Origin of the sequence: Leclercia sp. LSNIH3 (genome assembly GCF_002935105.1) — a bacterium.
Lineage (GTDB): Bacteria > Pseudomonadota > Gammaproteobacteria > Enterobacterales > Enterobacteriaceae > Enterobacter > Enterobacter adecarboxylatus.
In genome coordinates this window covers 57,672-115,342 of record NZ_CP026391.1, presented here as the reverse complement: position 1 = coordinate 115,342, position 57,671 = coordinate 57,672, and the positions used below count along the sequence as shown (strand labels likewise).

51 protein-coding genes and 1 pseudogene (2 of these 52 cut by a window edge) are annotated in these 57,671 nt (G+C 42.3%); 10 read left to right on the top strand and 42 right to left on the bottom strand.

Annotated elements, in window-relative coordinates; translation table 11 throughout:
• From C3F35_RS25235 to trhI, 16 genes are all read right to left on the bottom strand, one after another.
• Nucleotides 1–618 carry the 5' portion of a hypothetical protein gene (locus C3F35_RS25235; protein WP_022652178.1) on the bottom strand. 339 nt of this gene lie to the left of the window's left edge, so 618 of the gene's 957 nt are visible here — the first part of the coding sequence; its start codon is at nt 616–618; its stop codon lies off the left edge, out of view.
• Nucleotides 619–794: 176 nt separating this feature from the next.
• Nucleotides 795–1,730, bottom strand: a complete 936-nt coding sequence (locus tag C3F35_RS25230) for a hypothetical protein (RefSeq protein WP_022652177.1) — start codon at nt 1,728–1,730, stop codon at nt 795–797.
• A gap of 73 nt (nt 1,731–1,803) precedes the next feature.
• Nucleotides 1,804–2,724, bottom strand: a complete 921-nt coding sequence (locus C3F35_RS25225) for a hypothetical protein (protein WP_022652176.1) — start codon at nt 2,722–2,724, stop codon at nt 1,804–1,806.
• Nucleotides 2,725–2,801: 77 nt separating this feature from the next.
• The gene (locus tag C3F35_RS25220) at nt 2,802–3,737 is read right to left on the bottom strand and encodes a hypothetical protein (RefSeq protein WP_015063138.1); all 936 of its coding nucleotides are present in this window, start codon (nt 3,735–3,737) and stop codon (nt 2,802–2,804) included.
• A 67-nt stretch (nt 3,738–3,804) separates the two neighbouring features.
• Nucleotides 3,805–4,683, bottom strand: a complete 879-nt coding sequence (locus C3F35_RS25215) for a hypothetical protein (protein ID WP_015063137.1) — start codon at nt 4,681–4,683, stop codon at nt 3,805–3,807.
• A gap of 77 nt (nt 4,684–4,760) precedes the next feature.
• Nucleotides 4,761–5,285, bottom strand: coding sequence for a hypothetical protein (locus C3F35_RS25210; RefSeq protein WP_022652175.1), 525 nt, complete (start codon nt 5,283–5,285; stop codon nt 4,761–4,763).
• A 273-nt stretch (nt 5,286–5,558) separates the two neighbouring features.
• The gene (locus C3F35_RS25205) at nt 5,559–6,791 is read right to left on the bottom strand and encodes a DUF7146 domain-containing protein (protein WP_103793445.1); all 1,233 of its coding nucleotides are present in this window, start codon (nt 6,789–6,791) and stop codon (nt 5,559–5,561) included.
• Nucleotides 6,792–6,905: 114 nt separating this feature from the next.
• Entirely contained in the window at nt 6,906–7,127 is a 222-nt protein-coding gene (locus C3F35_RS25200) for a hypothetical protein (protein WP_015063134.1), read from the bottom strand.
• A gap of 70 nt (nt 7,128–7,197) precedes the next feature.
• The gene (locus tag C3F35_RS25195; protein ID WP_022652174.1) at nt 7,198–9,210 is read right to left on the bottom strand and encodes a vWA domain-containing protein; all 2,013 of its coding nucleotides are present in this window, start codon (nt 9,208–9,210) and stop codon (nt 7,198–7,200) included.
• Between the two features lie 146 nt (nt 9,211–9,356).
• The gene (locus C3F35_RS25190) at nt 9,357–10,415 is read right to left on the bottom strand and encodes a DUF3150 domain-containing protein (RefSeq protein ID WP_233211681.1); all 1,059 of its coding nucleotides are present in this window, start codon (nt 10,413–10,415) and stop codon (nt 9,357–9,359) included.
• 71 nt (nt 10,416–10,486) lie between these two features.
• A complete protein-coding gene (locus tag C3F35_RS25185) occupies nt 10,487–10,756 on the bottom strand; it encodes a hypothetical protein (protein ID WP_032610391.1) in 270 nt (89 codons plus the stop codon).
• A gap of 38 nt (nt 10,757–10,794) precedes the next feature.
• On the bottom strand, nt 10,795–11,847 hold the full coding sequence (locus C3F35_RS25180; RefSeq protein ID WP_022652173.1) for an ATP-binding protein: 1,053 nt from the start codon (nt 11,845–11,847) through the stop codon (nt 10,795–10,797).
• Between the two features lie 59 nt (nt 11,848–11,906).
• Nucleotides 11,907–12,893 carry a hypothetical protein gene (locus C3F35_RS25175; RefSeq protein ID WP_022652172.1) on the bottom strand — a complete coding sequence of 329 codons (987 nt, stop codon included), beginning with the start codon at nt 12,891–12,893 and terminating at the stop codon, nt 11,907–11,909.
• 60 nt (nt 12,894–12,953) lie between these two features.
• Nucleotides 12,954–13,331, bottom strand: a complete 378-nt coding sequence (locus C3F35_RS25170; RefSeq protein ID WP_022652171.1) for a hypothetical protein — start codon at nt 13,329–13,331, stop codon at nt 12,954–12,956.
• Between the two features lie 58 nt (nt 13,332–13,389).
• Complete coding sequence (locus C3F35_RS25165) at nt 13,390–14,265, bottom strand: hypothetical protein (protein WP_015063128.1); 876 nt, start codon at nt 14,263–14,265, stop codon at nt 13,390–13,392.
• A 373-nt stretch (nt 14,266–14,638) separates the two neighbouring features.
• The gene (gene trhI, locus C3F35_RS25160; protein ID WP_015063127.1) at nt 14,639–16,447 is read right to left on the bottom strand and encodes an IncHI-type conjugal transfer helicase TrhI; all 1,809 of its coding nucleotides are present in this window, start codon (nt 16,445–16,447) and stop codon (nt 14,639–14,641) included.
• A 182-nt stretch (nt 16,448–16,629) separates the two neighbouring features.
• On the opposite strand from trhI, the gene C3F35_RS25155 reads away from it, so the two are divergent.
• Entirely contained in the window at nt 16,630–17,502 is an 873-nt protein-coding gene (locus C3F35_RS25155) for a hypothetical protein (RefSeq protein WP_015063126.1), read from the top strand.
• Between the two features lie 28 nt (nt 17,503–17,530).
• Here the strand turns inward: C3F35_RS25155 and trhN are convergent, their stop codons facing one another.
• The 11 genes from trhN to parM form a co-directional block, all read right to left on the bottom strand.
• Nucleotides 17,531–20,707, bottom strand: a complete 3,177-nt coding sequence (trhN, locus tag C3F35_RS25150; RefSeq protein WP_015063125.1) for an IncHI-type conjugal transfer protein TrhN — start codon at nt 20,705–20,707, stop codon at nt 17,531–17,533.
• 18 nt (nt 20,708–20,725) lie between these two features.
• Complete coding sequence (gene trhU, locus C3F35_RS25145) at nt 20,726–21,781, bottom strand: IncHI-type conjugal transfer protein TrhU (protein WP_022652170.1); 1,056 nt, start codon at nt 21,779–21,781, stop codon at nt 20,726–20,728.
• 11 nt (nt 21,782–21,792) lie between these two features.
• Complete coding sequence (locus C3F35_RS27290; RefSeq protein WP_022652169.1) at nt 21,793–21,924, bottom strand: hypothetical protein; 132 nt, start codon at nt 21,922–21,924, stop codon at nt 21,793–21,795.
• Between the two features lies 1 nt (nt 21,925).
• On the bottom strand, nt 21,926–23,434 hold the full coding sequence (gene trhW / locus C3F35_RS25140) for an IncHI-type conjugal transfer protein TrhW (protein WP_015063123.1): 1,509 nt from the start codon (nt 23,432–23,434) through the stop codon (nt 21,926–21,928).
• Entirely contained in the window at nt 23,421–23,933 is a 513-nt protein-coding gene (gene trhF, locus C3F35_RS25135; RefSeq protein ID WP_015063122.1) for an IncHI-type conjugal transfer protein TrhF, read from the bottom strand. The genes trhW and trhF overlap by 14 nt, the downstream gene beginning before the upstream one ends.
• Nucleotides 23,934–24,211: 278 nt before the next feature.
• Nucleotides 24,212–28,510 carry an IncHI-type conjugal transfer protein RSP gene (gene rsp / locus C3F35_RS25130; RefSeq protein WP_040113304.1) on the bottom strand — a complete coding sequence of 1,433 codons (4,299 nt, stop codon included), beginning with the start codon at nt 28,508–28,510 and terminating at the stop codon, nt 24,212–24,214.
• A 120-nt stretch (nt 28,511–28,630) separates the two neighbouring features.
• Nucleotides 28,631–29,188: a hypothetical protein gene (locus tag C3F35_RS25125; protein WP_022652167.1), complete on the bottom strand. Its 558-nt coding sequence runs from the start codon at nt 29,186–29,188 to the stop codon at nt 28,631–28,633.
• Nucleotides 29,189–29,190: 2 nt separating this feature from the next.
• Entirely contained in the window at nt 29,191–29,625 is a 435-nt protein-coding gene (locus tag C3F35_RS25120; RefSeq protein WP_022652166.1) for a hypothetical protein, read from the bottom strand.
• Nucleotides 29,615–30,067, bottom strand: coding sequence for a hypothetical protein (locus tag C3F35_RS25115; RefSeq protein ID WP_015063118.1), 453 nt, complete (start codon nt 30,065–30,067; stop codon nt 29,615–29,617). Before C3F35_RS25115 ends, C3F35_RS25120 begins: the two co-directional genes overlap by 11 nt.
• Before the next feature lie 564 nt (nt 30,068–30,631).
• A complete protein-coding gene (locus tag C3F35_RS25110; protein ID WP_015063117.1) occupies nt 30,632–31,309 on the bottom strand; it encodes a hypothetical protein in 678 nt (225 codons plus the stop codon).
• 26 nt (nt 31,310–31,335) lie between these two features.
• On the bottom strand, nt 31,336–32,370 hold the full coding sequence (parM, locus tag C3F35_RS25105) for a plasmid segregation protein ParM domain-containing protein (RefSeq protein WP_015063116.1): 1,035 nt from the start codon (nt 32,368–32,370) through the stop codon (nt 31,336–31,338).
• A gap of 372 nt (nt 32,371–32,742) precedes the next feature.
• Here parM and C3F35_RS25100 point away from each other — a divergent pair, with 372 nt between their 5' ends.
• The 4 genes from C3F35_RS25100 to C3F35_RS25085 are packed head-to-tail and all read left to right on the top strand — an operon-like array spanning nt 32,743 to nt 35,432.
• The gene (locus C3F35_RS25100; protein ID WP_199186159.1) at nt 32,743–33,690 is read left to right on the top strand and encodes a metallophosphoesterase; all 948 of its coding nucleotides are present in this window, start codon (nt 32,743–32,745) and stop codon (nt 33,688–33,690) included.
• Entirely contained in the window at nt 33,690–34,529 is an 840-nt protein-coding gene (locus C3F35_RS25095; RefSeq protein WP_015063114.1) for a hypothetical protein, read from the top strand. The genes C3F35_RS25100 and C3F35_RS25095 overlap by 1 nt, the downstream gene beginning before the upstream one ends.
• The gene (locus C3F35_RS25090) at nt 34,522–35,043 is read left to right on the top strand and encodes a hypothetical protein (protein WP_015063113.1); all 522 of its coding nucleotides are present in this window, start codon (nt 34,522–34,524) and stop codon (nt 35,041–35,043) included. The genes C3F35_RS25095 and C3F35_RS25090 overlap by 8 nt, the downstream gene beginning before the upstream one ends.
• Nucleotides 35,040–35,432: a hypothetical protein gene (locus tag C3F35_RS25085; RefSeq protein ID WP_022652165.1), complete on the top strand. Its 393-nt coding sequence runs from the start codon at nt 35,040–35,042 to the stop codon at nt 35,430–35,432. The genes C3F35_RS25090 and C3F35_RS25085 overlap by 4 nt, the downstream gene beginning before the upstream one ends.
• A 185-nt stretch (nt 35,433–35,617) precedes the next feature.
• On the opposite strand, the gene C3F35_RS25080 is transcribed toward C3F35_RS25085, so the two are convergent.
• From C3F35_RS25080 to C3F35_RS25010, 14 genes and pseudogenes are all read right to left on the bottom strand, one after another.
• Nucleotides 35,618–36,622, bottom strand: coding sequence for a ParB family protein (locus C3F35_RS25080; RefSeq protein ID WP_022652164.1), 1,005 nt, complete (start codon nt 36,620–36,622; stop codon nt 35,618–35,620).
• The gene (locus tag C3F35_RS25075; protein WP_015063110.1) at nt 36,619–37,872 is read right to left on the bottom strand and encodes a ParA family protein; all 1,254 of its coding nucleotides are present in this window, start codon (nt 37,870–37,872) and stop codon (nt 36,619–36,621) included. Before C3F35_RS25075 ends, C3F35_RS25080 begins: the two co-directional genes overlap by 4 nt.
• Nucleotides 37,873–40,232: 2,360 nt before the next feature.
• Nucleotides 40,233–42,914 (bottom strand): annotated as a pseudogene (gene trhC, locus C3F35_RS25065) (IncHI-type conjugal transfer ATPase TrhC).
• 8 nt (nt 42,915–42,922) lie between these two features.
• Entirely contained in the window at nt 42,923–43,873 is a 951-nt protein-coding gene (locus C3F35_RS25060; RefSeq protein ID WP_015063108.1) for a TraV family lipoprotein, read from the bottom strand.
• 9 nt (nt 43,874–43,882) lie between these two features.
• Entirely contained in the window at nt 43,883–44,635 is a 753-nt protein-coding gene (gene htdT / locus C3F35_RS25055; RefSeq protein ID WP_185757620.1) for a protein-disulfide isomerase HtdT, read from the bottom strand.
• 105 nt (nt 44,636–44,740) lie between these two features.
• Nucleotides 44,741–45,247, bottom strand: a complete 507-nt coding sequence (locus C3F35_RS25050; RefSeq protein ID WP_015063106.1) for a hypothetical protein — start codon at nt 45,245–45,247, stop codon at nt 44,741–44,743.
• Between the two features lie 8 nt (nt 45,248–45,255).
• On the bottom strand, nt 45,256–46,614 hold the full coding sequence (gene trhB / locus C3F35_RS25045) for an IncHI-type conjugal transfer protein TrhB (protein ID WP_022652153.1): 1,359 nt from the start codon (nt 46,612–46,614) through the stop codon (nt 45,256–45,258).
• Entirely contained in the window at nt 46,604–47,044 is a 441-nt protein-coding gene (htdO, locus tag C3F35_RS25040) for a plasmid transfer protein HtdO (RefSeq protein ID WP_015063104.1), read from the bottom strand. Before htdO ends, trhB begins: the two co-directional genes overlap by 11 nt.
• 1 nt (nt 47,045) lies before the next feature.
• Nucleotides 47,046–48,284: a TraK domain-containing protein gene (locus C3F35_RS25035; RefSeq protein ID WP_015063103.1), complete on the bottom strand. Its 1,239-nt coding sequence runs from the start codon at nt 48,282–48,284 to the stop codon at nt 47,046–47,048.
• A 2-nt stretch (nt 48,285–48,286) separates the two neighbouring features.
• Complete coding sequence (locus tag C3F35_RS25030; RefSeq protein ID WP_022652152.1) at nt 48,287–49,072, bottom strand: TraE/TraK family type IV conjugative transfer system protein; 786 nt, start codon at nt 49,070–49,072, stop codon at nt 48,287–48,289.
• 11 nt (nt 49,073–49,083) lie between these two features.
• Complete coding sequence (locus C3F35_RS25025) at nt 49,084–49,401, bottom strand: type IV conjugative transfer system protein TraL (protein ID WP_022652151.1); 318 nt, start codon at nt 49,399–49,401, stop codon at nt 49,084–49,086.
• 51 nt (nt 49,402–49,452) lie between these two features.
• Nucleotides 49,453–49,806, bottom strand: coding sequence for a hypothetical protein (locus C3F35_RS25020; protein WP_015063100.1), 354 nt, complete (start codon nt 49,804–49,806; stop codon nt 49,453–49,455).
• A 289-nt stretch (nt 49,807–50,095) separates the two neighbouring features.
• Complete coding sequence (locus tag C3F35_RS26775; protein ID WP_032610388.1) at nt 50,096–50,281, bottom strand: hypothetical protein; 186 nt, start codon at nt 50,279–50,281, stop codon at nt 50,096–50,098.
• A 1,058-nt stretch (nt 50,282–51,339) separates the two neighbouring features.
• The gene (locus C3F35_RS25010; protein ID WP_015063098.1) at nt 51,340–52,215 is read right to left on the bottom strand and encodes a RepB family plasmid replication initiator protein; all 876 of its coding nucleotides are present in this window, start codon (nt 52,213–52,215) and stop codon (nt 51,340–51,342) included.
• 541 nt (nt 52,216–52,756) lie between these two features.
• Between C3F35_RS25010 and C3F35_RS25005 the strand changes: the two genes are divergently transcribed.
• From C3F35_RS25005 to C3F35_RS24990, 4 genes are all read left to right on the top strand, one after another.
• On the top strand, nt 52,757–53,830 hold the full coding sequence (locus tag C3F35_RS25005; RefSeq protein WP_022652149.1) for a hypothetical protein: 1,074 nt from the start codon (nt 52,757–52,759) through the stop codon (nt 53,828–53,830).
• 17 nt (nt 53,831–53,847) lie between these two features.
• Nucleotides 53,848–54,048 (top strand): hypothetical protein, encoded by a 201-nt coding sequence (locus tag C3F35_RS25000; RefSeq protein ID WP_022652148.1) that lies wholly within the window; start codon nt 53,848–53,850, stop codon nt 54,046–54,048.
• Nucleotides 54,045–54,764: a hypothetical protein gene (locus C3F35_RS24995; RefSeq protein WP_015063095.1), complete on the top strand. Its 720-nt coding sequence runs from the start codon at nt 54,045–54,047 to the stop codon at nt 54,762–54,764. Before C3F35_RS25000 ends, C3F35_RS24995 begins: the two co-directional genes overlap by 4 nt.
• Before the next feature lie 266 nt (nt 54,765–55,030).
• A complete protein-coding gene (locus C3F35_RS24990; protein WP_015063094.1) occupies nt 55,031–55,852 on the top strand; it encodes a hypothetical protein in 822 nt (273 codons plus the stop codon).
• 14 nt (nt 55,853–55,866) lie between these two features.
• Here the strand turns inward: C3F35_RS24990 and C3F35_RS24985 are convergent, their stop codons facing one another.
• Nucleotides 55,867–56,712, bottom strand: coding sequence for a DNA adenine methylase (locus C3F35_RS24985; protein ID WP_015063093.1), 846 nt, complete (start codon nt 56,710–56,712; stop codon nt 55,867–55,869).
• 339 nt (nt 56,713–57,051) lie between these two features.
• On the opposite strand from C3F35_RS24985, the gene C3F35_RS24980 reads away from it, so the two are divergent.
• A protein-coding gene (locus C3F35_RS24980) for a ParB/RepB/Spo0J family partition protein (protein ID WP_022652146.1) crosses the window boundary here: on the top strand, nt 57,052–57,671 show its 5' portion. 535 nt of this gene lie beyond the right edge of the window; the window shows 620 of its 1,155 coding nt (coding positions 1–620); the start codon lies at nt 57,052–57,054; its stop codon lies off the right edge, out of view.

Below are 57,671 nucleotides of genomic sequence, written 5' to 3'. Positions count from 1 at the left end.
AATATGCAGACTCAGTTCGTCGGTAATTCGACGTGAATATGAATACTCACTAAATGTATAAGCGGCCATGCTTATATCACTGAAAGTGCGATAAGCATCATGAAGACCGGATGTTATTTCATCTGATACATAGTTGATAAGCCCAATAAAATGCGTATTCCAGAATTGTTCCAGTGCAAAACGGGCGATTAAAACCTGTCCATCAACTTCCATCAGTTTTTTGTATTCTTCACGATCATAGCCACCAGGTTGTGTGCTATCCGCAGAAAGACTTAGGATATCACAACAGACATCATCGTATTCAAAGCGGCTAGTCGCGTAGTGTTTACCAGAGATATCCAGATACTGACCGGAAACTTGGTCGAAGACCTCAAGGAAGTAAACCAGGCGCTTCTTGAGGGTATTAGCATCCAGTCCATCCAGTTGAGTAGCATTAAGCGTTTCCGCATAATGGTCCACAGACTGTCTTAATTCACTGGCTGATATACTGCAAGAAAAAGAAACCTCGTCGCCCTGGCAGTGAGAGACATTGATATGAATCTCTGTCTCATCAAAATCAATGCCAATGTCTGCCAGTACTGCACGAACGTAGTTTTGATTATCAGTATAATTAGTCATTTTCACTTCCTCAGGAAAATTGAAAGGAAGTGCCCCATAGGGGAGCAACTTCCCCAGTGGGTGGATAAAAATATGTTTTTCTAAATCATTCTATCCTGCCAGTTAAACAGGAAAGTGAACGCAATCATTTAGTCGAACAAAGTTACTTTTTACGATGAGGTGAGAATGAGGACCGGTTAAACACCGTCCCGAAACTCTTCAATCGCTTCATGGATCAACGCTGCTCTGTCACAGATTTGTACTCGGCCACAAGGTCCCACAGAAGAGAAGGTTCCGTGCGAGGATTCACACTTAACACTCCCATCACTGCCAGTGAAACGAACGTTCATCATAACCGGCACATCGTGTCCGGAACTTACGCAGGTATAAAGACGAATGAGTTTTTCATCATCGCAATACGCCCCCGTCGTGCCTTCAGACTCATTGAAACCAATGTAAAGATCAGGCATGCAAGCCGGGTATTCATCAGTGTTCAGCTCAAGATGCAACATCAGTTCATGATTTACACGACGGTGATATTGATATTGACCTAAACTATGAAATGAATTTTTAACAGACTTGATAACCTGAAGAGAATTAAATAGACACTCTGTTATTTTTTTCTCAAACTCATAGATAAAGTCGCCAAAATCAGAATGGAAAAATTGCTTCAGTGCATACCGGGCAATAAGAACTTTCCCGTCAACACTCATTCTATTCTGATAAATTTCCTTTCTGAGACCTTTCTGAAATTCATCATATTCAGGCAACGATTCTGAGGCCGCCAATATTGATGTTGCTATATCGAAAAATTTCATAGTGCTATGCGCATTATGATAACCACGAATTGTTATTTTCTGAAACCCAGACTTTTCATATACTTTAAAAAGGTATTTGATTTTATTCCGGAGAACTTCGGTTTCAGAATACGGCGCTTTATGTTTTATCAACTCTTCGATATATGAATCAAGATAGAATAACAAATCATCAGTCGCCACTTCTGCTTTGAATGAGAGTTGTTCAAAGAAATTAGACTTATCAAACAGTTTAATATCCTGTTGAATTACTGTCAGACCAAGTTGTTTTTTAAGCATGGCGCTAACAAAATTTATATCATCGTTTTCATTAAACATATCTACTTCCTCTTGAAAGAATAAAGGAAGCATCCCCTAAAGGGATTGAGCTTCCCTTAGGGTTATTTATTAATTACATGTAAAGCAGATCATCCGAATGCTCTGGAGCATACGAATTGATTTGCTTAAGCGAGTTATTTATAGCCTTTCTGTACAGCGATGAAGAATGCGATTGAACCATTTTGTACTCAGTGACGAGAAGAGGTGAAGTAAAGCAACCTAGATTCGCGTCGAGAGTTAAAGGGCCATCGTTGCAAGATTCAATAACAGCGTAAATGCGCCGCTTCATCACCCTACCCGACAGGTAACGATTAACATGGTTCAGGAACTTGTCAGCCCCAGAAATACTACTCACATCCCAGTTGGCAGAAATTATCTGGTCTGCAACTGAAACGGGTACCGGTTCAACTACTATCTGAGTATTGATTTGATGGTCAACACTGAAGAACCTGGTTAACACTTGTGGAACTGAACTTTCCGCAACCTTTTCTGTAACTGCGAAAATAAGCGGAAGAACCTGAGATAAGCGTGACCGTAACTGGCCATGAAGATGGCTGATGAAATTGTGACCGTTTTCAACCATACCAAGGATTAAATCCTTGTCTGCATTGCTGGAACGATAATAGACATAGTCCAGTTTTTCACGGTTCACACCTTCATTCAGCCAGTCTGGCTCAACATCAACAAGACGCAGGTGAGCTGCTGACACTGAAACCTCAAACTGCAAGGTTTCAAGAGTGACCGGCCCAGCCTTCAACAACGCAGCTCCTGAGCAATATTGTGCAACAGGATGGTTATCCACGTCAGGGCCCCATAAAGGCTCCCAGTCGCGCAGATAACGCATTAAATGCGGTTTTAAAGTCCGGACTGGAATATCAACCTTCACAACAAGACTCTGAATGACTCCGGTTTCCAGATTGACACTTTGGATCGCAGCACCTTCAAAACCCATCTTCACCAGCATCGCTTCAATTAATTTATAAATAGCTTTCATTTTATTGCCCTCGGTTAAGAGGGAATTCTCCCCAAGGGAAGAGTTCCCTCAGGGATTAGATAAGTTGAAAATAAGTTTTAATACCCGTAACGAATAGCGTGTTGTCTTTCTTGAAGGTAGGCTTCGTATTCATCTTTTCCGGATGCGAAGCACTCTTTAACAAAGACACCGCAAAACATTTTAAGATCATCTCTGGCATGCATTTCTTTATCTGACATGACTTTAGCATAATCAGACGTGTCGATATCCGCTAAGCGCCAACCGTACTTCATGTAAACACGATTACTGTGGGCAAAGCCTTTAAGATAGCGGCGTGCATTTTTGATGATCTGACGACTACCAGACATGTCGGATGACAAAAAGTCAGGTGCGATCATCGTTTCCAGAATATCAACTGGCAACCCCTTACAAAATATTTGAACATTATAACTATTGTAACAGTCATGATATTTAAAGTCCTTTATAAGACGGTCAGGTTGGTCAGTTGTTATCTTATTTAAAACATCAAGTGCTAAACGAATACCTTCCTTCATAGTTTCATGTAATTCTACATTCACAAATGAAAAGAAGGGACTCAGTCCTTCTTTGTACGTGAGATAGTCTTCACCAAAACGTCCATGTCGAGTTAAATGCAGCAATCGTTGCTTGTTATATTCACTATCAGTCACGTCGTAACTACCACCGCGCTGTAGAGTGAATCCTTCCTTGACAGTAACCGGGAATCTAATATGGTCAATAAAGAAAGACCGATTCTGCTTATTTTTCACTACATCTAACTGACGTTTAACACAATCCGTAATGTTCTGGTCTTCGAACCCAGGGAACGGGATATCTAAAAATATTGAACTGTATGCGTTAGCATACGAATGAAGAAAATCAAATGAAACATCGGCGTCACAGCGTATACCAGTAAATTTACCGTCACAACCAGTTAAGCAGATAACATTGCTGACCTTCACAGCGTGATTGCGTGACATCAGAAATGCATTAATGATTTTCTCGATAATTTTCATGTAATCCTCTCGTTATAAAAAGGGATTACGCCCATCAGGGGAGTAATCCCCAGATGGGTAGTGTTAATCAGAAATCAGAAAGACCTAAATCTTTATTTCGCCCTGATATCGTGGAAGATATAAGACGATTTACTCGTTTCTGTATACTGTATTCAGACGTCTCACTTATAAAAAGTGGTAATGACTTACCAAGAGACTGTCCATTTCGATAATAGTGACAGACTATATAACCATGTCTCCACCCTGTACTGATATAAGACTTAACACATTTGATAAAACCCGAAGCTGCCGCTTCTGTTCGTAAAGAGGTAAATGATTTCAGATACCGGTCCATTGAACATAGTGCAATAGCTTTAAGAGTTACCTCCAGCATTTCATTCCCGTACTTCACTCTCTTAATTAACTGATCTTCATTACGGTGCAAGAATGCATTCCGCAGTCCGGCAATCAGTATTAAAACTTCTCTGAGTAAAGTACAGAGTCTATTACGCACATATCTCATGAAGTCATCAAAATATAAAAGCCAGAAACAAGCAGCCTGGCTAATCAAGAGATCATGGGAACAAGCTAGCATCTTAGCCAGCTCGATATCTTCGGAACGAAGAGAAAAGTTACTTTCCTCAAACCGTTGTTGCTTTGAATTACACGTATAGAGTTCTATCCATACAGAGATAAATTCAAGCGATTCCATGTCTTCGCAGAGCAATTCAGCACTGCTGATACACTGCTGAAGTTCAAGGCCGATATCATACGATACCGGACAATCTTTCAGAGTCTCGACATAGTCAGGGACGAACCGCGATAAATGCGTTGTTTTCAGGTACAGGCTGAGATGCACTTGTGTCAAAGGATTTACAAGAGACTGTACAGGCATCTCAGTAATGGAAACCGGTACAACACCATCCTTTATCAGAACTGCATTGACAAGATCTGTAGCTAATTTCATAAGGCCTCCAGGTTAAATGCTGAGGGCCCCCCCGATGGGATTGGCCATCAGGGATGTAGTTAAAATATGTGATATGTTTATGCGCAAAGAGCTATGACATTGTCGATATAACTGACAAGAGATGGTCGCTCATCCTTTACTGCAAAATGACGAAGTCCATCCAGATTATATGCCGGTAGAAAATCGGCATAACCACGGGTACGAAGATCATCAACCACAAGTTTTAAATAATCAAATCTTCCAAGAGAACCTCTCAATGGGGGCCTTCCCGGTTTGGACAAAACTTCTAAAGCTTGTTGCCACGTGATATCTTCCGCTTTTCCTGTAGCAAGATTAAAATGCACATAAATGAATGCTTTATAATCTCCACGACAGGTAAGATAGTAATTCGGAAAAAAATATTTATCACAGCGTAACAAACATGTACCTGAAGGGCGAATTACATACAACAGGTTTTTGTCCTTATCTATTATGCTGTGTTTTAAAATCGTAAGGTCAACTTCACTATCATGAAGATAATAGCATGATGATGGTTGCTCAACGATACGAGATGAAATCACAGCAGCAAACTTATTAAATAAGTCTTGATTTTCAGTTTTCATAACAATGCTCTCTTATATTAAACGATGAGCATCACCCTAACGGTAATACTCCCGTCAGGGGTTTTGAGTTATATGGATATACCACGTCATACAACCGACCGTAGCCAGATGTACCGCACATTTATTTAACTGAGCAAGCATCTCAGCCGTAAAAAAAACCTGAATAACAGGTGATTTTCACGAAGGAAATCTAATTATCTGTTTAGTATTTATGAAATTAAACACTAAAGAGATAACCCCCCCCGACCTAAAAAGGCGGGGGAGTTATCGGGTTTAAAGCTGAGCAAGACATTCAGGAGCCCATTTTACTGGGAAGCCATCAGGTCCTGTTAATTTCAATACTTCGTTCCAGTCGATTCCTTTCGTCCCTTCAGGAATATCGAAATCTGGTTCAAAGACTTTAATTGTCAGCTCTGAAGTGGGATATCGCTTTGCAAAAAACTCTTCCATTCGGGCCTGAAGTCGTATTGCTGACTCCATACCCGGGCAAGCGCCTCTTGAATTCACAACATCCTTATCCGCCCAGACGTAAAACTGTATTTCTTTCACATCCGGAGGAGGCAGTAGACTATCCGGCACTTCAACGTTTTCAAGACACCAGGCAGAGCTCGCAGCCCAACACGGTGTTGAAGTCGCTTCAGTTACTGACAGCGCGTTTTCTATGCCTTCAGCCACACCTAACGTCCAGGTACGGGTACCTGAGTTGTAGTGTGGGTCGTACAGCTGAATTGAGCCGCCGGTCATATCGGCAGGCGGTTTCATCATCAGTTTCGGATTCTCTACCCGAGCCTTATCACCATTTTTCTCTACGAACGTTCTATGGATTGTCAGAGGACGTCCCCGTGTATCACGATAAATTGCGATCATTCCCGGGTAAGTTGACGGTTTCTCTAGTGACTTATCCATATAGTAAAGTCGGTTGTTCAGACCAAGATCCTTAGGCAGATTACTCAGAATTCGTTTAAGACCACGATTTCGGAGATACATGCCCACAGGACTCCCTGGCTTGATTTCACCTGTATAGTGATATAACACTTCAAGTTTACGCAGCCGTTTTTCAACTTCATCGCTATCAAGCGTTTCGGTTGCACGAACTGTTGATTTATAACGCCGTTCACTTTCGAGATCCGCATCAGTTAACGGAGCGTACAGATCCATACCAAAGAAATCAGTCAAGATCTTCTTACAAGTCTGGGTTTTGCTCAACTTGTAATACTCTGCCAGCACATCAATACCGTCACAAAATGCATTCACAGGGAAATCATTGTGAATAGCACAACCGGTATAGAGGTCTTTTTTTCGGAAACGGAACTTTGATTTCCCGTCCCCGGTGAAGGGGCAAGGAACCTGGCTAGGTGCTTTATCACAATCATCTTTAAATGCCGGTATTCTATCGAATACATAGCGCCAGCCAGAGGCTTCCGCAACACGAGCGTGAACCATTTTAATAAAGTGCTCAGATACTTCATGTGGTGTACGCTTAACAGCCGGTGATGCATAAGTCATTTTGTTCTCTCTTATCTGGCATTGTGGGTTTCTCAATGCCCTCTGCGATGCAGAAAACAGGGAGAAACCCACAACGCAGAATCTAAGAATAAGGGCCATAATGGCCCTTAACAATTACGCTTCAGACTTGAAGCCATTATTTTCAAGACGCTGGATAAAACCATCAACCATTGATGTTGCCATTTTTACATTACCCTCCGGTATAGATACATCCCGGAGAATTACTTCTTTTGGCAATTCACTTTTGACAACTTCACCCATGCGACCAAAAATACGGACACGATGCATCATCCCGACTTTTTCATACTCGACACGGTAAGTCTTTATCTGAGTCATATATTGCTCCTTAATCCTTCAGGGAGCAAAACGACCCAACCGGGCGTCATTTTGCCCCGATTGGGTAGAGTTAATTAGATAGAATTTGATGTACTAATTTACTGACCACATTCGGCAGTAAAGAAATATCATCAACATTTACGAAGGTGCCCTCATCAAAACCAATTAACTCATCAGTTTTAATGCCTACACCAGCGATTTCAATACCGTTACTTTCAGCTACCGTAAGAACATCACTAATGGTGTAATCAGACTCTGTCGGATAACCATCAGTAATAAGGAAAACAATTTTCCTGTCAAACTGGCTTTCAAGTAACAATTCTACAGCAGCCATTAAGGCGGAACCCGTTGGGGTATTATTCCCTTTACAGCCGAGTGAAAATTTTGAAAGCGTCTCTTCCGCGTTTTCATCAAACGTTTTGATAACTTCAAAGTCTTTGTCGACAAACGGATAAATCACATTAGCAACGTGCATTTTTGAATTAGCTTCAATCGCCAAAGTTAATGCAAGGTCAGTCTTAATTGCGTGGATATAACGGTGATCCAGAATCATAGAACCTGAAATATCACGAACAATAACCAAGCCGACGTGGCCCCGGTTTTTAGATTCGCTTTGCGACCGGAATACATCCCTCACACCCATCGGAGACTGGATCAATCGATTAATGTCGAATGACAAGCCTCTATCACGGGTTTTAAATTGACCACGCATTTTTACCTGCTGTAAAACAGATAAGTCTGCCCCAAGAGTCTGACTGATATTTAATGCTTCATTGTAGACATTCAGATCAATAAGCAAATCTGGAAGATCCCACTCATTTGCACCAAATTCAGCTTTAACCTCATCCGACACACTGGCAGCAATTACGGAGATTTCATTTGCAAGAGCCTCATGAAAATCTTCACTTTCCTCATCGCTGTTAAGAAAATCATCCAGCAATTTGGCAAGGATACTCCACTGCTCAGGAGAAAAGTTACTTTCCCCATCGGAAGGATTTCCATTGGAACTGTCGATTTGGGAAGGAGTTCCGTCAGCATCATACGAGTCAGGGTTAGCCGATTCATCGGTTTCGGGCTCTCCATCAGGTTCACCGTTACCGCTCTCAGCACTTTCTTCATCCCCTTTAGATTGCTCTGACGGCTCATTATCTTCCATAGGTGCTTTACCATTACCAGCATCATCGTCTTGCTCTTCGGAATCTCCATCCCCTTCACCCTGGTTGTCACCATTGGTTTCGGAATCAGGTTCATTCTCAGAGCCAGATGAATTGTCTGTGTCGTTTTGCGGGTCTTTATTCTGATCCTCTTCTTGCTGTTTCTCTTTGGCTTCATCCCGTAAACGCTCTAAAAGAGCCAAGGTTTTACGCGCCAGAGAATCGCAATTTTGCGTACTTTTGCAACTTAGAGCCTGATGAATAATCTCATCAACTTCTAAAATTACAGGCTCAAGGATTTTCTTTGCATAATCGAAAAATGGATCAAGCGTTTCTTTATGCCCTTCTTGCTGGAGAACGTTAACCCGCAATGTATTAAGCAGGAACATTTCAATAAACTGAACAGGGTTTTGAGGGCTTGAAGAAACATCAACCGTCATTCGCCCAGCTTCAACCATCAAGGCATAACTTACCGCGAGGCGCTTTTTTGCCTCCTGATAGTTAATACCCGTTTTCTCTTCCATCTGGACATCATCAAAGAGATTAATAAGTCCATGTAGACGGTAAGCCCTGGCATATGCGATTTTCTTTTGTTTAAGGGTTTGAAATTCAGCGTTCAGCTTATCATCTATACTGATGAAGCCATCTGCATTAATCAGTTCCCCAACAAAAGCTTCACGGTATACTTCATGTTCTGTATAGCGACCGTGTCCAGCTTCATGACATATAAACCCTTCAATTAGCTTGACGAATTTCTCATCGCTATAATCACCATTAGGTAATACACAAACGTTCTTTTCGCTGTTGAAATAAGGTGTATGTACCTTATTGTCTATTACAACATTAAGACCACTTATACCGCTTATCACGCTGGCTATATTCGTCAGGCGTTGAATATGGCGGGGTGAAGATTTCAAATCAAATTTCATTTGAGTACCTTTAATTAATAAAGGGTACTCACCCAGATGGTGAAGTACCCATCTGGGGTTATTTTTACAAGACTAAATCACCAGCCGTTCAGTTCGAGTTCGCTGTTAAAAGCACTATTACTACCACTGGCCTGAAGGGAAACATCTTATTCAGGGACAACAGCAGACAAAGGTGCAGTTACTGCGTTTTTCTCAACTTCTTCAAGCGGATCTTCTCTGAACACATTTGCTGAAGAAAAAACATCATCCTCAAAAGCATTCTGAGAGTTAGCCGTATTATCCTGTGAATCAATATTGAATGACCGGGTAATGGAATCCAGCCAATCTGTTACTTTCTGCTCACCAGAAATAATACGTTTCAGCATTGACGCATCACTCATGAAATAGAACCATTGCTTTAACACCGCAACATCACGGGGAGAAGAAATGGCGCCTTTGGGTAAATTATTCATGACGTGCTTGATAGCTTCTGCAAGAACAACCGCCTCTTTATGAATGAACATAAAGCTAATGATTTTATCTTGCATCTGTTTTAATCGGTCAATCGTGCTGGAACGCAAATTATCATTTTTACTGATTTTTGCATAAACCTTCATAGCTTCATCGGCCAAATCGATTATCAGTTGTTCCTGATAAAAGTCCTGTGTTTCATCCCCCTCCACACTAATCGGTGAAAACGGAATGAAATGCGCCAGATTAAACCGGAATGATTTAATAAAATCATCTTTCGTTAATTTCAACTGGTCGATTAAATCTGACATCAACGGACTGCGATCTTTCTCAGCCTGAATATGAGTGTCATAGTTATCAACCACATTCTGGATACCGGCTTGAAATTCACGTTCAATTTCTTGTGCCTCTTCCAGAAACTCCTCCATTCTTTCGACAGGCAAAATCCACATATTGCTATAGCGGATACACAACCGTGAACAGAGTGTTGAAATTCGACTAGTGATAGTGCTTTTGAAACTCAGTGCCTTTATGTCTATCCAGCGAACTTCACTTTTAGACACGCTCTTCTGGTCCGTTATATCATCGCCGCCATAGGACAGTTCGATTTTATCGGTACGCCGAGAGCCCTGACAACCACTGATTTCGATTTTTGTTATAACAGCACCTTCCAACAAATCAGGATGTGCTTTTACAAAGTTATCACAGATTTGCTTAGCGGAAACTTTATTAAGTTTAGAAGTATTGAAAGTCATAGGTTTTCTCCAGATTAAAAAAATGGGAAAACCTCCCTGTCGGGAAAGATTTCCCGATAGGGTTAAGATTATTACTTCTCAAGTGTTGTTAAAAGAATTCCAGGAAATTCACTCTCGACAGACGTCGATTGAATACTTCCTTGATACATGAATCCTTTTGATTCAAGGCCCTTAATCATGGCTTCCATATCTTTGTCACAATCTTGATAACAAATAAATGAATAGTCATTATTGTGCTGCTTAAGACCTATATATTGATTTCCTTCCTGTGCAATCGCGAAAGTTTCATCCCCGTCTGCACTCAAAAAACCGTAAAACGAAAGATGAGCAAAGTCTGTCACAAGGCATTCAGCCTTCTGATAACTCGTCCCATCTATAACTACTTTTTTGCAGTGTAATACTCCATTGTACGGTTCTTATCGTCACCGAGTTTTAAATCGATGGCTTCCAGCACCATACCACTGGCATGTGCAGGCAGAGCCGACGCAAAAGCAATTTTAAACGTATCCAGTAAGGACATGGTCTTTAACGTCATCGACGTTCCAACCCATGCCACAAGCTGACGAATATCCATTACACTGTCTTCAGTTCCTATGTTGTTTACTGCAACGGCTACCGAAACGAATTTTTCAATTACCAGCATAGGCAGGCTATTGTAGCGTTTAAGCAAAACGTTGGTTAATGCAACCTCTGAAGGCCTTTCCATCTCCACAATCAGGAAGCGTTTAATAAACGCTGCATCCTGCCGCTGTGATGAAACGAACTTACGAGATCCCCCACTCATGTTTGTGTTTGCTGTACCCATAAACCGCGTAAACTTATTGGCATTAACCACTTCGCCACCGTTGGCGGCTAGTGACCAGGGCTTACGCTCTATAGGCATATGCAGCTTCGCGGCGGTATCAGGGTCAATCTTGTCCACTTCATCCAGAAGAATGAGGTGGCCTTCCTGAAACGCCGTTACAAGCTCGCTGGGCACAAAACTGGTGTTTCCGTTAATGAGACTACGCTCACCTTCAAGTTCATCAGCACGAATATTACTGTTGATTTGCTTTATGGTTAGCGGCCAATTCAGCATATGGCTAATGTACATTGCCATTTCAGTCTTACCAGAACCAGACTCCCCTTTCAGGCATACACTTAAATCTATATCGTTACTTACGAGCAATTGTACTACTTGCTCAAGTATACGAGCATTCGGTATATAATCCTTATTCAGGTTTGCACGATGTGGAGATAAACGTTTAAATACTGGAACTATCATATCCTCGGACATTTCAGGAATACCAAACAAATCTTTGGCCTTAACCAGGTAATATTGTTCCTTATTCGCATATGCTTTTGTAGATATAACATTTGCGGGTAACAGATTACCAATATTTTCTTCCAGTAATGAATTTTCGGTTTCTAATATAGTTGCGGCGTTAGTCATTTTTAAAACTCCGGTAAAATGCAAACACCGCCCGCTGGCAGATGTTTGCCAGTGGCATATTAGTTGAAGGTCATCTTACACGCTGTAACCATCTGTTTTCTGATAGCATCAACGTTGTAACCAAGATGAGTCCCTACAATTTCGAATACTTCAGATTCAATCCATTCGAACTGGCGCTCAAATGTAGGGTTTACGATAACCCAACCTGATGTATCCCTTAATGTTAACTTGTTATTTACGACAAGTTTTTCAAACAAATTAATTGTTGATTTAAATGCTTTAGAATAGACATCCATTATATCCCGATCAGTCCATTTTACTGCCAGTTTATTTTCTGCCAATAAATAGTCACGGTCGAAAAAGATATCCCATCCCATATCTTCCTTACAATCATGCAAAATAATCTCTTTATCCTGATGATATTGAGATAATTTAACATTTTCACTTTCAAAACTGTGCGTGTATTCATACAAGCTTTTTTTAAGCTCTGACCTAAACTCAATAGCATCTATACCATGAGTGGCACATGTAAGCTCAAATGACTGCGACATATACCAACGTGTTTCTGCTTCAAGAAGCGGATTCACTTTGATATTTCCGAATTCATCAGTTGTATAGAGTGATTTTGTAAAGACAAGATATTTAACGTTTTCCAACGACTCTTCCATTGCGACGACGTATAACTGATATACATCTTCAGGAGCCCAGTCGATAACCAGACCACCTAATTCTGCATTGTATTCTTCTAAAGTGAAGAGATAATCAGTTTCAGAAGCAAAACTAATTCCATGCAGAATTTGATTGTTGAGTAATTTGGAACAATGACCTAGCAATGCAACATCATCCGACACATGAGGCACCAGTTCCGGGCCAGAATGTTTTTCTTCTGATTGCATGCTTTGCTTTTGGGCTATTGCATTATTTATATATTCAAGCGGAGACTCAACTATGGGTATTATTTCATTTTCCTCTTCTTCAAAATCGAATATAGAGAAAAAATCCATTTGTTTACCAATAAATGATGTCGAGCTAATTTTTTGTTTCATGGGGCCTCCAAAGGGAGATCTCCCATGAAGGGATTTCTCCCCTTTAGGGTGGTTTAAATGTCAGATCTGTCTAAAGCTACTTTGCCCAAAACCCTTGGGGGGTTTAGGTATGTGAGCTAACTTACTTGTTGCAACGACTCTCATGTAGTCAAGAGGGTGCTCTCTCCCTTCCAACGTGACAATATCCACAACAAGATAACCGGAGACCATTAACTCATCACCTTGATTTATACCAGTGAAACAGCCTGAATACATTTCTGGTGACACTTTGATTTGAATAGAAAATTCTCTCTCAGCGATTTCACCATTAATTTCAGTCTTCATTCTGTTTTTGAGCTTTATTAATAACCCAACGTTACCGTCAGTCATTTCTTTCTCCATTGCACTGATAACTATCCCGGACACTTTAACTTCATTAACATATTCAAGATGTGACATTTCTTCTCTCCTCATTTTAATCAAAGAGAAGCCCTGTCAGGGTTCCCCCTTAACAGGATTAAATAAATTTATTTACAATGAACATCAATGACATCATGCCAAGAACAGCAAAACAAAACGTCTGACCAAAAGGTCTTGGTTCTTTAGCTGTTTTAGCGCTATTGACTTGAGTCAAAAGTTCATCAATTGTTAACTGCCGTTTTTCTGCCTTCATTTTGTCATCTAAATATTGCGCTTCTCGTTTTGTGAGAAATTCAATTTTAGATTTGATAGCATGGTCCCAGCCTTTGGAATCGAAAACGCTCAATTCACTAAAGGTATGTAGCATGAGTTCATCAGGAAAACCTAATTCTTTCATTAAGGGACGGACGGCTGCATACAATGCATCTACAGTTTCATAATGTGCCTTTGTCACTTCATTAAAGCGATTACGCAATGCTAATTTATCGCGCTTCACAATAATTTCAGAAACCCAGGCAATCAACTGATCATTTTTTAACTCTCTGGATTTATCGAGTGAATAATCTAGGTCATCCACATCAAGGAATGTGTTCAACCCATACTTTTCAAACTCTTCATTTAAAAACTTATCCAGTTCAGCTAAAGTTTTAAACATGGGAATTGCAGGTGCTTCTTTGAGTAGCTTATAAGCCTTCTCAAAGTCAATTGGATTGACATGAATTTGCTGCATTTCTACATGATAATAAGTTGAAAAAGCTGAAAGCTTTTGGGCCAGCATAGAAACCGATTTTAAAGAGTTCAGTTCAATTATAGTTGGTCCGTCTTCATTCAAAATAACAATAAGGTCATTATCATGCCCTGAGTAAATAATCAGAGATTCCAATAACTTCTTGTTAACTGCCTTGTCCATATCCGGAATCAGATCGGCGAAGGCCAGAAGAAGGGCTTTACTGCGTGCTTTGCTTTTAGACATTTGGGGTCACCTATATATAGTAAGAAGGAAGGAATAATGGAATATTCCAACACAAAGGCAAAGCCTGTCATTCATCTCCCGTAAGCTATGAACCGCCTGATTTATACTTTCTGGCATTAGAAGTACGCAACGAAAATAGCTCAATCAAGAGCTAAATTAGTTACGATTTGGTAAATTCGGTTTGCCTTTTTACGGGCATAGGAAAGGCACCAGCGACAAAGGTGACATTTTGCCGGTGGTGCCTTGCAGCTTAAGTAAGCTGGCCGCTTTTCACGGCTGAATCCGCGCTTAATGCGCAAAGTAACTTTTGTCAGTTACTTGAAATGTGGGAGCGATAATACAAAGCTCAATATTCTTATACAACATAGAGTCATTATTGTAAATACTGATTGGAAAATTCTTCTGTTAAATTTGATTCTATTCTCATATTCGCTGCCTCTTTCAATTTTTCTTCGGCGCATTCGCTTAAAAAGAAGGACGGATCACCGTACCACATTACATGCAGCTGTTGTTCTGCTCGTGTAAATCCTACAAATAGAAGTCTTCTCTCTTCTTCAATCGCTTCCTGCCCCACTGATCTCTTGCTTGGGATCTGGTCAGCATTGCAACTCATAATAATGACTTTTTTCCATTCTAGCCCCTTCGAACCATGCAATGTCGATAAAACTACTTTATCCGGCGTATATTCCTCATCCTTCTTTTTAGGCCCCAAACACATCGCCGCAGCTCGATTTATCATGTTTTGCCAGCCATTTTTCTCAGCCCATTGCTTACAGGTATCTAACGCAATTCGTGTCAGTGAAGGTGAACCTTTCTGAGTCCTCATTTTTATTGATGACAATTCCATCCATTTAATCAGATTTGCGAAGCGCTTTTCGATTTCAACTTTATCCCGAGTCTCCTGTGTAAACCGGGTGAAGTTTGAGTGAAGTGTTCTTGTTTCCAGGGAACTTGCATCTGGGATGCTCAGTTCACCAAAAGTTACTTTTCTCCCTTTCATGCTAAATGCTGTTTGATCCAAAACTTCTTCATTTTCACCGAAAAGCGCCAGCACCCTCTTCATTAATCGAACATCGTTGGACTGCCGAAAGAAAGCCATCAGATGCAGTACGTCGCTCGTCTCTTTCTCATCCCAAAAGGACTTGCCTCCATAACGAAGAACCGGCTGCTCTATGAGGCTTTCAAGCTGATCAAGATGTGCATTACCTCTGCTAAGGATTGCCCAGCCATTTGGGTCTTGGTTAATTAGATTGAGGATGCCTTGAATCTGTTCATCCATATCAACATATGAGCGGAAATTAACTTTTCCACCACCACTTTTAGCTGAACGCAGATCCTTAACGTATCTGTAAACATTTTTTTCAATCAATGCCCCTGCAACCTTAAGAATTTCTGGTTCACACCTGAAACAGGTATTTAGATAAAATATGTTTGGCCTGAATTGTTTTTCAAATTGCTGGAATATTTTTACCCCGCCGGAGGCCCTGAAAGAATAGATTGCCTGATCATCATCCCCTACGATGCTCGTGTTAACACCACCCCTTGTATGTAGTGCGATCCAGGCATACTGAATCGAGTCGGTGTCTTGCACCTCATCTACAACTAAATGCGTCAAATTTAGTGGCTGCATTTTTCCTGAGTGCATCTGGCCCACGACAAAACGTGAGAGTGCATTTAAGTCAGCTACGTGGTCTTTCTGACATATTGCCTGGTATGTGTTGAACAAGTGGATTTGTTGACGCGTATGGCGAACTGAAATGATGTCTGTATCCATTTCCCTTCCAATCGCATCAATAGCAAATTCAGCTTCCGGGTAACGGAAAGGCGCGCCTGACTCCTTTAACGCACGATGAATTACAGAACGCTGTGCCGAGCTAATCAGCATCTTGCCCTTCCAGTTGACCATGTCCAGTTGCATCCGGATAAAGCCGTGGAAAGTATTTACCAGCACCCTATCCTGGTCTTTTTTACTTAACCGACTTTTCAGCTTTTCAGCCAATGAATTTGTTGCAGCGCGAGTAAATGTGACCATTCCAACCTTGGCATATGGGAACTGCCTGAGGATTGAGATCACAGCCTCGATCATCGTAAATGACTTCCCAGACCCTGGTGCTGCAATAACCATATTATTTGCGTTTGCATTTTCAATGATGACCCTTTGCTCATCTGTTGGTTTACCCATAAAAGCCTCTGAATATTTAGTCCCACTGATTATACGATTTAATTTAGAGGGATTTTTCTTTACAAGGCTGGTTTTTGTTCGCTTCACATTTTTTCATTTTTTCTGCATTTTGGTTGTTTGAGAAACTGACGAGTATGAAATAATGCTTCTAGACAAAAAAATCATTCAAAGAAGGGTCTCAAATGAAAACTAAACGTTTTGTATCTCTGGTTTCTGCTTTTGTTGCCAGTGCATCGCTGGTTGGTTGTGCCCGGGATGCTGGTAAAACCCCGAATTCTGCACAGCACAGCGACACTCATGGGCTCTACTGGCATGCTAATTCTAAAGACTCGGTAGCCAAAAATGCTTACTCTTTGGCCGGTTTTGACGTTACTTTTAATGAAGAAACAGTCCAGCCGGGTGGCGATGCAGATAACTTGCTTTCCAAACTGCTAATTAGTGGCTCTATGGGCTATGTTACAGGAGGGCTCAGTGGATTAAGTATTATGAGTTTGGGATCAATGTACAGCTCCTCTGACGCTGAATATATCCAGGTTAACCAATACGTCGTCTTTGTCCCGAACCCTAAAAAACTTCCTTATAACGATGAAAGCTTAGTACGTGCCGGTGCTGCATATGTTTATAATCACACCAAAGAGTCACAGGTGGCACTCGGGTTCAATCCTTCGAAGCAAAGTGCGGCTCTGGCTTCATGCAAGATTGATATGGCAGTGATGAATAAATGGAGTACCTGCGACCTCCCTTCAAAGCCAGCTGCCGACGTAATGCCGACTAAGTCCATGTACAGCTTCCAGGTTATTCGCCCAGCGTCTGGATCTGAAATCCCTCAACTTAATCTACCTGCCGGTGATTATTCAGTAGTTCGTTACGTATTCATTCCATTTAAAGGCAATGAATCTAGTACTAACTTCTCAGGTATTATTTTCCGTTCTGACAGTCCAAAATTCACTACCCCAGGTGGCGTTGCTGCATCTATTAACGGTAAAGATTATTATCTTTTCGCAGGAGAATATGGTCAGAAGGGTTTCCCTGAAAAAACTCTTAAAGCAAAATAAAAATAAAGGGGCTTTACAGCCCCTACATTTAGTATTTTGGTAATTCCTTCCCAGTAATTGGGTCTACATAAGTTGACCCAACTTCACAAATCGCGGGCCGTGGTAGATAGCTACAGTCCACATTCTCCTCTTTAATTGCCTGATTATTTTCCTGTCTAGCTTTTATCATATTATCCTCACCACCCATTGATTCTTTCGTTCTTTGGGATGGAAGTTGGTAATTTTCATTTTTAAATGGCAAATTTTCTGTTATCGATGACTCGGAGAATGTAGCGTACTGATCAGGAACTTCTCCGACCTGGACGGCATCGTTAATCCATTCAGTTAAATCGATCTTATCAAAATCTAATCTCTGTATTTGACTAATTGATAATCCAACGCAACTCGAAGCAACCGGATCTATTCCAAGTTGAGGATACGCCTGCTGCATAATCACGCGAGATAACATTGAATTGTAGCAGCACATGTCTGTTGCTTTTTTAACACACTTCTTTGTAAATCCCATATTGAGATATTTAACACAGCGTTCAGTATCCAGTGTGAAACAGGATTTCTGATTTTTATGAATAGACGCTTCCATTTCTTTTTGATCACAGGCCACAAGCATTTCAAGCAACATTTTTGTTATTTGATATGCGGTATAAATCCAGCCAATGACATTTAATGCAAGCATAAAGTTTTGAATTGCTGCTGAAAAGACTACTTCGCCACCCGTTGTCGCTACATTTTTAAAAACGAAGTCCCTTACTGTATCGGGAAGCAAGTCATATGCTTTTTCCATGGCCATCTTCTTAAGGGTACCAAGCCCGAAAGAGCTCATTGTCTCCTTAGCAAGTTGACCACTTCCACCAGCAGTGGATGAACCTACTGTTCGCCCAAGGTTACCGGCCACATTTTCGTAGACGCTGGTTAGCGAACTGGTGACATTGTTCCACATCTGACCAACAGTTTTACCTGCCGATGCTGTCCATTCACCAACCGAGTTAGCCATTGAAGCCCAGGTTCCACTCTCCCCACCGGTCCAGCTTACCAGCTGAGCATTCACTCGTGTCCAGTTCGTGTTTCGGATCATCGACCCAGCCAGCATAATCGCCTCTAGTGAGCCAGCGGTACCCTGTGGCTGTTCGCAGCAATCTGTTTTGGCCAGCCCGTTCACAAAACCAACGGACCTGCCGCACCATTCTGCTTTCCCCTCAAAGACGGAGCAGGAATTAGGGTCGTTGGGATCTTCGCATTTTGCCTCACCCTGCATGTACTGAACCATGTTTGAGTACGCGGCCACTTTCCCAAAATCATTGTTTTCCTCTTTTGGGCCGGTTTCGCATGTTCCACCAGAACATGGGATCATACCTACACAGGCGTTAGTCTGTGACTCTACCTCTCTGACGACGTCCTTACCTCTGTCACACGTATATTTCTGCTCATACATGTAGCATGTATTTGTGCCTTCATCGAACCAACCTTCTGCACAAGTCTGTGTATCGAGCACACACGCAGCATCATTTTTATATGTGCCGCAAGCGTCAGGCATATTTTTAATGTCGTCGTAGTTGTAGCAGAGGTCTTTTCCTGCGGCGTCTTTCATGATGTTTCCCTTCGCATCATATGAGCACAGCTTTTCCTTCGCCAGGGGATCACAGAAGTAACCTTCAAGGTTTGTTTTCCAGGTTAAGAACCCGGTATCGCCTTTATAAAGCGGTGTGGCCATTTTAAGCACAGTTTCCGGGAGCCGCTTTGTACCGACATCCATGTTCACAAACCGGTCAAACCGACAGAATGAATTCGGCGTTTGTACTGCATCAAAACAACCTGCGGGTTCCTGTATATGTTTATCCTCCAGCTTCATATTTTCAAAAGTCAGCTCAACTTCAAAATAGCCTTCCCCACCGCCACCTACCCAAACGCGTGACGCCATTGTCACTTCACGGTCCACCTCCTGATATACAGAGTTTCTTACCTGGTCGGTAATATCGTAGACTTTGTCAAGCTTCCATGATTTTTTCAGCTCCCATGGCCCTTGTGGTGATGGATAATTGCTACTTCTATATTCTCCATCTATGTGAGCAAAAATCTGCGTTCCATCAAGCGTGACCCTCATATGATCATCCCACTCTGCATTAATTATTTTCGCAGTTGCAAGCTTTGCATCAGGATGAAATTTTAAGGTTAATGAGTTGTCATATACTCCATCGTTCCAATAGTTGTCGTCTCTTCTGCCGAACCAGACCCTCACACAATTATCCCCGCACATAGACATATCACCATTACCACCTGAGATATAAACAGGTACGGAAAAATCACGAGTTATTGTGCAACTATTAAAGTTATCTTTCTTGGGTGAGTTGCAGTAAAACTCTTTATAATCTGGATAGTGTGTAGTAATAGTTTGTTTTTTTGTTTCCGTATTGCAACTCTGTAGCCAGTTGCCTGTACCGGCTACAGCATTACCAATTTCATTTCGGCCAGCATTGAACATAGGGTCGTTAGGTTTAATATTAGATGCTGGGTTGTCTTTATTTGCATTCACCAGTGTACGGTAGGCAACCCCATCGTAACTCTGCGCTTCAAACAGCTGACTTTTTCGATTTTTGATGTCATTGATGAATCCATCCTCATCTCCATACCGGCCACCGGAATTAAACTGAATATCACTGTGCTTCTGCTCTGAGCTGAATAGCTCTCCTGTACTGGTTTTGGTTCCTGCCGTTGTATTCGTGTTGTTACTTATACCAATGTTACCGCTACTGTCTCTGGAAAGTAACTTTGCCCCCTCTTTCGTATAATTAGAGTTGATCGTACCGCCCGTCATGCTCGGTAACTGTACGGTCTTACCGATCGACTTGCCGTCAGATGCAGCATTACTCATAACACTTTCGTTTGAGTTCAGCGCCCCGTACTTCCCAACGTCTAAGTTTATTGAATCTGCTTTACCTACATATTTATCTGATATTTTTCCGCTCAGGTTTTCCCCGGAATCAGCATTCTTGTACTTCTCTACAATATCCTGAGCACTTGTTGTTGCATTTCGATTTGCGTTGGGGTTCGCAAGGTCAAAATTGTTTTCCAACTGATCAAATATCGCATCAGCTGCGTATATTTTTGGTGTCATAACCATGTTAATGAGCGAAACGTAAAATGCCCAACTCATAGTATTTGCGAGCATAGACGCAATAATTGTTGAAGCAATTAATTTCCTAGTTTTCATATTAAAAGCCTCCTGCAATTAAGCGCCGGGATTAAAACGCACGCAACAGTCATTATATCTCCATAGCATATAGACATAATTATCTATGCCTATTTTCTTTCGTCCACCTTTCAGCGTTGACCAATCATGTACGGAGTCACCAAGCCTATGGCAGCAATCAGGCCCTTTAGCTTCTGGCGTTGGGTAAAGCATTGAAAGTCTATATTGTGAACGAGGAGTGAAGTATTCCCATGTTTTCTCACACATTGCATCTGCTCCCATTGTTCTCATTAGCATTCCTTGCCGATGTAACTTAGTTAGTAGTCGTTGTGTAATAAGGGAACTGGTTCTGACGGCATCATCATTCGCATAGACGTGCCCTGTAAGCGGGTACAAGTTACCATCACAACCGGCACAAAAATAGGCAGCCAAATTATCCTTTCCGGCAGTCACTGCCACGCAGTCAGCAGCACATACCATTGAGGCAATAGGGTTTGCAAATACCACAGCTTCGGGGTTCAGCACGAGCGTCAACAGATCACTTTCCCACATTGGATCAACTTCGCTGATATACGTCAGACTGGCATCAATATAAGGTTCTGCTGTACATTCACCGATTATCAGCAATTTCAACATTGTCATGATCGGGAATTCCCAGAGATGTACGTCGTAGAATCCGGCTTCTGTAGCAGTCATAGGCTGGTTAGTATTGCTCTTGCCAATATCGAACTGTGATTTTTGCAACATGGTTCCCTCCAAAAATGGGCTGCACCATGGGCTTTTCACTACTTCTACGATTTTAACTGGCTGGAAAAAACTTAACTGCCATCCGATTTCTGGTATCCCATTTTGGTCTGTGCAATAGCAGCCGGGGCGTGAGGGTGCGGCACCTTCAGGTGCCGCACCAATTCCCATGATCCGCATCGGGAAGATGCAACTCCAGCAGATATTTTTGATTAGTCCCTGCCACACACCAGCTGACTGGCACATTGCTCCCGGGACGCCGGTATCTGCGGCCATGGTCATTGCAGGCAGGGAAAATGACAGCATGACAGCAACCAAAATTTCCAAAAGTAACTTTTTTAGCTTCTTCACCGGCACGCTCACTATTTAGTAATGAATGTTGTCACGCTTTCCATATACGTAACCACTTTGTTGAAATACTCTCTCATCAGGTCCGGGTAATTCAGAGTCAGCCATGTGGCCAGCAGCGCCCCTAAAATAAATCCGATCTTCATATCAGTTCTCCTCTGCCGAGATTTTTTCTCCAACACCACGTATTTCAGCTTCACTGAATTGCGTTATCCGGAATTTATCTTTTTCAGTTGAAATCAACACTGGAGTGTTTTTAATCTGGAAGCGGGAAATAATTTGCTCATTGACTTTGAATACTTTCCCGTTAAATTTCTCGCGCAGATCATTCAGATGGTCCCAACCATTTTCCTGTTTAATTCGCGTAAACATCGGCATAACCTGTCCGCTGCCAAGAAGTTGGCGATATTGCTTCTCAGCCCAATCAAGCTGCCCCGGATTCAATGGGTCAAAAATTATCATGGTGAGGTTCTGCGGGAACCTGCTCAGCGGGTTAATCAGCTCGCCCGCAGAAGCAATGACGCGGCCCTGCTTATCTTTCACGTCCTGAGTGACCCTGATAGTCGGGTCAATTAACCATTCCTTGTGCTCCTGAGCCGGAGGCAGATTAACCATGAATTGGTTCTTCCATGTGTCTGCAACAGCTCGCTTCTTGGCGCCCTCCCAGTCATACTTTTGTGCTCGCTCTTCGAGCTCTTTAATAATGCTTTTCTCTTCGACCGGATAGGTCGTACCAGCATTAGGTAAAATATCCTGATCGGGATTTCTGGCCAGTTCTCGCTGGAAGAAATCAACGTTAAACGAACCGACCATTTTAGCGAATCGGGATTCCTCACGGGAGATAATTGTCGGGACCTGCGTGACCTGGTACTGGTCAAACGCATCAGGGTCAATCGTAATCAGTGGAGAGTCAAACTTCCCCTTCACCACCAACTGATTGATTGCAGCCTGAGTCTCCGGAAGACGCGTCGTGCCTTTCTTCAGACCATTAAAAACCACTCTCGCCTTATTTTGTGACGCGGTACGGAGTAGATCTTCTAGGACGTAATCAGGCAGGCTAAATGACGCAAAGATAGTGATACCGTTTTCTGTCGAAAGCACCTCTTCCCGTCTGCTATCTATTTTTCGTTCGAAGTCAGCGGCGGTGATCCCTGAGGTACCAAACATTTTTTCGATATTCGTCGACTGGCTGCGCATTACTTCTGGTTTATTTTCGACAGACTTCAGTGCTGAGTCGTTCAGCTGAATATTTCCCTGAATTTCATCACGTCTGCGAATAATGTCATTAACTGCTTCAGAATTATTATTCTGAGCGCGTATAGCCTGAGTATGATCGATAACCGCCTGCACACTGTCAGCATTCATACCCGGTACATAGCCCCGATTCGTTGGCTGACTGATGTCCCTGTTTTGCTTCAAAGCTTCAGCCTGGCGGACGTACTTCTGGACATCCGGAGAATCCAGAGAGCCTGACGAGAGCGGGCCTTCTGCTGTTTCCGGCGGCGTTGACTGAGCGCCCAATACTTGAGCTTGCCTAGCAATGTCGTCAGCAACCTGTTGATACTGGGGGCTAGCCGTAGCGGTGGACATCAAGGCGTAAAACGCCAGGCAGGTGGCCAGAGGCTTAATCGTTGTTTTTAATTCAATAGATCGCATATGTTTTCCCAATAACTGAAGTCAACTTAACCGGCCCCCAAAATCGTGAGTCCCATGAGTGATCCGTTTGGCCAATTAAAAAAACTTCTCCTTTCGGAATAGTTAATTCTCTTTCAATAGACTCAGCAGGTATGTTGTATTTCATTGAAATACGTCTGGCATTAGCTTTATAAAACTTGCTCCCGTTATAAACGCCATCCATTGTGACTCTTAGGCGATCTCCGCCTACCCCCGCCACAATTTTAATAACCTTCTCATTTTCACGTATAAATCGGACTGATTTTGGCATATGAAATGCAATGATGTTTCCTGCCTTGACAGATTTATCCTTCAAGTCAATCATGTAAAAATCAGCAGGTAAACAACCATTTAATAGCCCATGTCCAAATGTAAATCGAGTAAAGAAGATGGCCAGTACCAGTATCAGAATTGCCAAATTGATCGGCACGTACCAATCAAAACTCAGTAACCCACGCTTCTTAGGTATGTATTCGCTCATAACCTGCTTCTCTCAGATACCGGAACCAAAGGACTAATTTTTACATTACCTTAATACCTATTATCCATGTTTTGGACCGTCATTATTTCTACAAAGCCAGTTATTTCTGATAATTTACGCCCCTCTTTTTCTTTCATTATTGCCATTGATTGGTGATTCATGAGACTTGTATCACCGTTCATGCAAAGTAACTTTTCCGACGAAATCAATTCAAAAGACCAAAGACAAAAAGCCGGGACATTACTGTCCCGGCTTCTATTTCAGTACATAAATTTGTCTTACTGCGATGTACCAGTTGTTTCTACAGCCTTTGATTTTTCCTCATCTGGGCCATATACGACCGTGCGCTGTGTTGCTGAATCTCCACTATCATCATATGCGACTACACGGATATCTTGCTTCCCACGATTAAGATTTTTCGATAGTGTCGCAGTGCTGCCAAAAACATTCCTTAGTTCATCATTGATATACCATTCATAACGAACCAGTTTGCCATCAGTATCGACACATTTATTTGTGAAACTCCAGCTCATATTGGATTCTGTATGGCTTAGCACACATTGCGGAGCGGCGTTTTTTACAACATCAAAATCTACTGATGCTGTACCACGCTGTCCCATTTTACTGACAACATCCAGCGTGATTTCATATTTTTTCTCAGTAAGACCGGGAATTCCCTGAGCCCAATAGTTTTTACTACCCTGGACAACCTCTCCATTTACTTTATACGTCACCGTATCAATACTGTCAGCAGAGTGCGCCAGTTTAATATTAGATCTTAGTGTGACATCAAGAGGAGCCCTCATGAACTTATTAGAGAATTTTGGGGTCATTTCAACAGTCATCGGAGTTTGCTCATCGACGACGAAGGTATTTTCAATACGCTGTTCGTTATTACGGTTATCGCGGAAAACGATCATCAACGTATATTTACCCGGCTTCGCAATTGCAAACTCTTTCGTATCTCCTTCATCTTTTGAAATGGAGATATTTTCCTTATCGTAGATCCACTCCCGTGAATAAGTTACTCCCGGATAGTCACCGTCTTTTATTCCGGTCAGGGCGACGTGTAAGGTCGACGGGGCCATAGTGTATTTTAGCTTCGTACTGACTTTCATTTCAGGGAACTTATACACCCAGGACTTAATCGATACTTTCCGCGTGGAAATGGTACTTTCCTTGCTGTCAGCGAGCCATGCACTGTATGTAAATGCCGCATAGCCTTGCTTATCCAGCATCTCCTCTGTCAGCGTCATCGACAACTTAGGCCCTCTGATTTTCTGTCCGTCAGGGGCAGTCCATTCTTCAATGACGTCATTTCCGTTCTGGTACCGACTGTTCGGGTTGGAGTATTTACCATCTAAAGTAACTTTACTTCCCACCTCTACCTTTGAAATGCTGCTCACTGAAACGGAAAGGCGCTTGGGTTTAGCGACCGTTAACCGCGCAGACGTCTCTTTCCAGGAGGACTCTTCAGCCAGGTCGTCTGAATCCAGATAGCGCATCCGGGCGTAGATAGTTGGCGGAAGCTTCTCAGCGGCAGTCACGGTATAGGTAGTGTCACCCGCGACCCAATTAATTTTATCTTCCGACCACATTACTTCAGCCGTACCCTGCGGAATCGGCTCATCATTATCCAGCAACGAGACTGGTAAATCATCGCCTTCAAGAATTTCCGCAACATCAATACTTAGCTTAGGCTGTTTGTACGTTACAACTGTCAGCACGTCGCTATAAGACACTTTTGACGTAAACTTGTTGGTCATCTTGGCCCTGTAGAGCCACTTACCGACGTCAGTTTTTCTGATTGAAATACTTCTCTTCCCAGTCATGTCCGAAAGCATCGTCCATGTCTGCCCATTGTCTGACGACTCCTGCCACTCGGTAGGAGCAAGCGCATCAGAGTTAGCTGTGCTGGCCGATTTGAAGTTCACAAGCGTACTGAGCGGGATACGGCCGATAATCAGGCTCTTTGAGAGATTACCCTCCAGCTCTTCACCCTTATACACACGTATGCCGACCGCACTTGTTTCCCGGGTCAATTCAAAATCAGCGAAAGGCGAACGGACTTTAGCTATCCCGACAAGACGCATGTTCCCAAGGTCCATATTCTCGATTTTGATTTTTGTTTCGACTACCCCGGCATCATTCACCGGCAATGCCTCGGTTAATGGGGTACGTTCATACGTCGTTTTAAAACGGCCTGTTTCTGGATCTTTACCATAGATACTTTTCTGAGCGTAAATGGTTACATCCCAGTCACCCATTGTCGTCCGGCTAAATGAGCTTTTGCGAGTTGAATTGTTATAGCGCCCAACTGACACCTTCAACGGTAATTCCATTGTAGTAGCCGTCTTTTTGTCTTCGACTTCCATCGTAGCCCGAATGCTGAAGTCGGGGACCGTATACACGTTAAGTGTATCGGCGGTCCGCATTGTCGGGTCCTTCGAGTACTCTACAGCAATGTCGAATACATTTTTCGTCCACAGTGGGGCTGCGGCTACTTTCAGACGCTGAACGAATGTAGTTGCATCGTTGTTTGATGAACGGTTTTTAAACGTCGTTTTTGTGTTCTCACCCCCGTTTTGCGAAACATAGACTGTCACATCAGCAGGTACCACTTTTGCCAAGAGGCGAGCAGCTTCCCCACCTGTCGTGTACGCTAGTGCAGTGTTAGGGTTGATCCCAGTTACCAACTTATTTTTCTTGTAAGTAAGGATTGGGTTATATGGCAGTTGAGTTGTCAATACGCGGCGGTATTTGGCCGACACAGCTTTAGAGCCTCTACCGTTTATCATATAGACTTGGTAATCGAGCAGGTTTTCGCCAGTTTTATTGAAGAACCCCGTAAGTCCTGGCGTCCTGCCTTTAAAGTAAAATTCAAGCCCGTCCGGTACATTGTTCCACTGAGGGTAACAGGCAGTGATATCAGATTTGCCGCCATACCACTCAAGATAAGCCTGCGCGTTCTCTTCCGTAGTAAAGAGAGTGCATTTATCACCGGCTGTCTGACTCATCAGATCGGTATATTGCCGAACGCGAGAATACAAGGTGACGTCTTTTTCTAAGTTTTTAAGCGCAAACCCTGTCGGTTGATACGTGAAAGTGGTATTGAATGTCACAATCTTGCCATACAGGTTTTCCGCCACGACTGTGATTTCGTGGTCAGCATTCACATCTAGATCATCCCCCACCGGCAGATAATAAATGCCTTTGTAGTTCGTTGGGGTGAGTTCAACAACTTTGTTATCGATAGTAACGGCTTTAATATCCGCAACCCCGGCCTGCCCCTGGAATGCGGCAACAATAATTTCATTTAAGAAATAAACAGGTGCTCGTTTTGCCAGCGCTGCCCCATCCTTAAGTACCATGAGTGTGGGGTTATCAGAAAGCATCAGTTTGCTTTCGGGCTCATTGTACGTAGACGTATTCTTGCTAGTATTCTCTATAGTGAACGTGGCGGCATAAGAGCCATTCGTCAGGTCTGTTAAGTCAAAGATATACAGATACTCATCGCCGACCTTCTGGGGTCCGCTCACGGGCTGGAGGGTACGCCGTATCGGTGTTACCCAGGATTGCTTAAAGTCGATAACCGTACCGTCATCCAAAGTTACTTTTGTTGTCGGCTTGAAAACCCCGTCCGGCACCATCGTCAGCGTCATAGCTGTTGGTAGCCACCACTCGCCTTCAGTCTCTTCCTGGGGCACTTTGACGGCTACAGCTACCGTTTTAGCGCCGGTATAGATTTGCTGACCGCCAATACTGATAGTTTTAGCTTCATCAGTGAAATTCCAGAGAGTATGGTCAACAACAGGAGGACGGTAGTCCCAGGTCAGCGTAAGCTTTTGCGCTTCAGGAGGGGCAAAGTAATTATTTTTCGAATTAGCGGTGACAGTTATTTCCCGTGAACCTATCAATAAATCCGAATCACTTACTTTAATACTTCCTACATCGATCGTGCAACTGGTCCCACCAATAGGGACTTCACAGGCAGAACCCGATCCGATAGAAATATATTGCACAAAATTGCGGGGTTCTACTGAGACGGCAAAACTCCTGATCACTTCATCCTTAATATAAGATTTAAGTGTGTAACCCTCTTGAACCAGCCCATTCATAGACGACTTTAGGCCGGTGATCGTCGGTTTAACCGGTACGAGAGCATTAACTGTATACTCCCCTTTCACTACTTCTACTTTTTGCCTTTCTGTACCGGAAAAATAGGAAATTTTGTAAGGGAGTTTTAGGTCTCCTGAGCTGTTTGGAATCCCGGTTAACGTGAACCCGTTAGCAGTAAATCCAGAGCTATTTGGAAGCCACTCAAAGAAGCAGACAAGATTATCCACCGTTGATGTCGCACGATCATCAACCGTCACATTACATGCGGTTCCAGAGCCTGAGGCAGTAATTATATTATTGTTTACGAATGCAACAAAATCGCCCGGGCCGGGATTAAACGTGACGGCAGGCATATCAGCCTGGAGTTTTCCGGAAATCATAATTGCCTCGGCATGTACCGACTTAATCGAGGCAATTAAAGAAAACAACAGGGTTAAACATAAACCTGATTTTCTCATGACGAACACCTGTTTTTTTTACGCAGAATTAAAATTACTCTACGATAAAAAAATCTGAAATCTTGTTCGTTAAGAGGAAAAAAAATATTAATTTTTTGCTAAAAATTGAAGATTTTTAACTCACTGACAGCTTTTCGACTCCGAAAGGCGCAGAGCAGTTATTATCGATTCTGAGGATACCCATGGCATCTTAAGCGTCAAGAATCCAAGCAAAAAAAGTCCTGTTGAAACACAATCCATTTGCGTTACGGGAAGATTATAATTTATGGGTTTAAATGAACCCCTTTCGACCGGAACAATGCCTGACGTGACTAACAAGCCCCCACGGTCATTTGGGCCGATAGTGATATTTTTGTAAGCCTGGTGTGTGCGATGCGTGGTTTTTCTCTTTTCAATTTTAAGTGTAGGTTTAATTCTCAGGAAGACAGAAGCCAGCGCCATGGCTTCGTTTTGGGATAGTTTCATGAGAATACTTCCCTCTGAATTCCACCCATATTCTCTATTGTCAGCCGGAGGGGCGAATTGGAGAGTAAGGTAATATTTTTCAGCCTCGCTTATGAAGGCTGAATTATCAGCAGACCGACTTATGTCGACGTTCACTTCAAATGCCATCGCCACTGACTGGCTGAAGACCCTAGCCCGTAGAGCCTTCGTTCCAATAGCTTCCAGTTCTTTCATTGCTATGCTCTCTTCTTAAAGAACCATATACCGGAGATGACTTCATTATCCTGGATGCGTATCAAATCCGAAATAACAAAACCACCTTTTCCTTCCGAAATTATCATGGTGTAAGAGCTCGTATGCACAAGCCGAGCATTTTTGATTGGTAACCCAGCACACTTAACAGAAATTTCATCAGGCGAAACTTTTTCAACAAAAGTAACTTTTGATGCAACACCATTGATATGTATGTTTCCGTTATCTGCAATTTTAACGTTTAACGAAGGTGTGGATTCTTTATCACAGGGTTGGAAAACAGACGTGGCTTTAAGAACTTTGCCAGTAAAATCGTACAAGTCGGGCTCCGCCGGTCTTGCGTTGAAAAGCGAGTAAGCCCCCGCAATTGTTAAACCGAGCACTACAAGAGGTAATAGTTTCTTGTAATTAACTTTCATCCTCCAGTTCCTCTCCAATCAGGTGTAAAGCACTCACGCACATAAGCCTAAGCTGATACAGCAAATTGTCGGCGGTGATACCACCAACAAATGTCACTGTACGGCGTATCGATACACCACCAGGCTCGCATTGAATATGGCCAATACCCGCATCGCGAAGAAAATCATTCTCGGCGCTTACGAGGTCTGCTTCCGCAGGTGGAATGACCACTTCGATGAGTATTGTATCAATTGGAGCCCATTCCCAGTCGTACTTAAGGGAGGAAATTGGAGCGATAGAAACATGAAATTCATCAATATTAAAAATTACAGGTTTTTTGCCCGTTGATTCAGGCTGAATGAAGGGATTCTCGACCAGGACAACTGGGAATTCAGAAATAGACAGAACTTCGATTAACTGATCTCGACGTAAACCATGTATTAGTGAGTTGCGTGATAACATTCAGTCAGCCTTCATTATAATAATCAAACAGTTACACATGATGCCGTTAGTTTCTTTATGCTCATCCAGATTGCACGGCAGAAACTCTTAGGATCATAGGGTGCTAGGGTAACAAAAAAACCTAACTTGACCAGTAAAGCATAGAGATTTTTTACATAAAATAATAAATAAGTACCAATTTTAGTAAGATATTTCTTACTTCAACCAATACTTTAGGACAAATCTGTACCCGTTTTAACACCTGTTCTTAAATCGTGCAAACGAACAACCATAAACAGGAGCTAAACCACCTTTTTTTTAGTAGTATACATAACTAAAATTAGGTTTCATAAAACAAACTGGTTAGACCTGAAACAACCAAAGAGGTTCATAATGAGTTTTTGAGTTGGATCTATAATTCTACGAAATTATTTAACTTGCTATGCAGCATTGAGTGTTCCATTAACTACATGTAACCGGTTCACCATCCAACCTCATCTACTAATAATATACCAACAAAAAAGCCAGCTGGTAAGCTGACTTTTTTGAGAGATTACAAATTTTAATCAATTGATACTTCTATATTTACTTTGCAAGATTTGCGAGGTTTGCATTTGCCCTTTTCTTCTGCTTTGTTGTCACACCCTGCACTTGCGCTTGTTCACTGAGCGCCATGGTTTCGGTTTGAGCTAAGTTAACGTCCGGAGAACCATGATTAGTTTTTAGAACTGAATCATTCTGATTTGCGATCGCAACAGGCGGCAAGGTCTCTACAGTCACAGGCATGGAGTTTTTGGCCAGTTCTGTAGACATTAATTCCAACCGCTGTTCCTTTGCTGTCTCAGGCTTTACTGCATCACTGACATCAGTTTGACAATTAGTTGAAAATACAGCAGCAGGATTCTTGCAATTATTAATCTTTAAAATTAAATCGTTGAATTTCGAATCAAGCATAAGACTTATTTGTTCTTTCAACTGTTCATTACTTAAATCACTCTTTTTAAATTCATCATTAAAAAACCGATTTAGATCAGCAGCCGTTAATCTCTCATTCAGTCCATTAATAAAACTTGATAGCTCGGGGAAGAGGTTATTTAGCACTAACCCCGTAGTGATTGCAGACCTTATTATGGAAAGCTGTTCGCCACGATGTGTTAAGTCACTTTTTTTTAGAAAATTATAGGCATACGGAGATTGCCTTTCCGATAACCAAAACGCGCTAATCTGGATGCGATCGTTTTCCTTCTCAGTTTTTTTTGTCATACCCCCCCCCCTTTACAAAACCATCATCACGCAAAAACAGTATCTGCAATAGCCAGTGAGAGAGCGAATTGCGGATTATCTACCATGATGATTTTCGATTTATCAAAATGTTCACGCACTGCCGGTTCAATCAGGTAAGAACCCCCACCGACTAGGAATACATTGTGCGGACGTTCTTCCACCTGAGTGACTGCTTTGATCACTTTTTCTTGAAGTTGCGCTACGGCACTATTTACGGCTTGGAAGACACCATCAAGATCATCGGAAGAAACCTTTAGTGAGGCTTTGTTATCACGATTGTCGACCAAGTGTTGAATATACGCGTAGCTTGCGTTCAGCTTTGAAGAATCCAGATAACGACGGACTTCATCATATACGATAGAACAACCAATACGGTCAAAACCCTTGACTCGGGAGATCTGTTCCAGCTGACCAGTAATGCTTGCTACATCAAGTGTTGTCCCACCTAAATCGATAACCAGGCTTGATTCAAAAGATTCAATTAACTCAATTTCATCTGCACGAGTTACCGCCGGAAGTGACTCAGGAAACACGGTAACTGAAACAACATTAAATGAAACACGCTTACCATCAATATAACGTTCAACCGGCTTCATCAGGTTGTCTTTTTTCCGTTGGATGTTTTCGTCATTGGTTTCACCCAAAGCGGTATAAAACTGACTAAGTGGCAATGTTACATAGAGATGAACATCCTGCGGCTCTAAACCAGAGGAATGAAGAGCATGGTGAACATTCAGACGACTGATCTCATCGTACTGATGCGCAACGTCGGTAGTTTCAAGGGCATTACTAGATTCACTGTGATGAGAGAATCGTTGAAGGCCATCAATAAGGTAATTAAACGGAATAAGCCCGTCATGGCTTACCCGGAAATCTGCAACGAAACTATTTTGAGTCAATAAGGGAACAAGGTCACCTTGATTGTTAACACAAACCAGTTTTGCCGCTTTACTACCATCATCAATAACAACTTTAAGTGTCTCTAATTCAGTAGAGTTTGATTCAGCTACAGCCAGTTTTGTTTTTACTAATTCAGTCATGCAGAACCCCTCGAATTGGTTTAATTAACCCACCACTTTTGATATGGGATTTATACACTAATGGTTGCTTTAGGTCAACAAAAACGAGGCAAGAAACACACGTAAGTTATTGTTAAAAAAGAATCCTTCGTTTTTAAAAATTGTCTTGCTCTACTTTATGTACACTTGATAAAAACACACATAAATGACGTTTTCTTCAGCTTTACGACACTAAAAAATCCTATCCAAAGACGGCACTTAAAAGTCTCTCTGTGCGGATACTACAGATGAATTCAACTTCTATTTTGCCTAAGCGCAGAAATTAGCCCTCTTAACGAAAATATTGCCGACACTCATCCGGTATTATTACTGTACTTTCTAGAAGAGGCATTTATGGCATCTGAGCACGTCCAGACAATTGACCTGACTAAATATTCCGGAAGGGTTTTCTTTCTGGCAGACCCCCATGGACATTATTCGACGCTTTGTAATCTTATCCATTCGATATCGAGCCCAGATGAGGAACTAATCATTTTCCCTACCGGGAATCTCTTTGATTATGGTCCTGAGCCCATGGAGTTAATGACAGCGATAAACACTGGTATTTTTGATGGACGTTCTGTGCGAGTGTTCTCAGCAGCCGGGGCTGGTGAAGAGATGATGAAGAAGCTCTTACCCACAAATAATGATCGTAGGACTTATTACCCAAGCACATTTCTTAACGAACGGTGGTGTGCAAGAGGCGGACGTTGGCATAAACAAATTAACCGCAGTTATCTTGAAGAGGAGATCAGCAAACTGCTCTCCACCCAGCTGGCCACGGTGATGAAGGTGCTTTTTAAAGGAAATATTACTATCGGTGTTTGTCCATCCGACTACACGGACATACGACAGGGTTTCGACAATACCTATAACGCTCTCCTCGCGTTTAATCAGGCAAACGTGAATATCTTTCAGAGTCAGTTTCTTTTTGGTATGGATCACGCAGTCAGCCCAATGAATATTAGCGATGTCAACCTCGTTGTACTGGGTCGGAATCCGGTCAATAGCATCAGAAAGGCTCATGGGTTACCTTTGACTAACTTACCTGTACTCGTCGGCAACTGTCTCCATATCAATACTGGCTCGCTGTTCATGTCAGCAATTAGCGATCCAGCACTACTAGCCCCAGGTATACCTCGTACTACAGTTCCGGCAATAACGCTGGTCGAGTTGATACTGGCCTCAACACCAACCCTAATTTGCCACCAAATGATCCTTAATAAGAACGGCATTTACACACAAAACACAACACCACTTGACCTGGATTTAAAAGATAACAACATAGAGGCTGCTTTATAATGCAGAAATTAAAACTGATAATTTTACCGGTGCTGGCATTTGTGTGGCCATCAATCAATGCAACCGCATCGACTAAAACACCAATGCCTACTTCTCAGCAGTCAGTTGCTAAATCTGAGGCTAACTATGAATTTATTTCTATTTCTGCAAAATATGTCGACGGTATGTGGCTTGTTAATGGTCAACAAAGACCTGTAATTAAAACAAGCATGACTAAGCGTAACTATCTCCAGATCGCAAATCAGTCAACACTTACGCCTTTGAACCTTGTGATACCCAAAATTGCATTTGACGTTATAGCCAAAAATGGCGTTTTGTTATCAAATATTGTATCCCTGGATGAAGATGCAGCCGGTAAAAAAATTCTATGGTTAGAGCCGGGTTCCAGCCTGACAATCTCTTTCGTCAATGACCTATCCAGTACCCCATTACAGGCGATAGTGTCCGTAAGTAAATTGAATAAAAGCGTTATTGCGATTTTTGGACCAGACCAGGGTAAAAAATTCACCCTCCCCCAAACTTCAAAATCACAGGATTTTTCAAAGGAGTATGACCCTTCACCAGAAGTCGCACTACGTCTCAATGTGCCCAAAAAAATTCACTCTTCCGTCACAATCCCAGATGTCGCGACTGCATCATTACCGTCCTCACATACCTACGAGATTATAGCGACTGATAAACTCAGGTCTTTTATGTTTTCAGAGTTTGTTTGGGTTGGTAAACGTAACAGCTTCCTCGTTGGTTCTAATTATTTCTCCAAAAATTTGACGGTTTACCCAGGTGAAGAATTCGATATCAGCACCATACAGAAAACGATTATGAGGGCTAGTAATGATTAAAGCAGCCGGAGTGATTTTTATCTGTCTTTTGACTGGCTGTCAGTCGGTTGGAAGCAAAATTGCAGACCTCCCCTCAGTAGGTTTCGACCCTGTGATGAGCAACAAAAGTGAATCCTATACCGACGGAAAAGTTACTTTTCTGATTGAGAGTTCAGGCACTGATGTCTGGCTGCTCGCCAAGAATGGTACCAAGGAATTTATTGAGTTATCGGATCTAAATCTAGCCGGAAGCCGTTGCACCTATTCATCGCGTGGGAAACTGTTATTAACACCTGGTTCAGTTTCATTGTTTACTGTTCCGACTGTTGGTTTACTCGGCCTTTGCTACGACAACACTGACCAATTAACGTTTATTAATAACGCATTTACCAAAATTTCACAAAAGTCGAGTGATGGACCCACATTGCCATTGTTGTTCAGTATTAGATATGAATTTCCCGGCTCGGGTGAAACAAACACAACGCTAGTTACGCAATCATTAAGTCTTGCATTTTTGGAACAGGAGCAATCATGAAATCTATATTGGCCGTCATCTGTATTTGCTGCTGCGAGGTGGCTTTTGCTTATCCTTATCGCATCTACACAGCACCTGATGGTGCCATTGTGAAAAATATACTGACCAATGAAGTGATCGGTAGGACACCGGTTGAAGTTGATGTCAGTAATACTGAAGCAGGCTCCACGTTCGGGATATCTATGTATCGGCATGAGAATGTTGCAATAAAAATATTCACAGTAATGCCAAGCGCGGAAAATAACTTTACTGTTTCAGGTCCCGACGTTGCAACAATGTCTTTACCAGGTAAAGCCCCTTTAAACGTAATTAATGACAGTAATGCAGCAGCAGTTCACATAGATCTCAGGCCTTTTCTTTCTGAACCTGTACATCAACCCATTCAATAGTTAATTTAGGTCCCTGTCATGGGGACCTGCAATCTCATTTATAAGGATATTTGTTCTAAAGATCATGCAGTTACACGCATCTAGAATGATTAAGGCTTTACAGTATTGATAATGGAGGGAATGAAATTAAGGTCAACATAGTAATAAATCCGCATCCTTGCGATGCGGGTTAATGCAAAATTTAATTATTCTTTTTCTTTCAACTTCGATTTTATAAACTCCTCAATTTCTGCGATCAATTCGCTATTAATTCTATTAAATTCAAACCTAATTTTTCTTCCAGACGCATTTTTGCTAATCCTTGCATATTTATCTTTATTATCAAACACGGCTAATTCACGAGTTTCCCACCCCTTGCTAGGAGGTTTTATGTCAAGCTGTTCAACTACTGTAGTAATTTTATCTATTACTGTCTTCTGTGCTTCGGAAATATCGGTTACATCCAAGCTCCTTATTTCCTCCCGAACATTATCTACAACTTCCTCAAGAGAGAATAAATTCTTTTCGACGTACTTCTGTAGTCGGGATAAGCGATTGTAATACGAGTTAGGAATACCTTCATAGTCAGGAAAGAGAGCAATAAGAGAATTATCTATCTTCGCCGCCTGGATACGCTTAGAAACAGATACATGGCTGATTCCGAGATAATTAGCAAGCTCTTCATTAGTTGCAAATCCAAGGTCTTTCATTTTCTGTAAATACTGGAATCCAACTTCACGGTAAGAAAATCTCCGTGATGTCTGTGCTGCTGTAATGATGGAATTAATATCTTCCGGGGATAATTCATCCGGCAACACCCATAGTGGCAAATCCTTCGCAGATTGAATACAACAGAAACGCCTACGACTGCCCTCTATAAGCAGATACACCCCATTTCGTTTGACAGCAACGCCTTCTGTATCAACACCACGTACCTTAATTTGTTCCAGGATATCTCGAACTGCATTTACAGTGAGAGCTTCCTGGTTTCGTGGGTTCATAGGGTGTACTGCGGTTTCCAGTTCCACCTTCTCAGCCGGTACAATGATGTGTTCAGCTTCCAGCTTACGTCCATTATGTAAAGCAAACAGCTTCCTCAGTCGAGGCTGTGATTTCAGGCCTGGAAGCCCGGAGCGATGGCTGACTTCAGTACGCTTAGGTGCATTAATATAACGGGATTTGTCATTCCCGATATGCTGCTCATCACTCATGCGTTACTCCTTTCTTTCACAGAAAAACTCTTAATCTCATTTATAAATTGCTGGTAGACCGCCATTACAGATTCTTCAGCCACATCAAGCTGCTTAGGTGAGCAAAGCTCTTCAGACTTTTTAATATCCAATACGGTTCTGCCCCTTGATGCTGCGGCTTTAAACGCTTCGGAATTTTTAATATTTGCAGACATAAAGAGTTCCTGCACTGTTCTTACCAGTTTATCCAGAACAATTTTTTCATATGGACTCTTATCGTCTACGTTAACAGCCAGCACTTTGAACCACCTCAGATTTTCGCCCTTGCTCGGCGATTGTTTGAAACGCTCGCTGATGGTCAACATGAAATCAGTTGTGGAAGCATAATCGTATTCACGAGGTGATACGGCAACAAGAATGCCATCAGCGGCTTCATCAGCTGCCCAAGTGATTGGCGAATCCTCTGGTGGAGTATCGATGATAATCAGGCCGTATTTTTTCTTCAAAACAGGCAGAATAACTTCTTTGAATCGAAGTAATAGCTCTGTTCGTTCTTCTCTGGAACACTGCCAGTATTTATCTTTAAATCGCGCATCTGTAGGAAATGCTGTAATAACATCAAGATTCGGTAGGTGTGTCGAAAAAGGCATACTCTCAATGATTTCTTCTTCCGAATACCCTAAATCAAGGTATTTTTTGTAATCTGAGTCCTCTTCATAAACCCCTAAGATGGCGTCAATAGCAGTGAGGAAAACATCATCTTCCGCTACACTTTGTATCATCCCGCTACCAATTGAGCCTTGTGGATCCCATTCGATCAAAAGTGTCCTTGCGTTTAGATGCATATCAAGCGCTGCGGCTACAGCAAGAGCCCCTGAAGTTGTACTCTTACCCGTGCCGCCCTTATGGTTCTGCGTTACGATTGCACGGCTATGGTAATAGTCGCTGTACCGAGGACAGCCCAGAGCATCCATGATTTTTTGGACGTCCCACCTGGTATAGAGATGGTTTTTGTTCTGAAAGATAGGAGCACCAACCAGACCTCTATCTTCAAGATCGGCAAGGATTTTATTAAAGGTGACGCGTGACTTGCCAAAAAAATCTGACAGATTTTTTTTATTCAAACAATGGTTATAGATGAGGCGATCTACACCTTCAACACTATCATCCGAGACCGAAACCCTTGAAGAGACCAATAATGACTCCTTCAGGGAAATCTGCTCGCTCTTCATTCGTTGACCGACAAGGGCGATCTTATCAATTAGATTCATTCTCTTCCGATCCCTTTTAACCTAAATAATGAAATTAAACGCATATATGTACACTTTACGCATAATGCGTACATTCGTGCCTTATGCGTTTAATTGTAACCGTAATTCTAACTATACGCTAACGTTCTGTTTCTTTTTCGTCGATTATGGGATATCAGCCTCATCGGTTTACTTTGTTATGTGTAAAAAGAGAGTTATAAGGAATGACTTTCAACATTGGCGATAGCAAACTACCGACTTAACAAGAGTCAGCTATGTGGCAACTAACGTCAATTCCCCTGTATTCAAAAGCATCTCTTTTTGGGCTGGCGATTAACGGGGTTAAATGTTCCGGCACTCAAACAGCATCCCGCCCTGGGCTGGCGATTAAGGGGGTTAAATGTTCCGACACCCGGACAGCGTCCCTCCCTTGGCTGGCGATTAAGGGGGTTAAATGTTCCGACACCCGGACAGCGTCCCTCCCTTGGCTGGCGATTAAGGGGGTTAAATGTTCCCGCACCCAAACAGCATCCCGCCCTGGGCTGGCGATTAAGGAGGTTGAATGCTCCGGCACCCGGACAGAATTCGGCCTTGAGCTGGCGATTAAGAGGGTTCAATGTACCGCCGCTCCGACAGTATCCCGCGCTGGGCTGGCGATTAAAGGGGTTAAATGTTCCGGCACCTGGACAGTATCCGCCTTGAGCTGGCGATTAAGGGGGTTAAATATTCAGGCACCCGAACAGTATCCCGCCCTGAGCTGGCGATTAAGGGGGTTAAATATACAGGCACCCGAACAGCATCCCGCCCTGGGCTGGCGATTAAGGGGGTTAAATGTGTTCCGGCACCCGGACAGTATCCCGCCTAGAGCTGGCGATTAAGGGGTTATATGAATCAGTTCCCGGGAGGGATCTATACATGACCTACGATAAAAGCAAAACAACATTAAAGTTTGGTTGTAAGAACTGAAAAGTACAAAGTTGAAATATGAAACGCGGGTTGGACCTCTCTAACGTTAGTGGTAATGACTTATGGTGCAAACATAAATCTACATATTTATGGGAAGCTGGTTAGACGACGTCCGGTCTGAAGCGCACAGACTGAAAGAGTACCGTGTGGTTCGGCGTGAACCCAGACAATAATGTTAATTCTTCGCAGCAAAATAAGAGGGCGTTCTCACAAAAGTTGTGGAGACTTGTGCAGATTACTTCTTCTGAAATCTCGTAGGCCGTTCTAATTATCTCTATGTTACTAACATTTAATTTCCTTTACCTTTTCTAGTGTTTTCGAAATAAGGTTTCGGTGTGCTAGAACTTTGTTGGAATTTAAAGCCTGGACTCTAATACCGGGCAAAAGAGTAGAATATGCCAGGCCCCCGCAAAATTTTCGACGGCTAAGGCGCCATTCAGGAATGAACTAAATCCTTCCTGCTTACCTCGTGATCCAAAAGATGGCATTCAGAATACTAAGAAAGCACGCCGAATCTGAGCCTATAACCCTTTGGCTAAATTATGCAAAGCAATGTTACTCAACACCCGGGATAAACTTTAAGGTGTTTATATACCAATTTTGGAGATTAAGGCGCACATACCCGGCGGAGCGAATTGGTTGGATCGTCAGTAAATTGTTTTATTAGGAATAAACTTCCCCAATTTCAAGATGCGAATTTCAGGTTTTTTGGTAAATGGCACTACGCTTGTTTTACAGATAGCAACCAGTTACAACATCTCGATTAACCATATTCTAGTAATCACTTGAAGCTGAAAATGGTTGACTATACCAACCTAAATAGAAGGCATTTCATTTTAGTTCAAAACAAAACTGCAACTTAATAGTTATGGTTGGTTTAGATAACCACAAATACGAAAATTGACTAACAAAACAAAAAGAAACCAACTCACAAATATTATCTCTAACTTGTTAAACAAACCAACAAGACATGAGTTATTGTTTGTTTTTCAATGCCTTACCAAACTTTAAATCGATACATAAGAAATTATGGGTTGCTTAGCTAACCATAAAGATAGTGTTTATATCTAATATACAGTAGCGCGACAAATTTGGTTATCACTTGCAACCACAACATCCGTATCCAAGGCAGGAAATTTAGCTCAGCACAGGCCGAGCATGATTAAACATCAGCCGTATAAAAGCTACATCACCAATCAACTTAAGTAGAAGCCCCAGAGAAGCCAATCAACAGTATCTACAAATAAAATTTAGGGATATTTAGGGATATTTAGGGGAGTTAATTCGATCCAGAAATTCTGAACCTGAACAATTGTTGCGGGGGAGGGCAGTGTAACACAGTTAAAAACCTGTATTTTGAGTAAAGTACGGATACCTCATCCAGTAAAGATGAGGTATCCAGTACTACTTAAACGTTATGCAGCTGCATTGCTAGCAACTTCCTGTTCATACAGTATCTCAATTGCTTCGCCGTAAGAGCAATCAAGACGGCTTTGTATTTCCCATAGCTTTCCACGGTCGGTACTGTCAGTCGTAAAACAAAGCTCCATTTTCCTGTCTACATAGAGGCGACATATCTCCTGGAAATTCTCGAATCGGACGAGCATCTCAGAAAATGCACGCTTTATCGTTCGTATGTTTTTCATACGCTCATATACAGCATCAGTCGTGGAGAAGTAGTTATTAGCCTTCATGGCTTCTATGCTCTCCTTTTCCTGCTTCATGATGATCTTCCACGGCGAGTTGGCCGTCAGGGCTCGACCTACCGAGGAGGTGAAGTAATCTTCAAAGGACTGGGTAATACAAATACCAGCACAGTTCGTTTTCCTGAATCGGCGCCAGGCAGCTTCAAGGAAAGATGAGAAAAACTGATTTGACTGATTACTGGAGCCTGAAGCATTATCCGGGCGAATATACTCCCATGCCTCATCAAGGATGAACAACCGGCGGCGACCGTCCTTTTTGATAAACATTGCATGCTGAGCAGCTTGAATGATCGACATGAGCACGACTGTCTGGAGGTGAGGGGTACCCTTCAACTCTTCAAGCTCAAGAACTATAAACCGACTACCGAAGTTTATTGGCGGGAGCTTTTCGGTAAATCGATTTCCGTAAATGCCTCCTTCACACCATTGCCCTAATTGCTCACCGATATCTTTAATACGCTTATCTTCATGGGCAGAACAGCGGCGTGCAAATCCTGTAATAGAGCCTGTACTTCCGACTTTACGTGATTCGTTATATTCATCACCAATCAGTTGAAGCATGACCGATTGTTGAAAGTCGTCAATATTTCCTTTTTCAGATGCCATTATTTTTAACTGATTCAGGACCATAATGGTCTGTGCAACTTTATCCTTTTCTTCATCGTTATTATTTGAGTCGTCATTGAAAACAGGCGCTTCATCAAAAACTCGGTCTGCAACAGTGACATCGGTCAAAAATGCGAACGGATTCAGAGTAAAATCAGGCTTTTTACCAAAATCTATAAACTGACTATTTGTATATTGCTCCGAAATACCCTGATACGAGCGACCAACGTCAACTACAAAAATCTGGGCTCCATCAGGGTCAAATGCATCATAAGCATTGTTTTTGAAACCTTCAAAAGTATCACGATAATGGATCAGATTATTAGAACGCGGCCCTGCACCAAGATAGTTATTAATGATGTATGCAACCCAGAACGATTTGCCTGCACCAGAAGTCGCCCCAACAACCATATTATAGCTGGCAGAAGTCTTGAAGATATCAAGCCCCAACAGCTGGCCCTCTCGTGAGACGAGGTTAAGTACAGGTCTGTCAGTATTACCTTTCCATGGGCCGAATAGAGGGGTCATATGCGCTGCACCAGTATTACTGACTACCTCAAAACGGTCCAGATCTAGTATCGTCTTGGGGTCATTACACATTGGAAGGCAAGAGACAAAAGATGGAAAGATGATCTATGAATCATCAGCCACTTTAACGCGACTTTCCAGATAAAATGATTTTAACTGGTCTGCGGCAGACTGGACATCTAATGCTGAATTCCCCATGACGGTAAATGTCAGATAACTGTGTAAAAGACGGGCCCCATCTTCCAGTTCACGTGTTACCGCCATGTAATCATTATCCATGTCCTTCAGTCTTGGACAAAACGTTAAGACGGTTGGGATACTAGCTTGTTTGTTAGTAATTGCCTTATATCTGACGTTATCTCTAGCTAATTTTAAGGGATCGGCGAAATGGACTGTTTGAGTTATCATAAATGGGCTAAATATAGTTTTACGCCCATTCATCCAATTCACTACAAGTTCATACATGCTTCCAAAATTTACATGTTCTGGGAACTTGACCACAGATAATTGTTTGAAATAACGATGTTCAGAAACATCAGTACTCTGCGTTGTAGATGAAAAATTATTTTCAGTTACTGTATATTTTCGCCCCGGAACATTTAGCTGTTCGTTAAGACGCCTCATAGTGTTGACTTCAACATGACCTTCAGCCCAACGTGATGTTTTTCCCGGATGCATTAATTTATCCATGCAATAAAGCCAGTTTTCGGCGCTAACTTTATGTGGAAAAAGGCCCAGTGTGTTCAACTTACTGATTAGGTCAGAGTACAGTGCATCGATGCGATTAATTTCAATTTCAGTAGGAAGCGCAGATTTCAACGGAATAGAAAATGACATCCAGATCTGAAAGTCACGAAGCATTAATTTATCATGATCCGGTTTTAAGGGTTCATTTAGACTTCTATCATAATAATCCAGCTGGTAGGCCGTGAGTAAGTCCCCCTTAAGCTTATCATGTCCTTCCATTCGACCACCACGAACTGCCGACCAGGCACTTAAATGCAAGGTCAGGTCCGGCAGTGCTGTTAATGAGGTCTGACAGATAGTGTCAGTAGGAAAATCCATTTTAAATAATTCAGCTAACACATCCTGCTGATTATCAAAAACACCAGGTGAGGGGTTACAAATAAACATAAACCCAAGCCGATTACCGTCTATTAGAAAATAATTCGTGCCAGGAATCTGGTCGTATACAGGAATAAACCCACCAAACTGGTGGCGACTTAATTCTTTATTATAGATGTTAGCAGATTTCATTCGCGACCTCAGAGTTGTCTGATAATACCGTTAGACGAAACTGCTTTCGTTGCTCGCTGTTGCTGTTGCATATTTTCACGAGCGGCATCCTGAACTTGCAAAGGAACTATTCGCGCCGGATTTGATGTCGAATTTTTACCCGCAATCCAAGTTTGGGGTTTGACATTCACATAGACAAAGCCAGGCAGGTTTAAAGCGTCATTATCGTCCGTGTATGGTGCAAAGGTGATTCTCATGACGCGGCCTTGCTGAAGTACAGCAAGCGGTTCTGGAGCTACCACAGCCTGTTTATACCCTTGTGTACGGTATTGCTGGATCTGGCCAGAGCTGAGCGTAGGGTTTACAGGCTGTCCATTATTAACGGAGTAAAGGTCTTTACTAGCACTGATATCGGAATTTGGCGCAACGTAGCGCGGTACAGGTGCCGGAGATACAACCTGTGTTGTTTGCTTCATGACATCAGCAGTCGGATGGATAAAAGGGTTACCGGATGCACCTGTTGAGCTGTAGCTCGTTGTCATCCTTACATTAGAATTAACTGGAACGCCGCTTATCGGCCGTGGCCCGATTGTTGATGTTGGCGCGCCCATTTTTAATGTCTCATCGTACATAACGGGGACTTGGCCAGCAGGTTTAATTTGCGTCGTCTTGTATGTCACAGGCTTATTTACCAAGACGGCAGACTTAGGGTATTGCACAGCGCCAGGCGGCGAAATTTGGGCAGGGTACTGGCTGTCATTGACAGCCGATTTCTCCTTTCCCGAATTAGCTTCTTCCTCCGCAAGGCCGGAAAGATCATCACGGTTATTCGTTAGTTCCATAACTTCACGAGGGCCTTTACAAACGACCCCTTTTTCAATTCCCGGACATTCTGATTCTGAGCTGCCGATAGTACAACCCGCTAGGTATGAAGATGAACCAACAACCAGAGCGCTGAAAATAACTTTTTTAATGTTCATTTCATTACCTTAATTAGTAGCAAATGGGTTTTTGAGTAAGGGTTCGACACTTTGTTTTAACCATGAATCAAAATCTTTCGGTATGCCATTACCGGCAAGTCCGTCTTGTCTCACAACTGAAGGTACGCCCTGTAATTTATAAATACCTGCCAGCATCAGAGATCCTACCAATGGCTCAGCCGGACATGTTTCTGCCTCTTTTTTTGTCAGGAGCCTTTGTTCTATATCGGTCTTATTTCCCATAAGCCAACGCAAGATATCAAGGTCATTCACTTTGCCTTTTTCTTTACTGCACCATAGTTGACGTAATTCTTGCTTTGGCTCACCGGGGGAGGGGATTAAAATGATGTCAACCCGGTATTTTTCTCTTTCGTCATAGAATTTTTTTATTAAATCTTGGCAACCATCACAATCAAGCGTGATAAAAATAGCGGCTTGTCTTTTTAGTTTTGGGTTTCCTAAAGGGATCAATGCCACAGTATCAAGAGGAAAGGGGGCGTCGTCTAAATTAATAAAGTAGGATTTTCGTACATCTTCTACGGATAAGACTGACTTTCTCTGAAGAATGTCCATGACGCTACCACCCGTTATTGTATAACGTCCATCAGTGGTCACAGCCATCAACTGCGAACGTTCATCCTGGAACAGATAAAGACCTCCAGTCGGGATGTAAATAACATCTTTAGGCTTATAGCTTTGCATTTTCGCCAGTACGCCCTCTAAAGGTTTCGTGGACACTCCACCTTCTTTTGCTTTTTCCATTAATGCAGCTGCATCAGTGTTGTTTAATACATTTTCAGCAGCATTTGTAAGGGGTGGACACACTGTGATCATAGAGACCAGCAGAGATAAAAGTAACTTTTTCAATTATCGTATCTCACTTTCTTTTGTTTCGCCTTGTAGAGATTGTACCTCACCAAAACTTCCACCAAGGTCGATATAAGAGACTATTTGAACATTATCTGGAATTGTTACTGCTAATGATGCATCAATAACCAAATAGCCACGAGAACGGTAAACTTTCATTAATGCTTTAAAGTAATTTTCAAAGTTGTTTTTAGACTGTACCAAATCCGGCTCAGGATTCTGCTTATTAAATTCTTTCCTTAAAGTTTGCATATCAAGTACTGCAATTTGGTAGGACGGATTCGACATTGCTTTGACGCTTTCATAAACAAAACTCGCCCCCTTGTATCCATAGATCACGAAAAGCACAGCTAGGCCAGCTAGCATCAAATACTTGAGGGTTTTCTCGATATCTATTTCCAAAGTTACTTTTTTGGTTGTACGTATACCCCCAACAGGTTTAGCCGCCTCAAGCTTCACGTTTTCAGCAGAATCACTTTTTGTTCCTGGTTCAATGTTATTTTCCATAATTAACCTCAGCGACTCGTCAGGTTTGTAGGTATTGTTGCGCCTGATTGAACGATAAACGTAATTGGGCGCCCTGGGCTAACTTCGACTATTGGCCACTGCTGCTCAGCAATTGATGTGTAGTAGTCCACAAGACGGTTTAGACCGCCCTGAGCTGCTCCGGCTCCGGCCAACGCTCCTAATGCCCCGATGTTCGGCGATTGGTATTCAGCCGTTGAGTTAGGATCGATATTTAACGAAGACACCTTAGATGGGCTCAGACTACCAGCCAGTGCTGACAGGCCTCCTGCAAAAGCAGAACCTGCGATCGCATTTCCATTTCTACTTATCAGATTTCCACGAATACCATTTTTCCCGTCATTTTCACTAACTGCGTATGCTTCCAGTTTGACGTCGAAAGCTTTTCCTTTCGAGTTCACACAAGATATTGATGTTGCCCGAATGTATGCTCGCTGTGACGCCAGATCACCCACAGCTGAACCCAACAAATTACAATCCCGCAAATCCATCGTGAAATTGTTTGGCATGATGATGTCTTTTTTAATACGCATAGTGACTGGCATGGGTTCAGCTTTAGACGACAGACTCGTTGGGGCTTCCAGACCATTAATTAGCACCCCTGTGATAATTGACGTCGCTGGGAGAAACATTTCGTCTTTACGTGCCGCATGCCGAGCTTTACTGTCTACAGGAGCGGTCCCGTCGCCGCGAATAGTTCGTGTCGGGGCTTTGTCACCGCCAGCAACGACCTCACGCCCCTCTCTTATCCGGCTTTCGGATATCGGCATAACCTGAATGACACCATCAGAACCATTTGTCTTAATTGAACTCTGCGTGATAGTCCGCATTGGGCTATTTCGGGTCGGTGTGATCGGAGCGTATCCGGAACTAGCCCCATTCACCGCAGCATTTGGATTTAGCTGGTATGGCGTTGCTGGGGCCTGCTCATTGACGTTTTTGCGTGACCCACCTGCGTCGAGATTACGATTACCGTTTCGTGAGGTCTGCATGTCAGTCAACTGCGTCGAGAGCTGCTGGACTTGTGAAGCAAGGTTGGCAATCTGTACTTTGCTTTCTTGCTGGGCCTTTTCAGCTTTATCACGATCTGCCTTTGCCGCATTCTGATCAATGCGGTTCTGCCTGACCATTTCGTTATAAGTCTTCTGGCTTTCCTCGTTACTCAGCTTAGTCATTTGTGAATCATCAATCAGGAACCCAGTTTGCATATCTTTTTTCTGGGTTTTCTTCTCTTTTTTAACCGGAGTGGAAAAAATTGATTGACTAATAACGATAATCAATACAATCAACGCAGCACCAATTACTGAGATTCTGACAGTTTTATTTTCCCAGGCATTTTTAATGTCCATTATTAACTCCACTCTTTGGTTGCTGGAAGCGCTTAACTTTCAAATTTCGTTCGTTTTCTGTCATCTGAGGCACGATATAAGGTTCACCCGCCCTGGGCCATTTATCTTTAAAATTCAATCCTGAATTATCGGATTCAACAGGGGCAAAATCCTTACCATTATTAAGCGAACCAACTTCTTTAATTTCCTTAACTCCGCGCCGACTTTCAAACTCGGTTGAGCTTCCAACGAATTTTTGCGCAAGGGTAGGGTCGCTTATAATTATCGTATGTTCTTCAAACGCATCGTCAACTGTCTCACCCGGTCGGTGGTCATCGGGAACTATATTCACTGTTCCTTTTGGAATGTACTCAGTTTGGTAGTAATAACTGGTACCCAAAAAAACGACTAGTCCAAATGAGACCCCTGTAAGAAAAGTAGCTTTTCTCATTTTATCTTTTAATCAGGCTTGGTCGTGTGGTTACACGAGTCTGGCGCTCTTTAAATAATTTATCCCGCACAATGTAAAGCTCGGTTTCCTCTCCAGGCTGAAGAAATGCTTTATCGAACAAAGCACTTGCAATTACTCCTTCAGTTATACATTGCTGATCAGCGACAACTTGTCCGTAAGGCTTGTCATTTTTAACAAGAATGACATCTATCAATTCCCTAGATCCCACAAGTCTTTGCCCTAACTTTGAATACATATTGAAATTACACGGGGACTGCTCTGAGCTCGGTATACGTGACAAGCGGTCTTCTTGTAAACTAAAACCAGAAGGAACCTCACCTAGCGCAACCGGAGTCAGTAAATCAATGATCCGCTGTTTATGGTCATCCTGACGAGGGTCAGATGGTGCCAACTCTTCTGACTGGGATCGTGCCAGCATCTCATCATAATTATGTTTATCCAAAGATGTCTCACGTTTCGCCTGCATTGTCGGGCTCAAAGAAGTTGTGACCGAAATCATTGCACCAGGAACATCCAGTGGAACCAGTGTCAGGTTATAAGTCGATTCAGGCACTGAATCTTCTGAAAGCATTATTCCAATTGGCTTATCCGTGTTTGTTGAAATAAATACATCGCCGCCGTTAACGAAAATACTGGCTTCATCACCTGGCGTTGAAGTACTTACAGATGCGTTTTTAAATGAAGTTGAAATTCTGTTTTGCAGACCCCGTGAAACTGGCAGTACAATATTCCCACCCGGTGGGACGTTTACTCGCTGCACTTCTTTGTAGCGATTACGAGCCTCTACATATAACTCATCTGCTTTTGAAGGGGCCCCGGTGCTTTGTGCATTTTGTTGAGGCTCTTTCCCTGCCGGTCTTCCGTAACTATCAAAATTTCCGGATTTAACCTGTTGCTGATAACCGACAAGCGTAGGGTTTTTTGACAATGCGCCAGTTATCTCATTGACAGCTGGGGAGGCACTACTTGCAGGTGAAAGACTTGGTAGTTCAGTGGTCGGTTTTGTTGCTTGTGACGTCTCAGGCGCGGGGCCGGTGCCAGATTCTTTAATAATCGCATTTTTCACACCATTCTGAAATTCATCTGCCCCGACAGGCATAACAACCGGGTTATTTACTGTCGCCGGTAACTGATAGTCTTCAGCAAAGACTACATTCGAAGTTGCCAGCAAGATCATTGCTGTAATCGCGTGACAGCGAAAGCCCTTTTTAGAAGTCATAATTAGTTACCTGTAGACGGCGGGGGATTATCGAGTGTTGCCAGTTGTTCTTTGCCGTTGATTGTAATTTTCTTAATATTTGGTGTACCAGAATACTGATTTACATAGGCTATGCGTGGTCGTCCGTTTTTCATACCCAGCACCCATTCAAACGTCCATTTTGATGATTCTGTTTTGTCCGGAACATTAATCAAACGCGTTGATTTCGTTCCCCAGACATAGACCATGTCATTTTTGGTGTCATAATACATATCGATCGGTTTAAATGACTGTTCAACACCACGAGCTTGCATAATATTGGTCTGCTGCTGTAATGACTCACGGGTTTTCGCCTGTAAATCCGGAGAAAGCGCATCCAATATGGTTGTTGTTACAAAGCCTATGTTTGTTGGGTTTATGTTCCCAATTAAAGTACTGAAGAATAAGGCCCATTGAGTTTTATATGACTCTGAGGCTTTATTTCCCACAACTTTAACTTCTTCCGTCATATTAGGCGGAAGCACAATAGTCACAGGATCGGTAAGAAATTGATTTTTTACCACTAAAACTGCGATGACTAATATAGCAATTGAATTCACACGTAAGAGTTTTTCGTCACGTTTAATCAATGCACTATAAGTAATTCCAATTTCAGAAGCTTCAATCTCTTTACTAAAGCGAGCTTTAGAATCCCGAAAGCGTCCTTTTGAGTCTTCGCCTCCATTTTGCGAAGTCTCGTCCTTTTTATCAAAATCGCCATTACTGGCACTTTTAATGAATGGAATTTTAAGCTTGCTGAGAAGTTTCATTCTTAGCTCCATCAAGAATAGAGGTTTCTGATAAATGGATCGGTAAAGTAACGACTACTAAACACTGATTTCCCTGGAAACAAGCCGAACCACCACAGTTTGTGTTTGAGTTTTCCTCTAACTCCTTCTTCAGCTGCTTTTTTATATGCAAACCAAAACACAACCGCAACAACTACAGAAGTTATAAAGAAATCAAAAATATTACCACTCGCGATAGTCACGAATGTTATACCCAATTGCTTTGCATCCCAGAATAGAATCAACAAAGGCATATTAATTCTGTAAGGGAAACGATAGGTATGTGGAGGTACCTCGTACTGACTTGTCATAAAAACTCCAGAGAGGGGGAATATCCCCCTCATCGTTATTGTTCTAACAAATCACAGCGGGATACCAGCATCCAGGAACGTGCTGATAATTTTTTCACCGTTTGCCATAATCAGCATCATTAATGCTGAAACCAGCGCCAAACCAAGGTTAGGTTTTACAACGCCGAAATAAGCTACGGAGAACAACATGCCGCAAGCGATGATTTTACCCGGCGCACCAGTTAATGCTTCGCTCATGTAGGCCCAGATATCGCCGAAGGCTCCGTCGTCGGAACCCGCGTACGCTAAACCGCAACTTGCTAAAAACAGGAGAATAAACAAAGGCACTTTTGCATGTTTAGACTTCAGAAATGCAAAAGCGTTAGTTTGTTCTCTTTCAACGTTAGTATTCAATGTCAGTTCCATAATTACTCCGTGTTGATTTGAGTTCACGTAAACGCATTTGCATAATACTTTTTATTTTTCTTTCATTTTTCTGTTAACCACCCTTTTTTTCCCTTAATTGCGCCTGGTGTTTTTTTAGCCTATGAATGTCACATGTGAATACCGTGTGTATATCGGATTGAAGAAGGTGAGGCAGGTTATTTTTTCTTTATAGGGAAGAAGTTCATCGTCTATCTCTTCACCATTTTTGTGATAACCATCCAGTCCGATATTTGAGAAAGCTCTGTGTAAGGATGTCATTCTAAAAAAGTCACTTTTCCCATTGATACAAGTGCTTTTCAGCCACATCCTGTGTGTCGCCCCATTCATGCAAATGCTTTTCAAACAATGCGCCTTTTCCAGCCTCATTCATGCAAATGCCTTTGTAGCAAAGACACATATCCGAAACCCATTCATGCAAATGCTTTTCGACCAAAGGAACCTTTTCCGGGCTCATTCATGCAGTTGCTTTTCGACCAAGGGCAACTTTTACTATTCCATTCATGTAAATGCTTTTTGGTGAAATTCAGCTATCGAATCCCATTAAGAGAGGTACTTTCAGTCCAAAGGCACCTTTTCAGGTCGATTCATCCAAATGCTTTCCGGTCAAAGACACCGTTACGGCGCCATTCATGCAAATGCCTGTCAACCAAAAGCACCTTTTACTATCCCATTCATGCAAATGCTTTTCGACCAATGCCCCGTTTGCTGCACCATTCATGCAAATGCTTTTCGACCAATGCCACCGTTTGCGGCCCCATTCATGCAAATGCTTTCAGCTAAAGGCACCTTTTTACTGTCCCATTCATGCAAATGCTTTTCAGCTAAAGGCATCTTCCCGCCTCATTCATGCCAGGGGTTTCCAACGTAGGCACCTTACACAAACTCATTCAAGCAAATGCTTTTATACAAAAGGCACTTTTCTGTCGCCATTGAAGCAAGTGCTTTTCACAAAGGTCACTTTTCTCCCCCCATTGAAGCAAATGCTTTTCACCACCACTATGGGATTTTTAAACGATTTGCTTTTATTTTCATGAGGTTATGTTTACTTATGGGACCTCTGTTTTGAACTGGATATTTATCAAAACGCCTCTGTTCTAATCATGTCCCAGACAATTACAGGCTTTAATTTTCTGTGCAAATCTCAGTGTGACATGAGAAGGACAGGGATTTTTCACGTATAGCCACTATGCACAAACGTTGATGGGTAGTTTTATCTAAAGGCATCTGGATGAATGACTTCTGATTAAATCATTCAAAATCAATTGCTTAGTATTCGTTATCTAACTCAGTGAAAATTAGTTAAATAAAGCATTCGATCGAATGCTCAAAATTCCCAGGGTGCTTAAGCAAAAGTAAGAAAGGAAGCAGGGAAGCAGGGAAGCAGGGAAGCAGGGAAGCAGGGAAGCAGGGAAGGGTATTCATATCAGCAGAGGCGTCCAAAAAAGCATTTGGATGAATGCCCGTACGCCTCATTACATCCAAAGTTACTTTTCTGCGAACTGAACCAGAGGATCAGCTTTGTTTTGCCAGAGCAAGCTTTGGACTTCTCTTAAAAATCTGGAACTGAATATCTCTACCTTTCTTAACCTCTTGATATTCAAGGTATCCTATTGATTTTAACTCCAGCATAGCCTTTCTGATGATCTGGTTTTGAGTACGTACTGGAGTCGTCAAAAGAAGCCGCTCACGCAAACGCTTCATGTTAACGAATAACGTTCCGGCAGGCATTGCCTCAAAATAGATGTACAGGCTCTGTGCAGCTTCTTTTTTGGCGAGAACCGACAGTACCTGTAAGCTTAATAGGGTTTTATGATCATACCGGTAAAGCTCCCACATCGAGGGATCACCCACGAGCTCTACTGTGTCCTTCTTAGGGTCAATCATAGCTTTCTGCACAAGGTGTGTGACAGTGAAGCGTTCAGTTTTAGAATCACGGAAAGAAATAACAACGGACGCGAGGTTTGCCAGCGCTTCCTGAAATCGTGAACGGGTTCGCTTGTTGATATTTGTAGAACTGATACCACACATTTTTGCAAACTCATTGAACGACAATGTTATTTTCTCGGAGGCGAATCCATATTTACTGAACGCCATAATGCACCCAAGCCAACACTTGAAGTCCGTGGACATCGAAAGCTTAAGGCCAGTGATCCGGATGTCATCGTATCCTTCTGACCGGGCCAGTTCCATGCTCGACAACTCATCAGAAGCATCAACCTCAAAATTTCTGAATCGCTTCTCTTTAGTTCCCACCGGGGTAAAAACACTTAAGCGCAGTAAAGCAATGGGTTGGACCGATTTCGAAGAGTTTGGACTCAGTTGATAAGTCCTCCCTGTATCCGTGTTGGTCACATCAAACGGATGTGCTAACTCATTGTTATCACTCATTTAAACTTACCCACCATGTTTTTCCCTTTCTACATTTAGCTGTGAATAGATTATTCGTCCAAATGCTTTTCACGCATTAAACTAAATGCCTTTTCAATTCAAGTAAATGCTTTTCTTATTCGATCAAATGCTTTTCGCATGCACCTGAATGCCGGATCATTGCTATTTCTTTTAAAAATCATCACGTTACAATGGTCGTGATCTTTATTGTTCTCTATTGATCTCTATTGATCTAAAGAATTGATCTATCTTGTGGAAAACGGGGATAAATTCCCTCTGAGAAAGAGCTCTGGCCCTACAAATTTAGGATTGGATACAAACCCTGTATAGAATGCAGCCGGGAAAAATATCAGTTAGCATGAAGTTATTAAGAAAGATAAATTCAAACTATTCAGATTTTCTTTTTAATTTAATTTTTAAAACAGCCTATTTTTGAATTAGTAAGATACCTAACCACTAAAAGAAATTTTGTTTTTTATGCCTTCAGAGTTGTTTGAATCTGAGAGCATTAATGTATCATGTAATAAAAAAAGGTGCTTATATGAATCATTGCGACTATCAGATTATTGAAATCAGCCCAAAAGATCTTATTATCGAGCCTGGATTTAATCCACGGGAAGCGGTAATCGGTGATCTTTGTTACGAACAGGAGCCAGTAAAATCGGCAATTATTTCTCTCAAGCAAGCCTATAAAGAGGGGCGACGTGTTGATTTAATTAAGGTAGTAAAGAAGGACTCCAAGTACGTTGTCCGGCAAGGGCATTGTCGTTACAGAGCATTATTGCTTGCTCTCGCGGAAGGAGCTGACATCCAGCTCTTTTCAGTCGTACTTATGCACTACAAGGATAAAATCGAAGAATACCTAGAGAACCTTGATGGGAACAGGAATAACAGTCTCAATCCCGTTGCACTAGCTTACGCACTCGCAGAGACCCTGAAGCTTGGCTCTACCGTTGAATCCCTTGCTATGCGCTATCAGCGGTCTGGCACAGCGATTCGCAATCAGCTTAAAATCCTTGATATGCCTTTAGAACTGCAACGTTTAATCAGCCTAAACCTTATTAAAAAAACACTCGCGATTGAAATCATGTTGAAGTATTCCAATGATCATGCAAAAGTCCTTGCACACTTGGAGTCCTGTTCTTTTTTAGTGCCATCTTCTGGCGTACTTGATTTATCGAAACCAACAACCGTTGAAACAGCAACAAACAGTGAGCCACTCGAAGAACAGGAAAAACCTCCTGTACATATTAACCCTAAAGACATTAAAACAAAGTCTATCACTCGCAGTTCGTTAGGTATTAAACGTCTTTCACATAAAAAAACTGAACGGTTAAAAAATGAATTTATTGGTTTGATTGATAATGTAGGGTCAACAATGTCAGACAATAATAAACTGACAGAATTAATTTTAGACGGACAGCATTCTAATTTATTTATGAACGTCAGTAACACTTTAATCACAAAAACAAATGAAAGTGTAAAGATCACTTTAGATGAAGCAAAACTTCAACTTGTATTAAGTCTTCTAAATGATGAAAATACTGCAATCATCATTCCAAAATCTAAGGTTACAGAACTGAACGAAATTCGTGACCTTTTGACAAATGAGTAGATAGCTGAGGATAATTTATGGACAAGATTGTACATTTTACCGTCATTAATACTTTTAACGATTTACTTATTGCGAAAGCCTCGCTCGACCGTAACATTGTTGAGATCAACGCTGGTAAGCGCTTTGATCATTTTGAAGAAGGACATGATCAGTATGTACAGAAAGTGACTGACGCTTTACTTATCGTGGAGGGACGTCTGGAGAACCTTAAAAAATGAAACATTCAATTTTTTTTACTCACGATGGTTATTTATTGCCAGCGGTCGTAAAGCCTTTCCACGGTAACGATGGGCACTATTATGCCATGATCACACGTGAATGCTTTGCCTGCGGAGGGACAGGAGAAATCGCAAACGCCGTCTGCGTGACATGTAATGGAAGCAAAACGTCACCGGCCACAGAGGAAAAACTGGTACTGAAAGAGGGCATCGAATTTCTTGAAACTATCCCGGAATTTCGCTGCAATCCCGATCTAGACGCTTGGAAACGTAGGCACAGCGGGCACCTGGCATTGTTACAAGCCGATAATTCTAAGTTTGCAGTAAGCATTTCACAGCAGTTAAACAACAATCTCTTTTTAACAGTTCGTCAGTTAGAATCTTTCTACTCAACTTACCAACCCGTTTCTAAAGATTTGCCAGAAAACGCTGATGTACCTGTTGAGCATTCTTTCAGCATTGGTGATGTAGTGAGTATTGATATCATTTTTACAGAAGTGCGAGCTGCTTTTTCAAAAGGCTCCCACAGCTACTTTTTTACTTTTACAGGCAAAAAGCAGAATGATGGATTCGCATTAACAGGTAATGTGCAGGATCATGTTTTATTGGGGCATAGCTATCATCTTTCCGGAAGGGTGAGAAAGATCCACTATTTTGACTCTGTGCCCTACGCATTACTGACGGTGTTTAAATTAACCACAAAGCCTAGTGCGTAGTGAACAGAACTCCCAAATACAGGGTGTTTATTCATTAGCCACAGGCTTTCTGCACTGTCGTGCCGACTCACTCACGTCAAATTTGTTGCTCACGCATCGGGTTTTTACCCGGTTTTAAACTCCGAAAAATATGCCTATTTCTTTAAATTCAACACCCGTTATTAACTAATCTTTTAAATTAAAAATGATAATCTTATTAATTATATATTTAATTTTATTCTCCTTAACATTCAGGTTAAGGCGATTTTGTTAAAACGGAGTGATGTATGCAAAATGATCTTGGACTTGGGTTCATCTGCAAGTCAGCAAGAGCGTCAGCAAAAATTATATCCCGGAAAGTTACTTTTCCGCTAAATGGCTCGAGTACTACAAAACTTACCCTAACGGGACTACAGTGTCATCCATCCTGCCGGTTTCCGTTTTACCAGCTGTCTATGCTAATCCACAACCAGCTCGCTGATCATGCCGCCAACGTTGTCGATGAAAATGCTCCGTTCACTGTATCCATTAACATACATGAATGGCTGAGTCGTGCCAGAGTGGCATTTATTGATTATCACGGTCTGCGTAATACCGATAAAACAGCAATGATCACATTGGATCATCTGGAAGAATTACTTACTCACTTGTCGACTACATTGGCCGTATATATCCCGTATTCAAAGAAGCGCCTGAACTTTAGCTTTCTGACGTCCTTTACACTGATCAAAACATCACAGTCTTATACTTTGATGTTCCCTGGTGTGCTGCGGCCGATCTTGGTGTTACTTGGGGGGTTAATTCAGGAATTTATGACCGAGAAGTTATTGAAGAGACGTAATACCCAACTTGTCATTTTTGAATATTTGCGAAAGTCTCGGCGCCATTCCCATAAAATTACCGATATTGCTAACGCTCTTCAGTTGCAGACGGTGAACGTACGAATCATGCATGTTCTTACCCAACTTGCAGATCTGGGGCTTATATCGTTTATTTGTGAAGGTAAGAGAGGGGAGCGGTCCATCGAAGAGCTTCAGTTTATTCCTTATGCCAGTCGGGACCATTCCGAAGTTTTGAGCTTTGAGGAATGGATAAGCCCGATCGACTAACCACTGACTGTCACTTAACGAAGGACAGCCAGGATCTCTTTTTCCTTTTTTCGCGATTTTGATTGACTGCCGACAGAACGGTAAGCATTGAGAGTATGAATTTCAAAACCGCGTTCTTCATAGAGCTCCAGCGTAAAGGGAGTCAAGCTGTTGGATATGGCCACTGAAGCCCCTTTACGATGAGCTGCCACCAGCATATCCGCCAGTTTAACATGTGCGCTCTTATTGAACGGTATGCCGTCATAACTGACAAAGCTGGTTTTGCTGATTTTATCATAAGGCGGATCGCAATAAATTTGGTCACAACCACCAGCACTCTCCAACGTCAGACCAAAATCTGCGGTTGTCAGCTCAACGCCAGAAAGTCTGAATGAGAGATAATCGACTTTCTGGGGGTCCAGAGTTAACTTGGATCGATTCCCCCACGGAACTGAGTACTTACGTTTCAGATTGTAACGACACAGGCCGTTATATCCGAGTCGGTTCATTGCGTAGAAAAGGACTGCTCGTTGCAGCGGGGCATCATCCAAACTGGTGCTGTTAAACGTGTTCCTCAGCTTTAAGTAATCCTCTTTATCAAATTCCCTTTCCGCCAGAAGATTCACTTCTCTGATGAATGCCGATTTATTCCGCTGGATGTTGCGGTACAGATTGATTAGATCCGGATTACTGTCTGCCAAGAGTGCATCGGTGGCAAACATGTTAAGGAACACAGCGCCCCCGCCGATAAATGGTTCGACCCACCGACGGCTCTGATCATGTGGGAAATGCTGACTGATGAATGGCATCAGTTTGGTTTTACCCCCCGCCCATTTGATGATTGGTGTATGTTTTCGCAACGCGTATTCTCCTTTAAGCATTATCGGTATGTCACCCTTATGGTACCGAAAGCCGGATTACAACCAACAAGGTTTAAGCAGGGAAAATCGCGGGTGTTGTGAAAGAAATTTTCATTCCGACACATTTTTTTATTTTTTTTCACTTTTTGGCAAAAAAGTTAACTACCTTCTTAGCTCGCATAAACATTTGTTTTTAATTGTTTATTTAATCTTTTAGGTCTGAGCATCAGAACGTTTTGCTTCGCGAAATTCGGAATAAACCCCAAAAGTACCTTTTTAACGAAAAAGTGAGATTTTTTTTTCCGGTAGTATTCACGCACAGATGAAAGGTATGGCAAAAAAGAATACAACGGAGTATCTATGAGTGATCTGATGACTGATTCCCAGCAAACTAACTCACGGGTCTTTAAATCACCCCTCGTGTCATTTTCAACAGTGACAGGTTCCGGCCGATTCGTCAGTGGCATGAAGCAGTTCCGCGACGCGAACCCTGACCTTTGTAATGAAGTCACTGAACAAAAAGCTTGGGCTATCAACCCTTCAGTGGTTCAAATCTCGCCAGGCTTCAACTCCCGTGAGATGGGGATGGGGGAGGCATATTACCAGCTGCCGGAAGTCGTAGATCATCTCAATAACATCAAGTGTGCATTCATCCGGGGTGATTACGTTGACCCTATACGCGTTCTGATCAAAGACGGTATTCCGTACGTTTGCCAGGGCCATTGCCGTTTAAAAGCGGCTTTAATGGCTCAGGCAGAAGGACATACTGACCTCACCATTCTTTGCATCGAGATGAAAGCCGATGAGATCAGCTGCGAACTGACGACAATTGACGGGAACCGTGGTCTGGCTCTTTCTCCAGTGGCACTGGGTGAATCCTACAGACGTCTTCAGGCGCTGGGCGGATGGTCGCTTGATCGTATTGCCGAACGTGAGGGCAAGAGTAGTACAACCATTGCTGCTCTCATTCGTCTGACCGG

Coding starts and splice junctions, on each gene's coding strand:
- C3F35_RS25230 (WP_022652177.1), bottom strand. CDS start 1,730: ATGTTTAATGAAAACGATGATATAAATTTTGTTAGCGCCATGCTTAAA.
- C3F35_RS25225 (WP_022652176.1), bottom strand. CDS start 2,724: ATGAAAGCTATTTATAAATTAATTGAAGCGATGCTGGTGAAGATGGGT.
- C3F35_RS25220 (WP_015063138.1), bottom strand. CDS start 3,737: ATGAAAATTATCGAGAAAATCATTAATGCATTTCTGATGTCACGCAAT.
- C3F35_RS25215 (WP_015063137.1), bottom strand. CDS start 4,683: ATGAAATTAGCTACAGATCTTGTCAATGCAGTTCTGATAAAGGATGGT.
- C3F35_RS25210 (WP_022652175.1), bottom strand. CDS start 5,285: ATGAAAACTGAAAATCAAGACTTATTTAATAAGTTTGCTGCTGTGATT.
- C3F35_RS25205 (WP_103793445.1), bottom strand. CDS start 6,791: ATGACTTATGCATCACCGGCTGTTAAGCGTACACCACATGAAGTATCT.
- C3F35_RS25200 (WP_015063134.1), bottom strand. CDS start 7,127: ATGACTCAGATAAAGACTTACCGTGTCGAGTATGAAAAAGTCGGGATG.
- C3F35_RS25195 (WP_022652174.1), bottom strand. CDS start 9,210: ATGAAATTTGATTTGAAATCTTCACCCCGCCATATTCAACGCCTGACG.
- C3F35_RS25190 (WP_233211681.1), bottom strand. CDS start 10,415: ATGACTTTCAATACTTCTAAACTTAATAAAGTTTCCGCTAAGCAAATC.
- C3F35_RS25180 (WP_022652173.1), bottom strand. CDS start 11,847: ATGACTAACGCCGCAACTATATTAGAAACCGAAAATTCATTACTGGAA.
- C3F35_RS25175 (WP_022652172.1), bottom strand. CDS start 12,893: ATGAAACAAAAAATTAGCTCGACATCATTTATTGGTAAACAAATGGAT.
- C3F35_RS25170 (WP_022652171.1), bottom strand. CDS start 13,331: ATGTCACATCTTGAATATGTTAATGAAGTTAAAGTGTCCGGGATAGTT.
- C3F35_RS25165 (WP_015063128.1), bottom strand. CDS start 14,265: ATGTCTAAAAGCAAAGCACGCAGTAAAGCCCTTCTTCTGGCCTTCGCC.
- trhI (WP_015063127.1), bottom strand. CDS start 16,447: ATGGGTAAACCAACAGATGAGCAAAGGGTCATCATTGAAAATGCAAAC.
- C3F35_RS25155 (WP_015063126.1), top strand. CDS start 16,630: ATGAAAACTAAACGTTTTGTATCTCTGGTTTCTGCTTTTGTTGCCAGT.
- trhN (WP_015063125.1), bottom strand. CDS start 20,707: ATGAAAACTAGGAAATTAATTGCTTCAACAATTATTGCGTCTATGCTC.
- C3F35_RS27290 (WP_022652169.1), bottom strand. CDS start 21,924: ATGAAGATCGGATTTATTTTAGGGGCGCTGCTGGCCACATGGCTGACT.
- trhW (WP_015063123.1), bottom strand. CDS start 23,434: ATGCGATCTATTGAATTAAAAACAACGATTAAGCCTCTGGCCACCTGC.
- trhF (WP_015063122.1), bottom strand. CDS start 23,933: ATGAGCGAATACATACCTAAGAAGCGTGGGTTACTGAGTTTTGATTGG.
- rsp (WP_040113304.1), bottom strand. CDS start 28,510: ATGAGAAAATCAGGTTTATGTTTAACCCTGTTGTTTTCTTTAATTGCC.
- C3F35_RS25125 (WP_022652167.1), bottom strand. CDS start 29,188: ATGAAAGAACTGGAAGCTATTGGAACGAAGGCTCTACGGGCTAGGGTC.
- C3F35_RS25120 (WP_022652166.1), bottom strand. CDS start 29,625: ATGAAAGTTAATTACAAGAAACTATTACCTCTTGTAGTGCTCGGTTTA.
- C3F35_RS25115 (WP_015063118.1), bottom strand. CDS start 30,067: ATGTTATCACGCAACTCACTAATACATGGTTTACGTCGAGATCAGTTA.
- C3F35_RS25110 (WP_015063117.1), bottom strand. CDS start 31,309: ATGACAAAAAAAACTGAGAAGGAAAACGATCGCATCCAGATTAGCGCG.
- parM (WP_015063116.1), bottom strand. CDS start 32,370: ATGACTGAATTAGTAAAAACAAAACTGGCTGTAGCTGAATCAAACTCT.
- C3F35_RS25100 (WP_199186159.1), top strand. CDS start 32,743: ATGGCATCTGAGCACGTCCAGACAATTGACCTGACTAAATATTCCGGA.
- C3F35_RS25095 (WP_015063114.1), top strand. CDS start 33,690: ATGCAGAAATTAAAACTGATAATTTTACCGGTGCTGGCATTTGTGTGG.
- C3F35_RS25090 (WP_015063113.1), top strand. CDS start 34,522: ATGATTAAAGCAGCCGGAGTGATTTTTATCTGTCTTTTGACTGGCTGT.
- C3F35_RS25085 (WP_022652165.1), top strand. CDS start 35,040: ATGAAATCTATATTGGCCGTCATCTGTATTTGCTGCTGCGAGGTGGCT.
- C3F35_RS25080 (WP_022652164.1), bottom strand. CDS start 36,622: ATGAGTGATGAGCAGCATATCGGGAATGACAAATCCCGTTATATTAAT.
- C3F35_RS25075 (WP_015063110.1), bottom strand. CDS start 37,872: ATGAATCTAATTGATAAGATCGCCCTTGTCGGTCAACGAATGAAGAGC.
- C3F35_RS25060 (WP_015063108.1), bottom strand. CDS start 43,873: ATGAACATTAAAAAAGTTATTTTCAGCGCTCTGGTTGTTGGTTCATCT.
- htdT (WP_185757620.1), bottom strand. CDS start 44,635: ATGGAAAAAGCAAAAGAAGGTGGAGTGTCCACGAAACCTTTAGAGGGC.
- C3F35_RS25050 (WP_015063106.1), bottom strand. CDS start 45,247: ATGGAAAATAACATTGAACCAGGAACAAAAAGTGATTCTGCTGAAAAC.
- trhB (WP_022652153.1), bottom strand. CDS start 46,614: ATGGACATTAAAAATGCCTGGGAAAATAAAACTGTCAGAATCTCAGTA.
- htdO (WP_015063104.1), bottom strand. CDS start 47,044: ATGAGAAAAGCTACTTTTCTTACAGGGGTCTCATTTGGACTAGTCGTT.
- C3F35_RS25035 (WP_015063103.1), bottom strand. CDS start 48,284: ATGACTTCTAAAAAGGGCTTTCGCTGTCACGCGATTACAGCAATGATC.
- C3F35_RS25030 (WP_022652152.1), bottom strand. CDS start 49,072: ATGAAACTTCTCAGCAAGCTTAAAATTCCATTCATTAAAAGTGCCAGT.
- C3F35_RS25025 (WP_022652151.1), bottom strand. CDS start 49,401: ATGACAAGTCAGTACGAGGTACCTCCACATACCTATCGTTTCCCTTAC.
- C3F35_RS25020 (WP_015063100.1), bottom strand. CDS start 49,806: ATGGAACTGACATTGAATACTAACGTTGAAAGAGAACAAACTAACGCT.
- C3F35_RS26775 (WP_032610388.1), bottom strand. CDS start 50,281: ATGAGCCCGGAAAAGGTTCCTTTGGTCGAAAAGCATTTGCATGAATGG.
- C3F35_RS25010 (WP_015063098.1), bottom strand. CDS start 52,215: ATGAGTGATAACAATGAGTTAGCACATCCGTTTGATGTGACCAACACG.
- C3F35_RS25005 (WP_022652149.1), top strand. CDS start 52,757: ATGAATCATTGCGACTATCAGATTATTGAAATCAGCCCAAAAGATCTT.
- C3F35_RS25000 (WP_022652148.1), top strand. CDS start 53,848: ATGGACAAGATTGTACATTTTACCGTCATTAATACTTTTAACGATTTA.
- C3F35_RS24995 (WP_015063095.1), top strand. CDS start 54,045: ATGAAACATTCAATTTTTTTTACTCACGATGGTTATTTATTGCCAGCG.
- C3F35_RS24990 (WP_015063094.1), top strand. CDS start 55,031: ATGCAAAATGATCTTGGACTTGGGTTCATCTGCAAGTCAGCAAGAGCG.
- C3F35_RS24985 (WP_015063093.1), bottom strand. CDS start 56,712: ATGCTTAAAGGAGAATACGCGTTGCGAAAACATACACCAATCATCAAA.